The sequence below is a fragment of the Bacillus paramycoides genome (assembly GCF_001884235.1).
Taxonomy (GTDB): Bacteria; Bacillota; Bacilli; order Bacillales; family Bacillaceae_G; genus Bacillus_A; species Bacillus_A paramycoides.
Genome location: NZ_MAOI01000064.1, coordinates 57,194 through 106,592, shown reverse-complemented (window position 1 = coordinate 106,592; position 49,399 = coordinate 57,194). Strand labels below are relative to the sequence as shown.

Annotated in this window: 52 protein-coding genes, 2 pseudogenes and 1 other annotated feature; of the genes and pseudogenes, 21 read left to right on the top strand and 33 right to left on the bottom strand. The window is 36.1% G+C overall.

Annotation, left to right across the window (positions count from 1 at the left end; all coding sequences use genetic code 11):
* Positions 1 to 141: helix-turn-helix domain-containing protein (locus BAU28_RS09725; protein ID WP_165615158.1), on the bottom strand; the 141-nt coding region annotated here is incomplete at its 3' end.
* A 936-nt stretch (positions 142 to 1,077) separates the two neighbouring features.
* Here BAU28_RS09725 and BAU28_RS09720 point away from each other — a divergent pair.
* The gene (locus BAU28_RS09720) at positions 1,078 to 1,926 is read left to right on the top strand and encodes a DUF2785 domain-containing protein (RefSeq protein WP_083594650.1); all 849 of its coding nucleotides are present in this window, start codon (positions 1,078 to 1,080) and stop codon (positions 1,924 to 1,926) included.
* Between the two features lie 598 nt (positions 1,927 to 2,524).
* Here BAU28_RS09720 and BAU28_RS09715 read toward each other — a convergent pair.
* Positions 2,525 to 2,753, bottom strand: a pseudogene (locus BAU28_RS09715) (hypothetical protein); the annotation flags it as partial.
* A 95-nt stretch (positions 2,754 to 2,848) separates the two neighbouring features.
* Here BAU28_RS09715 and BAU28_RS09710 point away from each other — a divergent pair.
* Positions 2,849 to 3,028, top strand: coding sequence for a hypothetical protein (locus BAU28_RS09710; protein ID WP_000342760.1), 180 nt, complete (start codon positions 2,849 to 2,851; stop codon positions 3,026 to 3,028).
* A gap of 100 nt (positions 3,029 to 3,128) precedes the next feature.
* Positions 3,129 to 3,695 (top strand): DinB family protein, encoded by a 567-nt coding sequence (locus BAU28_RS09705; RefSeq protein WP_071718447.1) that lies wholly within the window; start codon positions 3,129 to 3,131, stop codon positions 3,693 to 3,695.
* A gap of 37 nt (positions 3,696 to 3,732) precedes the next feature.
* Here the strand turns inward: BAU28_RS09705 and BAU28_RS09700 are convergent, their stop codons facing one another.
* The 3 genes from BAU28_RS09700 to BAU28_RS09690 form a co-directional block, all read right to left on the bottom strand.
* On the bottom strand, positions 3,733 to 4,086 hold the full coding sequence (locus BAU28_RS09700) for a DUF3139 domain-containing protein (RefSeq protein ID WP_071718446.1): 354 nt from the start codon (positions 4,084 to 4,086) through the stop codon (positions 3,733 to 3,735).
* Positions 4,087 to 4,183: 97 nt separating this feature from the next.
* The gene (argH, locus tag BAU28_RS09695; protein WP_071718445.1) at positions 4,184 to 5,572 is read right to left on the bottom strand and encodes an argininosuccinate lyase; all 1,389 of its coding nucleotides are present in this window, start codon (positions 5,570 to 5,572) and stop codon (positions 4,184 to 4,186) included.
* Positions 5,569 to 6,774: an argininosuccinate synthase gene (locus BAU28_RS09690; RefSeq protein ID WP_002173754.1), complete on the bottom strand. Its 1,206-nt coding sequence runs from the start codon at positions 6,772 to 6,774 to the stop codon at positions 5,569 to 5,571. Before BAU28_RS09690 ends, argH begins: the two co-directional genes overlap by 4 nt.
* Positions 6,775 to 6,940: 166 nt before the next feature.
* Here BAU28_RS09690 and BAU28_RS09685 point away from each other — a divergent pair, with 166 nt between their 5' ends.
* Positions 6,941 to 7,258: a radical SAM protein gene (locus BAU28_RS09685; RefSeq protein ID WP_071718444.1), complete on the top strand. Its 318-nt coding sequence runs from the start codon at positions 6,941 to 6,943 to the stop codon at positions 7,256 to 7,258.
* 28 nt (positions 7,259 to 7,286) lie between these two features.
* On the opposite strand, the gene BAU28_RS09680 is transcribed toward BAU28_RS09685, so the two are convergent.
* Positions 7,287 to 7,481, bottom strand: coding sequence for a hypothetical protein (locus tag BAU28_RS09680; RefSeq protein WP_048372177.1), 195 nt, complete (start codon positions 7,479 to 7,481; stop codon positions 7,287 to 7,289).
* An 854-nt stretch (positions 7,482 to 8,335) separates the two neighbouring features.
* Here BAU28_RS09680 and BAU28_RS09670 point away from each other — a divergent pair.
* Positions 8,336 to 8,998 (top strand): YitT family protein, encoded by a 663-nt coding sequence (locus BAU28_RS09670; RefSeq protein ID WP_048372175.1) that lies wholly within the window; start codon positions 8,336 to 8,338, stop codon positions 8,996 to 8,998.
* Between the two features lie 30 nt (positions 8,999 to 9,028).
* Here the strand turns inward: BAU28_RS09670 and BAU28_RS09665 are convergent, their stop codons facing one another.
* A complete protein-coding gene (locus tag BAU28_RS09665) occupies positions 9,029 to 9,862 on the bottom strand; it encodes an EcsC family protein (protein WP_048372173.1) in 834 nt (277 codons plus the stop codon).
* Between the two features lie 151 nt (positions 9,863 to 10,013).
* On the opposite strand from BAU28_RS09665, the gene BAU28_RS09660 reads away from it, so the two are divergent.
* Positions 10,014 to 10,448 (top strand): NUDIX hydrolase, encoded by a 435-nt coding sequence (locus BAU28_RS09660; RefSeq protein ID WP_071718442.1) that lies wholly within the window; start codon positions 10,014 to 10,016, stop codon positions 10,446 to 10,448.
* Between the two features lie 24 nt (positions 10,449 to 10,472).
* Here BAU28_RS09660 and ackA read toward each other — a convergent pair whose 3' ends face one another.
* The 5 genes from ackA to BAU28_RS09635 form a co-directional block, all read right to left on the bottom strand.
* Positions 10,473 to 11,666 carry an acetate kinase gene (gene ackA, locus BAU28_RS09655; RefSeq protein ID WP_025147593.1) on the bottom strand — a complete coding sequence of 398 codons (1,194 nt, stop codon included), beginning with the start codon at positions 11,664 to 11,666 and terminating at the stop codon, positions 10,473 to 10,475.
* Between the two features lie 299 nt (positions 11,667 to 11,965).
* Positions 11,966 to 12,952 (bottom strand): class I SAM-dependent methyltransferase, encoded by a 987-nt coding sequence (locus BAU28_RS09650; protein ID WP_071718441.1) that lies wholly within the window; start codon positions 12,950 to 12,952, stop codon positions 11,966 to 11,968.
* Positions 12,953 to 13,163: 211 nt separating this feature from the next.
* Positions 13,164 to 13,664: a thiol peroxidase gene (gene tpx, locus BAU28_RS09645; protein WP_042980312.1), complete on the bottom strand. Its 501-nt coding sequence runs from the start codon at positions 13,662 to 13,664 to the stop codon at positions 13,164 to 13,166.
* 133 nt (positions 13,665 to 13,797) lie between these two features.
* Positions 13,798 to 14,193 (bottom strand): GerW family sporulation protein, encoded by a 396-nt coding sequence (ytfJ, locus tag BAU28_RS09640; RefSeq protein ID WP_000350005.1) that lies wholly within the window; start codon positions 14,191 to 14,193, stop codon positions 13,798 to 13,800.
* Positions 14,194 to 14,206: 13 nt separating this feature from the next.
* Positions 14,207 to 14,845 (bottom strand): DUF2953 domain-containing protein, encoded by a 639-nt coding sequence (locus tag BAU28_RS09635; protein WP_071718440.1) that lies wholly within the window; start codon positions 14,843 to 14,845, stop codon positions 14,207 to 14,209.
* Positions 14,846 to 15,049: 204 nt separating this feature from the next.
* Between BAU28_RS09635 and BAU28_RS09630 the strand changes: the two genes are divergently transcribed.
* Positions 15,050 to 15,853 carry an NAD kinase gene (locus BAU28_RS09630; protein WP_071718439.1) on the top strand — a complete coding sequence of 268 codons (804 nt, stop codon included), beginning with the start codon at positions 15,050 to 15,052 and terminating at the stop codon, positions 15,851 to 15,853.
* A gap of 157 nt (positions 15,854 to 16,010) precedes the next feature.
* On the opposite strand, the gene BAU28_RS09625 is transcribed toward BAU28_RS09630, so the two are convergent.
* The 8 genes from BAU28_RS09625 to BAU28_RS09590 all read right to left on the bottom strand — a co-directional run bounded on the left by BAU28_RS09625 (position 16,011) and on the right by BAU28_RS09590 (position 25,716).
* Positions 16,011 to 17,579 (bottom strand): amidohydrolase, encoded by a 1,569-nt coding sequence (locus BAU28_RS09625; RefSeq protein WP_071718438.1) that lies wholly within the window; start codon positions 17,577 to 17,579, stop codon positions 16,011 to 16,013.
* Positions 17,580 to 17,663: 84 nt separating this feature from the next.
* Entirely contained in the window at positions 17,664 to 18,095 is a 432-nt protein-coding gene (locus tag BAU28_RS09620; protein WP_071718437.1) for a VOC family protein, read from the bottom strand.
* Positions 18,096 to 18,198: 103 nt separating this feature from the next.
* Entirely contained in the window at positions 18,199 to 19,785 is a 1,587-nt protein-coding gene (gene mbcS / locus BAU28_RS09615; protein WP_071718436.1) for an acyl-CoA synthetase MbcS, read from the bottom strand.
* Positions 19,786 to 20,040: 255 nt separating this feature from the next.
* Positions 20,041 to 20,235, bottom strand: a complete 195-nt coding sequence (locus BAU28_RS09610; protein WP_002173769.1) for an alpha/beta-type small acid-soluble spore protein — start codon at positions 20,233 to 20,235, stop codon at positions 20,041 to 20,043.
* Positions 20,236 to 20,315: 80 nt separating this feature from the next.
* The gene (gene thiI / locus BAU28_RS09605; protein ID WP_071718435.1) at positions 20,316 to 21,530 is read right to left on the bottom strand and encodes a tRNA uracil 4-sulfurtransferase ThiI; all 1,215 of its coding nucleotides are present in this window, start codon (positions 21,528 to 21,530) and stop codon (positions 20,316 to 20,318) included.
* Between the two features lie 6 nt (positions 21,531 to 21,536).
* Positions 21,537 to 22,679, bottom strand: coding sequence for a cysteine desulfurase family protein (locus tag BAU28_RS09600; protein WP_048372153.1), 1,143 nt, complete (start codon positions 22,677 to 22,679; stop codon positions 21,537 to 21,539).
* A gap of 274 nt (positions 22,680 to 22,953) precedes the next feature.
* Positions 22,954 to 24,663, bottom strand: coding sequence for a septation ring formation regulator EzrA (gene ezrA / locus BAU28_RS09595; RefSeq protein ID WP_071718434.1), 1,710 nt, complete (start codon positions 24,661 to 24,663; stop codon positions 22,954 to 22,956).
* Between the two features lie 207 nt (positions 24,664 to 24,870).
* Positions 24,871 to 25,716, bottom strand: coding sequence for a LysR family transcriptional regulator (locus BAU28_RS09590; RefSeq protein ID WP_116500347.1), 846 nt, complete (start codon positions 25,714 to 25,716; stop codon positions 24,871 to 24,873).
* A 121-nt stretch (positions 25,717 to 25,837) separates the two neighbouring features.
* Here BAU28_RS09590 and BAU28_RS09585 point away from each other — a divergent pair, with 121 nt between their 5' ends.
* Positions 25,838 to 26,782: a DMT family transporter gene (locus BAU28_RS09585; RefSeq protein ID WP_071718432.1), complete on the top strand. Its 945-nt coding sequence runs from the start codon at positions 25,838 to 25,840 to the stop codon at positions 26,780 to 26,782.
* A gap of 11 nt (positions 26,783 to 26,793) precedes the next feature.
* Here BAU28_RS09585 and refZ read toward each other — a convergent pair whose 3' ends face one another.
* A complete protein-coding gene (gene refZ, locus BAU28_RS09580) occupies positions 26,794 to 27,432 on the bottom strand; it encodes a forespore capture DNA-binding protein RefZ (protein WP_002173776.1) in 639 nt (212 codons plus the stop codon).
* Positions 27,433 to 27,579: 147 nt separating this feature from the next.
* Between refZ and BAU28_RS09575 the strand changes: the two genes are divergently transcribed.
* Positions 27,580 to 28,059, top strand: coding sequence for a GAF domain-containing protein (locus BAU28_RS09575; RefSeq protein WP_002173777.1), 480 nt, complete (start codon positions 27,580 to 27,582; stop codon positions 28,057 to 28,059).
* A gap of 141 nt (positions 28,060 to 28,200) precedes the next feature.
* Here the strand turns inward: BAU28_RS09575 and megL are convergent, their stop codons facing one another.
* Positions 28,201 to 29,379: a methionine gamma-lyase gene (gene megL, locus BAU28_RS09570; protein ID WP_025147607.1), complete on the bottom strand. Its 1,179-nt coding sequence runs from the start codon at positions 29,377 to 29,379 to the stop codon at positions 28,201 to 28,203.
* A gap of 398 nt (positions 29,380 to 29,777) precedes the next feature.
* Between megL and rpsD the strand changes: the two genes are divergently transcribed.
* From rpsD to BAU28_RS09540, 5 genes and pseudogenes are all read left to right on the top strand, one after another.
* On the top strand, positions 29,778 to 30,380 hold the full coding sequence (rpsD, locus tag BAU28_RS09565; protein WP_000135316.1) for a 30S ribosomal protein S4: 603 nt from the start codon (positions 29,778 to 29,780) through the stop codon (positions 30,378 to 30,380).
* A 210-nt stretch (positions 30,381 to 30,590) separates the two neighbouring features.
* Positions 30,591 to 31,019: a GNAT family N-acetyltransferase gene (locus tag BAU28_RS09560; protein ID WP_071718431.1), complete on the top strand. Its 429-nt coding sequence runs from the start codon at positions 30,591 to 30,593 to the stop codon at positions 31,017 to 31,019.
* Between the two features lie 196 nt (positions 31,020 to 31,215).
* Positions 31,216 to 32,488, top strand: a pseudogene (locus BAU28_RS31430) (WXG100 family type VII secretion target).
* 24 nt (positions 32,489 to 32,512) lie between these two features.
* A complete protein-coding gene (locus BAU28_RS09545) occupies positions 32,513 to 32,965 on the top strand; it encodes a YrhA family protein (protein WP_048372138.1) in 453 nt (150 codons plus the stop codon).
* A gap of 14 nt (positions 32,966 to 32,979) precedes the next feature.
* Positions 32,980 to 33,432, top strand: coding sequence for an SMI1/KNR4 family protein (locus BAU28_RS09540; protein WP_071718429.1), 453 nt, complete (start codon positions 32,980 to 32,982; stop codon positions 33,430 to 33,432).
* Between the two features lie 203 nt (positions 33,433 to 33,635).
* Here the strand turns inward: BAU28_RS09540 and BAU28_RS09535 are convergent, their stop codons facing one another.
* The gene (locus BAU28_RS09535) at positions 33,636 to 33,764 is read right to left on the bottom strand and encodes a hypothetical protein (RefSeq protein WP_002112286.1); all 129 of its coding nucleotides are present in this window, start codon (positions 33,762 to 33,764) and stop codon (positions 33,636 to 33,638) included.
* Between the two features lie 188 nt (positions 33,765 to 33,952).
* Between BAU28_RS09535 and BAU28_RS09530 the strand changes: the two genes are divergently transcribed.
* Positions 33,953 to 34,255 (top strand): YjdJ family protein, encoded by a 303-nt coding sequence (locus BAU28_RS09530; protein ID WP_071718428.1) that lies wholly within the window; start codon positions 33,953 to 33,955, stop codon positions 34,253 to 34,255.
* 79 nt (positions 34,256 to 34,334) lie between these two features.
* Here BAU28_RS09530 and tyrS read toward each other — a convergent pair whose 3' ends face one another.
* The 7 genes from tyrS to acsA form a co-directional block, all read right to left on the bottom strand.
* Positions 34,335 to 35,591 carry a tyrosine--tRNA ligase gene (gene tyrS, locus BAU28_RS09525; protein ID WP_071718427.1) on the bottom strand — a complete coding sequence of 419 codons (1,257 nt, stop codon included), beginning with the start codon at positions 35,589 to 35,591 and terminating at the stop codon, positions 34,335 to 34,337.
* A gap of 69 nt (positions 35,592 to 35,660) precedes the next feature.
* Positions 35,661 to 35,889 (bottom strand) — a binding site (T-box leader).
* 77 nt (positions 35,890 to 35,966) lie between these two features.
* Positions 35,967 to 36,212 carry a hypothetical protein gene (locus BAU28_RS09520; protein ID WP_071718426.1) on the bottom strand — a complete coding sequence of 82 codons (246 nt, stop codon included), beginning with the start codon at positions 36,210 to 36,212 and terminating at the stop codon, positions 35,967 to 35,969.
* Positions 36,193 to 36,738 (bottom strand): RNA polymerase sigma factor, encoded by a 546-nt coding sequence (locus tag BAU28_RS09515; protein WP_071718425.1) that lies wholly within the window; start codon positions 36,736 to 36,738, stop codon positions 36,193 to 36,195. Before BAU28_RS09515 ends, BAU28_RS09520 begins: the two co-directional genes overlap by 20 nt.
* Complete coding sequence (locus BAU28_RS09510) at positions 36,719 to 37,174, bottom strand: hypothetical protein (RefSeq protein WP_071718424.1); 456 nt, start codon at positions 37,172 to 37,174, stop codon at positions 36,719 to 36,721. Before BAU28_RS09510 ends, BAU28_RS09515 begins: the two co-directional genes overlap by 20 nt.
* Positions 37,175 to 37,241: 67 nt before the next feature.
* Positions 37,242 to 37,799, bottom strand: a complete 558-nt coding sequence (locus BAU28_RS09505; RefSeq protein ID WP_071718423.1) for a maltose acetyltransferase domain-containing protein — start codon at positions 37,797 to 37,799, stop codon at positions 37,242 to 37,244.
* Positions 37,800 to 37,985: 186 nt separating this feature from the next.
* The gene (locus BAU28_RS09500; protein WP_071718422.1) at positions 37,986 to 38,450 is read right to left on the bottom strand and encodes a GNAT family N-acetyltransferase; all 465 of its coding nucleotides are present in this window, start codon (positions 38,448 to 38,450) and stop codon (positions 37,986 to 37,988) included.
* A 152-nt stretch (positions 38,451 to 38,602) separates the two neighbouring features.
* A complete protein-coding gene (gene acsA, locus BAU28_RS09495; RefSeq protein WP_048372126.1) occupies positions 38,603 to 40,321 on the bottom strand; it encodes an acetate--CoA ligase in 1,719 nt (572 codons plus the stop codon).
* A gap of 176 nt (positions 40,322 to 40,497) precedes the next feature.
* On the opposite strand from acsA, the gene acuA reads away from it, so the two are divergent.
* The 4 genes from acuA to BAU28_RS09475 all read left to right on the top strand — a co-directional run bounded on the left by acuA (position 40,498) and on the right by BAU28_RS09475 (position 43,977).
* The gene (gene acuA / locus BAU28_RS09490) at positions 40,498 to 41,130 is read left to right on the top strand and encodes an acetoin utilization protein acetyltransferase AcuA (protein ID WP_025147620.1); all 633 of its coding nucleotides are present in this window, start codon (positions 40,498 to 40,500) and stop codon (positions 41,128 to 41,130) included.
* A 17-nt stretch (positions 41,131 to 41,147) separates the two neighbouring features.
* Complete coding sequence (locus tag BAU28_RS09485; protein ID WP_025147621.1) at positions 41,148 to 41,792, top strand: acetoin utilization AcuB family protein; 645 nt, start codon at positions 41,148 to 41,150, stop codon at positions 41,790 to 41,792.
* Entirely contained in the window at positions 41,789 to 42,955 is a 1,167-nt protein-coding gene (acuC, locus tag BAU28_RS09480) for an acetoin utilization protein AcuC (RefSeq protein ID WP_071718421.1), read from the top strand. Before BAU28_RS09485 ends, acuC begins: the two co-directional genes overlap by 4 nt.
* Before the next feature lie 143 nt (positions 42,956 to 43,098).
* Positions 43,099 to 43,977: an alpha/beta fold hydrolase gene (locus tag BAU28_RS09475; protein WP_116500345.1), complete on the top strand. Its 879-nt coding sequence runs from the start codon at positions 43,099 to 43,101 to the stop codon at positions 43,975 to 43,977.
* Positions 43,978 to 43,998: 21 nt separating this feature from the next.
* On the opposite strand, the gene BAU28_RS09470 is transcribed toward BAU28_RS09475, so the two are convergent.
* The 3 genes from BAU28_RS09470 to BAU28_RS09460 all read right to left on the bottom strand — a co-directional run bounded on the left by BAU28_RS09470 (position 43,999) and on the right by BAU28_RS09460 (position 47,409).
* Positions 43,999 to 45,084 carry a hypothetical protein gene (locus BAU28_RS09470; RefSeq protein ID WP_071718419.1) on the bottom strand — a complete coding sequence of 362 codons (1,086 nt, stop codon included), beginning with the start codon at positions 45,082 to 45,084 and terminating at the stop codon, positions 43,999 to 44,001.
* Between the two features lie 176 nt (positions 45,085 to 45,260).
* On the bottom strand, positions 45,261 to 45,950 hold the full coding sequence (locus tag BAU28_RS09465; protein ID WP_071718418.1) for a response regulator transcription factor: 690 nt from the start codon (positions 45,948 to 45,950) through the stop codon (positions 45,261 to 45,263).
* A 1-nt stretch (position 45,951) separates the two neighbouring features.
* Complete coding sequence (locus tag BAU28_RS09460) at positions 45,952 to 47,409, bottom strand: sensor histidine kinase (protein WP_071718417.1); 1,458 nt, start codon at positions 47,407 to 47,409, stop codon at positions 45,952 to 45,954.
* A 171-nt stretch (positions 47,410 to 47,580) separates the two neighbouring features.
* Here BAU28_RS09460 and BAU28_RS09455 point away from each other — a divergent pair, with 171 nt between their 5' ends.
* Complete coding sequence (locus BAU28_RS09455) at positions 47,581 to 48,261, top strand: ankyrin repeat domain-containing protein (RefSeq protein ID WP_071718416.1); 681 nt, start codon at positions 47,581 to 47,583, stop codon at positions 48,259 to 48,261.
* A gap of 91 nt (positions 48,262 to 48,352) precedes the next feature.
* Entirely contained in the window at positions 48,353 to 49,279 is a 927-nt protein-coding gene (locus tag BAU28_RS09450; protein ID WP_071718415.1) for a Gfo/Idh/MocA family protein, read from the top strand.
* The last annotated feature ends 120 nt before the right edge of the window (positions 49,280 to 49,399 follow it).

Below are 49,399 nucleotides of genomic sequence, written 5' to 3'. Positions count from 1 at the left end.
TCCTGTTTCTTTATATCTATCATTCCACTTTTCCAAAAAGTAGTTAAATACAAAACGTGAACAACCAATTGTTTTCATAATAGCTATTTTTTGTTCTAAACTAGGATAGATCCGGAACTGATACGCTTTATGGATAAGCACCGCTTTTCACCTCACTTCCTTTTTTTATTTGTTTACAATCGTTCTCATGATATATATGAGAACGATATCATGATATAGCAAAAAAATACTGATCACGTATCATTTCTTCTTTTTTGTCGAAAGTCCTCTGTCCCTTTCAAAAAAATATACAAATGAAAGAACTTTTACAATGAAACAATTTCGTAGATGTAAAAATGCCTCGGAGCTGCAACATTTTCTTTCTATTGGAACGAACTGATTACGATACCGGTACCTTATACTGATTCTTCACCAAGAAGAACCTTTAGGCTTTTGCCTAACCGTCATTCAGCTCCCACCTACTCATTGGACCATGTCCTACCCATTCCTTGAGGTGGGAGTTTGCTGTCGGGAAATGATAAATAAAACACCAAGTCCACATGTTTTACTGAAAGACAAGAGTAATTAAGTTTAAGGCTTGTTCTAGCAATAAAAGTATGTTGTTAAACAATTATAAGAAAATGAAAGAGGAGTGGGCAATCCACTCCTTTTATCACGACATGTATTTGTTTTTTTATACGACAATTTATGTTGCCAATTCATTTTTATCCCTCGTGGATGAAATCACTCCTGCTGATAGAAGTATTACTTTCGTATCATAAAATTAAATATTCAGAAAAGTCATAAATATCAATTGTTAAAGTTGTACATTACTGTATAATGGAATATGTTGGGAAATATATTCGTGTGAGGAGGGGTAATCTTGTGTACTTTTAAATTTCATACAAGAACAATAAAAATTACGATGTCCAGCATTAAACCTACTTATAAATGGTATTTTAAATCTTAAGCGATAATGATCTAAAATAAGCTTGCGTGTGCTTATTGGTAAGGGATTATTCATGCGCTTACCTAGGTTTATGGACTTCTTATCCTAGCAGCATTGTTCTTGCTATAAACTAGGAGGAAGAAAATTAAATGATGAATTTACTATCCCACCCAGTGCAAACAAAGGAAAATGAACTGGAAAAAGTTTTAAAGGAAATTCAAAGCGGGCAAAAAATATGGGACGAAGAAAAAAAGATTGATATTGTAAAAGCGATGATTAATCATATCGGTTCAACGGACAGCGAACTTAGAGAATTGATTTACAGTTCTTTTAGTAAATTGATATTAGATAATCAACTTGCGCATGAGCTACAAGTAGAAATATTAGAATTTTGTTTAAGTGACTTATTATTTAAAGGGATTGGCGAGAATGGGACAGATACTGTATTTACTAGATCATTTACTTCACTTTTAATAGAACTCATTTTATACAAGGATAACGAGGATCATTTTCTACCCGAATCTGTTGTTTATAAAGCAAAAGATACGTTAATTCATTATATTAATTTGGAACTGGATTTAAGAGGATATGTCCCTGAAAAAGGATGGGCCCACAGTGTAGCGCATGTAGCTGACGCTTGTGTGGAACTTGTAAAAAACGAAAAAATAGGACAGAAGTATTATTCAGAAATATTAGAAACGCTTTGGAAAAAAATATTTTACACAAAAGGTGTTTATATCCATAATGAAGACGGTAGAATGATAAGATCAATTCTAGCAATGTTAAATCGAGGATTAGAGATAGAAGAAATAGAAACTTTAATCAGACGTATGCCAATGGAAATGAAATCTCAAAAAGAAGAACTTGATGAGGAACATTATTTGTTCCTAAAAGCAAACTGTAAGTCATTTTTAAAAAGTTTTTATATAGAAGTTAACTCAGATTCTAATTTGTTATCACTGCAAAAAAATATTGAAGCGTGCTTATCAGAAATTTAATGGCTTTATTACTTGTTCAACTCGCGAGCACATAAATGAAAGCACCTTAGATATAGATACACGAATTTTAGCTATCCGACTTAGGATAGCTTTTTTTATTGAAGGTATTTTACAAATGGCATGCGGGGAATATTTGACGCTTACAAAAATGATACTCAAGCTCTCATTTTACAGCTAATAAATTGAAGCTATTTTTGTATACAGCTTATGTTTTTATAAAAATTTGATCAAAACATATTTAGAATCCTTTAATAGAAAAGAGACAATACAGTGCAACTTTTTTATAAACGATTAATTTTTTTACAAACAATCAAACTTTTTCAAAACGTTTAAACTTTATTTCGAATTAACATATTTCTCGCTCTGATGAATGTAGTATTAAGAGTGGTAATAAAGGGGTTGAATGTAGTGATAAAGTCCCTAAAAAATAGGCGTATCAAGCAAAGTGTTGATACGCCTTAAAATCATATTGTTAAACAACATGTGTCGTCGTGTAGTATATCTTATATATCTTTAATTACTTTAGATTCAGTATCACATATTAGACTTGGTGTTTTTCATTTCACATATCTTACTATAAATACAAGACAAGCTACAATGAACGTTTTCTCTTTTTCCGTTCTATTTCTTTTTTTATCTTTTACCTCTTGTACTTTCTTTTTTCTAGAAAACCATAAGAAAATACAGCAATCTACTACAAATAAAGTAAAGATAAATATTGCTATATGTATTGTTGTTACATTCTCAAATGAAAATATTTCTGGGAATGCAACGTGTAATACAATTAGCGTGTATAAAATTAACCCTATAAAATAAATACGTCTTATTCTCCATTCCCTTCTTATTTCCTAACATTACGTTAACATACATTTTTTAGAAATAGACGGACAAAATATATGTATTTAGAAAAGGAGGATGCTACATGGATGATTCTGAACGTATTATTTTAGATGTGAATGGAAAAGAAATCGAAATGTTAGATACGATTCGTACACATTTTAAAGAAAAACATGGCGTAGAACTAAGTAATGGTGCACTACTGCGAGATTTGATGGATATTGAGTATATTCGAATTACGGAAGATCGACATAAGTATGATTAATCGATGGATAATTAAGCCTAGAACATATTGTTCTAGGCTTAATTATATTCACATGTAAAATGTTATAATTAGGAAAAACATGTATGGAGGATGCTCTACTATGAAATCTGAAAATATCTCAAAACACTTTCACACATTACATGTACAAAGAAACCAATTCCTTCCTAAACTTCATTCACTTTCACAAGAGCAACTATGGTATAGGAAAGAGGACGCAAAATGGTCTATTGGTGAGCACTTTTATCACTTATATTTAATTGCAAGGATGCTAAAAGTAGCGATTAAATTCTCTTTCGCTCTTATCCCCTATGCCAAACTAAGAAGAAATACCCCATTTGAAACTGAAATACATGACATCTATGCCGAATATAAAGAAAAGCATGGCAAAGGAATGAAAGCCCCTTGGATTTTAATCCCTTCAAAAAAAGTCTATTACGCTATGAATGTAAATGAATTAGAAGAATTACTTTCACGTGAAACAAATGAAATAAAAAAACTAGTTCAAAATATAGAAGAAAATATTGCAGGACATATCGTATTTTTAGATCCAATTGCTCACTATCCTAACCTTATTCAATCTATTCAACTATTAGCAATACATGAGAAGCATCATTTTATCATTATGAAAAATGACTATAAAACGCTCGATGCACCTCTAAAAATATAAAAGACTGCTAATATTACTTTTTAGCAGTCTCTCTTATCTATTTAAGTTCCTGATGCTTCCCACCCATACCACCTGGCACATTGCTATCTTGGTGTACAGTTAGTTCATTTGTTTTAGCATCTTTCGAAACTATATATGTATACGATTCATTTGGTTCATCTTTAAACTGTACATTCATACCGTAAGAACCGTTTTTACTATAAAAGGCCGGTTTTATGTATGAAATATCACTTTCTTTATATCCTTTTTCTTGCAGGTGCCACATCGTTGCAATAATCGTTTCTTCTCGCTTCTCTTGTTCACCAACAATCATATATTTGTCCAAAAGAAATACTTTAACATTTGCAAGTAAGCTAATTAATAGTACAACGATAAATATTGTTCTTTTCATAGATTCCCCTCAATTATTATTTTTTACTATATCATAACTTGAATACTAAAAAAAAAGAAAGTACGCCACCCTTTAACAGAATGGCGTACTTTCCAACTTAATTTTTAATAACCTCTTTAGTTAAACTCTTCGCTTTCTCCAAAGCTTTTTCAATTTGTTCAAAGCCTGTTCCACCAGCACTGTTACGGCGCTTTACAGCCGCATATGGTGAAAGAACTTCATACAAATCTTCTTCAAATAACGAACTCATTTCTTTATATGTTTCAAGTGGTACATCTAATAAATAAATTCCTTTTTGCGTACAATGAAGGACGAGCTTCCCAACAATTTCATGAGCTTGACGGAATGGTAGTCCCTTACTTGCTAAATAGTCAGCAATTTCTGTTGCGTTAGAGAAATCTTGCGTCACAGCTTGCCCCATTTTTTCTTTGTTTACAGTCATCGTTTCAAGCATGCCCGCCATAATATGAAGGCATCCTTCTACTGTTTTCACTGTATCAAACATTCCTTCTTTATCTTCTTGTAAGTCTTTATTGTAAGCAAGCGGCAATCCTTTCATTACAGTAAGCAAACTAAATAAATTGCCATATACTCTGCCTGTTTTACCGCGAATGAGCTCCGCCATATCGGGATTTTTCTTTTGCGGCATAATGCTGCTACCTGTCGCGTATTGGTCGCTCATTTCAATAAATTGAAACTCTTGACTACTCCACAAAATAAGCTCTTCACAAAAACGTGATAAGTGCATCATGAGAATAGATGAGTTACTTAAAAACTCTAATATGAAATCACGATCGCTTACCGCATCTAAACTATTTTCATAGATTCCATTAAATCCAAGGAGCTCCGCACTATATTCTCGGTCAATCGGAAATGTTGTGCCAGCTAGCGCTCCTGCTCCTAGCGGCGAAATGTTAATACGCTTTAACGAATCTTCATAACGATTCACATCGCGCTCTAACATCCAAAAGTAAGCGAGTATATGATGTGCAAATGAAATCGGCTGGGCACGCTGTAAGTGCGTATAGCCAGGCATAATTGTTTCAATGTTATTTTCCGCTTGATGAACAAGAACAGTTTGCAATTGTTTGGTAGCTTTTATAATATGTTCTACTTTTTCTTTTAAATATAAGTGCATATCTGTCGCTACTTGATCGTTACGACTTCGGCCTGTATGAAGTTTTCCTCCTACTTCGCCAATTTGTTCAATTAACATTTTTTCAATGTTTAAGTGAATATCTTCTGCTTCTACCGAGAATTGGAGTTTATTCTCTTTTGCTTCTTGTAATAAATACTGAAGCCCTATCTTGATTTTCTCCGCTTCCTCTTTCGTTACGATGCCTTGTTTTGCTAGCATTGTAACGTGTGCGATACTACCTTTTATATCTTGGTTAACCAATTGCTTATCAAAGGAAATAGAAGCTCCGAATTCTTCTACCCACGCTTCCGCTTCTTCTGTAAAACGTCCGCCCCAAAGTTTGCTCACGCTTCCACCTTCTTTTGATTCACTTGACTATATACTTTCGTAGGTAAACCGAATAATGAAATGAATCCAACTGCTGCATCATGATTAAATTCATCATCGACAGTATACGTTGCTAATTTTTCATCGTATAAAGAGTATTCAGACTTACGCCCTTCTACAATTGCATGACCTTTAAATAATTTCACACGCACTGTACCTGTTACATGTTTTTGTGTTTCTTGTAAGAAAGCATTGAGTGCTTGTTTTAAAGGTGAGAACCATAAGCCGTTATAAATTAATTCTGTTAGTTTTTGCTCAATCATCGGTTTGAAATGAGCAACCTCTTTCACAAGTGTTAAATCTTCAAGTTCTTTATGCGCTGTTATTAATGTCATTGCTGCTGGGCATTCATATACTTCACGAGATTTAATACCGACAAGGCGATTTTCTACATGGTCGATACGTCCCACGCCATGTTTGCCAGCAAGTGCATTTAACGTTTTAATTAATTCAGAAAGCGAATATGCAGTGCCGTTTAAAGTAGTCGGTACTCCTGCTTCAAATCCAATTTCTACAAACTCTGGTTTATTTGGTGTATCTTCTAATGCCAATGTCATCTCGTATGCATCTTCTGGCGGCGCTGCCCATGGATCTTCTAAAATTCCACATTCGTTGCTGCGTCCCCATAAGTTTTGGTCGATTGAAAATGGGCTATCTAAATTAATCGGAATTGGTACATCGTTTTCTTTTGCATATGCAATTTCTTCTTCACGTGACCATTTCCATTCACGCACAGGCGCAATCACTTCTAAGTAAGGATTTAATGCTTGAATAGAAACCTCGAAGCGAACTTGGTCATTCCCTTTCCCTGTACATCCGTGTGCAACTGCAGTTGCACCTTCTTGTTCTGCGATTTCTACTAATTTCTTCGCAATAAGTGGACGAGATAATGCAGAAACGAGAGGATATTTCCCTTCATACAACGTATGGGCCTGTAATGCCATCAATGCATATTCATTCGCGAATTCTTCTTGAACATCAATCATATACGATTTAATTGCTCCTACTGAAAGTGCTTTTTCTTTTACAAATGCTAAGTCTTTACCTTCCCCTAAATCTAAACAAAGCGCGATAATATCGTAATTCTTCTCTTGTAACCATTTAATTGCAACGGAAGTATCAAGACCTCCGGAATATGCTAACACAACTTTTTTCTTCTCCATTTTGCATCCCCCTAAAGAATAAATATTCATTTTCTTTTATAATAATTCAAACTTTAACACCTTTTATAAAATGTATCAAGGGGCATTTTCAATTTTTTTCAAACAATTTCGTCGAACTTCTTTCTGTTTTTATGTACAATATAAGCAGGAAAATGGGGGTGAACTTATGGAAAAGTATTTCTTATACGATGAACATCTAGGAATTGAAATTCCGCATTTACATGAAGACTGGGAAGACATCCCCGAAAAAATGCAACATGCTATTTTACTAAAATGGGAACAAGTTCGCGGGAAAATTCCTGATCGCATAAAAGAACTCGAACACTATATTAATGCAAAACAACATCATTTAAATAACGAGGAAGACTTCGAAATTTCTTGCAAAATTAATTCAGAAATTGCCGATCTCGCTTCCATCATTAATGATCTTTGGCTTTGGTATCGACTTACTCAAAATGTATCTGAGGGAAAAGCACACCAATGAAAAAAGCATGCCCCTCAATTACTTTGGGTCATGCTTTTTTGTCGTAACACGATTTACAATATATTTCTTGCGCTGTTTTTGCTAAACATACATCAAACGGGCCAACTAATATACTTCTTTCTTTCGGCAACTTCACAAAAGCAACAAGCTCTTCTTCGTATTCAATCTTTTTCTGACATGAAACACATTGTAATTCTTTTCTTTTAAACATGTCTTTTAGCATATCTCCACTCTCCCTTTCATCTATCTATATCAATATAATCTCATAATAATTAAAACTTGTAAAAAAATGACACATCCCAAAGTGAATTATTCATATACTATGTACAAAAGGAGGCCTCCAACTTATGCGAGCTTTCATTATTATCGCTTTAACTTTTTTAAGTGTGATTAGCTGGGATGCATTTTTTAAAGATAAAAGTGATAAGAACAGTACAACTGAATAAAAAACCATCTTTTCTTACTTATTGGACAAACTTTAAAAACAGTCCAATCTTACGGAATAGCTTAGGCTTTTCTACAAAAATATTTAAACATAACAATTTTTGTAGATTCCCTCCGTTTATTGTCGGTTTCCATCCGCATACATTTTTTGAAAGTATGATATAATAATATAAATCTTGAAGGAAGGGATTTTGATATCATGATCGCTCGAAGGAGCATGTGGCATCGTATTGACGAATCATACACGTAGCGTATTTTTCAGCTCAGATACTTTAGTCTAGCGAAAAAAATACGAGAGTGGGGAAATTATGATTGCCCGAAGGATAATTTGGCAAAAAAAAGACTCTTCTTACACATAGCGTTTTGTTTAGGACTTAATTGTTACTAGCTAAACAAAACAAAGAAGAGCAGGATTGCTAAATGACGAATCCTACTCCACGTTTTGTTTAGTCGTTTTAAGACTTAAACTAAAACGAAGGTAGGGAGAATTGATGGACGAGAGGATTATTCGTTATTTCTTCAGCGACATATAGCGTAGTTAGTTTTTTCGTAAACTAACTGAAAGCTACATGTGAGCTCGTAGTTAGTTTACAACACAACAAGGACTACTAACTACGGAAAGAAGGAATAACGATGAGGAACATCCAAAGTCGACAAATTATTAAAGAAATTTTTATGGTTTTAATCGGTTCATTTATTTTAGCAGCAGCGCTATATCACATTCACTTCCAAAACCACTTAACAGAAGGTGGCTTTGTAGGTATTGCACTATTCATCCAAAATTTTTATGATATTTCACCATCTATTTCAACTGTAATAATGGACATCCCAATTATTTTACTATGCGCTTCATTTTTAGGTAGAAAAATGGTTGGCTATTCATTCTTAGGTTCAATTTCATTCGGAGTATTTTATTCCCTTATGGAAAATTATTCTCCTTTTACGGTAGACTTATCAAATAATTTATTTATAGCTGCAATAGTTGGCGGTGCGTTAGCTGGTATTGGACTCGGTTTTATATTGCGATTTGGCGGTGCAACCGGTGGAGACGATATTTTGACAATTGTATTAAGTAAACGAACTCGTTTTACAATTGGGCAAATTTTCTTCGTCTTTGACGCGATTGTTCTTGCGCTTTCATTATATTATTTAAATTGGACAGAAATCGCTTTTACTATTCTTTCGATTGCCGTGCAGGCAAAAACATTGGATTTAATTTACTATCCAAAAGCAGAAAAGAAAGCAGAAAAGAAACCAGTATCTATTCCAATGTCCAAAAAACATGCGACAAACTAAAAAGCGAAAGGCTTCGGCCTCTCGCTTTTTTCATGCTCTCTTTTCTTTTTCTAATATGTAGCGTACTTGATAAAACTTATTTGCAAATTCAGTAACATTCCGCGTTAAGCGATAGTTCACTGTAGAGCCAATTGCCATTCCGAGTACAGGAATACCTTGGAATAATTTACGACGAAGAGCATAAATCGAAAATGTCTTCAAAATTTGTTTTAACACAACCTCAGTAGAAGCTGGCTTTAACACTTCTTCGTCTCCTTCATAAAAGAATGAATCTTCTTGCTCGAGTTCTCTCAGTAAATTGTACCATGCATATTGCTGAAGTCTTGCTGGTAATAATGCTGCATGGAATACTTTCAACGCGAGCATCATTTCATACGGCTTGTTCGCATCATGCCCAAATGATGTCGCAATCAGTTGTACAGCCTTCACATTTAATGCAATCATAACCGGAAAATCAGCCGTTAATAATAATAGACCGCCAGCACCTGTTGCCCCGCCTTGTACGAATGAATATAGACGATGACGTGCTGTTTGCTGCTCTGCTATGTATGTTAATTGATCAATAGATAACGCCTTCAAATCTTCAAGTTGCTCAATTGATTCATCAAATAATCTCGATGTTCCTAAAATACGATTACGTGCATCTAACTGTGATTGTGAACTTTGAATGAGTGCATGCAAATGAAAGAGCCATCCATCTGCTTTCGCAAAGAAATCTTTTCGTTTTTTCTCAGGCAGTTTCGTAATTGTAGTATGCAACCACTTATCAAACATTTTTTGAAAATCAGTCGCTTCTTGCTCTACTAATTGCCCTTCCCACTCTTTTATATTTTCTAAAATGGCTTGTTCTCGCTTCGATCGCATCGCAACAACCACCTCGTTCGATTTTTTTCTATTGTAACATATTTCCGCTTATTCTTTACAATTAGCTCAACCAATTGAATAAAAAGGTGATTTTCTCCATATTTCAAATTATAATTATCCACATATTAATGAATAAGGGGCGATCACATACATGTATCCACGTGCAAAGGCCTTCGGTATTGTAATACGGGATAATTTCCTTCTCGTACAAGAGTATAGCACGGCCGATGGAACCTATTACCGACCTCTTGGTGGATCAATTGAACTCGGAGAAAAATCGGCTGAAACAGTCATCCGGGAGTTTAAAGAGGAACTTCATACAGAAGTGGAAATTATCGATTATTTAGGTTGCTTGGAAAACATTTTTCATGCAGATGATGAAATTGCTCATGAGATTATTCAACTATATACAATCCACCTTTTAAATACATCACTACATACAACAGAAATACTCCCCATATATGATGAACAAACATCTTCCTATGCAAAATGGATCCCCATCACTGCATTCATTCAGAAGGAAAAAGTGCTATATCCGGATGGAATCATAAAATATATCCAAAAGAAAAAAGACGAAATCCTTTAGGATCTCGTCTTTTTCATGCATATATTAACCAATATTTCCAAGACGTAATACGTCACGAGCAATCATAACTTCTTCGTCAGTTGGAATTACGATAATTTTTACTGGAGAGTGTGGGAAGCTGATGAATGCTTCTTCACCAAAGATGTTATTACGTTTTGCATCGAAGTATACGCCCATGTACTCAAGGCCTTCTAATACGCGCTCACGAATAACTGCACTGTTTTCACCGATACCAGCTGTGAAGATGATTGCGTCTACACCTTTCATACGAGCTGTGTAAGAACCGATGTATTTGTGGATACGGCTTACGAATACATCAAGTGCTACTTTCGCACGGTGGTCGCCTTCTTCTTCTTTAGAAATGATGTCACGTAGGTCACTAGAGTAACCAGTAAGACCTAACATACCACTCTTCTTGTTTAATACGTTAACTACTTCTTCTACTGTTTGGCCTGTTTTTTCCATGATGTATGGAATTAACGCAGGGTCAATGTTACCAGAACGTGTACCCATTGTTACACCAGCAAGTGGAGTGAAGCCCATAGAAGTATCGATAGACTTACCGCCTTCTACTGCTGCGATACTTGCACCGTTACCTAAGTGACAAGAAAGTAGGCTTAAGCTTTCAAGTGGACGACCTAATAATTCAGCTGCACGCTCAGTTACATATTTATGAGAAGTTCCGTGGAAACCGTATTTACGGATGCCGAATTTCTCATAGTACTCATATGGTAAGCTGTATAGGAATGCAGATTCCGGCATTGTTTGGTGGAATGCTGTATCGAATACTGCTACTGCTGGTACGTTTGGTAATACTTCTTGGAACGCTTTAATACCAACAAGGTTTGCCGGGTTGTGAAGTGGTGCTAAATCGCTTAATTCTTCGATATCAGCTAATACTTCATCATTAATTAAAACAGAATCAGCAAATTTTTCGCCGCCGTGTACAACACGGTGACCGATACCGCCAATCTCATCAAGAGATTTTACGATTTCATTTTCAGTTAATTTCTTAAGAAGCATATTAACCGCTACTGCGTGATCTGGGATGCTTGTAATTTCTTTTTGTTTTTCGCCATTTACAGTAATTGTGAAGATACTATCTTCTAAACCGATACGTTCTACTAAACCTTTTGTTAATACTGTTTCACTTGGCATTTCAAATAATTGGAACTTTAAGGAAGAGCTTCCTGCGTTAATCGCGATGATTTTTGACATCTAGTCTTTCGCCCCTTTTTCTCTTGGTAGTTGTGTGGATCATTCCACAAACCGCTCGATTTTATCTAATTAAATTCACTCACTATGAAAACGTTTCATCATCAGTAAATTTTATACTCACGATTTTAATTTAAACATCGTCCGACATATATTTCAAGTGAAAAAATTGTAACACCAAGAAAAAAAATATATTACAGATTTCAAAAAAATTCAGTTAAATCTTGTATACATTAAAAAATATTATATATCATATACAACTGTACTATATTAGATACTAACCCTGTTACATATATATTGTATTATTTATGTGTTGCAAACCAAGTATTTAATTGATCCATAATATCCTCCATAGCCTTCATGTTAGAGAATTTAGGTAATTCCACTAGTAGTGCCTGTTTCGGCATTGTTACACTCTGGCCTTTCTTTTGGAGAACAAATATACTTTTTGCATTTTTCTCGTTTTTAAACATGGAAACAGGTAGCTGTAACAACCCTTGAATAAAACATGTTTCTTTAATAAACGCATGTAGTTTTGGCGCCTGATCACTTTCAAAAATGAAGTTTGGTACTAAGAAGAATAAATACCCGCCTTCTTTCGTATGTTTCACACTTTGTTCAATAAATAAGTGATGCGCATATGACATTCCTTCATCTGCTTTTAATGTATATTCACTTGCACCGATTTCATTTGGATAGTAACCAATTGGCAAATCTGAAACAACTGCATCAACTGGATCGATATAAAGTGGTGCTAGTCCATCTTGATGGAAGAATTCGATTGCATGCTTTTGTAAATTCGCATTTACTAAAGCAAGTTTGATTAGCACTTCATCCACTTCTACACCAAATCCACTCATTGCTAGTTCTTCTTTGGCACTATTAAACACTGTAGTCATTAAATTACCTGTTCCAATTGCAGGGTCTAAAACAGTAATTTCTTTTTGACCTTGCATAAATTTATGGAATAAGTAGCTCATGAACATTCCAACTGCATCAGGCGTCATTTCGTGATTCGCTTGCACGCCTTCTTTCATTCCTTTTAAAATGGCTAGCTGAAATGCTTTACGAATTTCTTCACCTTTATATGTTTCTTCATTAAACGTACTATATTCACGATTCAACCTTTCAATTGTTGATTCGGATAATTCCTCTTGTAAAATCGCTCCTTCAAACAAGTTATCACCTGTTTCTACAAGCGCCTCTAAATATGTTACATCTAATTCTTTACGTAAAACTACCGTAGAAGAATCAAAAATAGAAAATAATGTTTCTACTGTCTGACTCACGTACATTCCTCCTTCTCTCATTTACACATAACTTATATCATACCACAAAGTGATTTTTTCCAAAAAGAAAAAGCGACCTCTTGTAAAGAGCTCCCCTTCAAGTTGTTTATGATGTAACGTCTTTTCTCATATATTGGTTCAGTTAACAATACATGAGAAAAGACGACCTCTTCTAAAGTGAAACTTTAATTAGAGATCGTCTTCTTTTACATTACTTCGCAGCTTTTGCTGCTTCTAATGCTGCTTCATAGTTTGGATGGCTTGTACCTTCGCTTACGTATTCTACGTAAACTACTTTGTCATTGCTATCTACTACGAATACTGCACGAGCAAGTAAACGAAGTTCTTTCATTACTAGGCCGTAAGCTTCACCGAATGAAAGGTCACGGTGGTCAGAAAGTGTCGCAACATTTTCTAAACCGTTAGCTGCACACCAGCGTTTTTGAGCGAATGGTAAATCAACGCTAATTGTTAATACTTTCGCATTCTCAATACCTGCTGCATCTTGGTTAAAACGACGAGTTTGTGCATCACATACACCTGTGTCGATTGAAGGTACAACACTAATTAATTTCACTTCACCTTTGTATGTTTCTAAACTTACTGGAGATAAGTCATTTGCTAATACTTGGAAGTTTGGCGCTTGGTCGCCAACTTTAACTTCTGTTCCAACCAAAGTAATTGGGTTACCTTTAAAAGTTACGTTTGCCACTTAAAAATCCTCCCTTATTTAAACAAAATATGTACAATGTAAATGATAGTTTGTCCCTATCGATAATGCAAATAAAATCGCTTCATTTACAAAAAAATAAAGAAGCTAATCCATTGATTAGCTTCTTTACTCATTAAATTTGAAATTCTGGATCATCTTCTTTTCGTTTATCCATCATTTCTTTCACTTTATCAACAGCTTGTGGCGCTAATTCAATTATTTTGTCAATAACATGTGTTTGTTTATCTAAATGTAAAACTTTCACACCTTCTCCATTTATAACGAGAAAGGCAACTGGATTAATGGAAACTCCACCACCGCTACCTCCTCCAAATGGATGACGACCAGAATGTTCTACTTTTCCAAATTCACTTCCACCAGCAGCAAATCCAAAACTTACTTTTGAAACGGTAAGAATTACACTTCCATCTGCCGCTTTAATTGGATCACCAACAATTGTATTTACATCAGTCATTTGTTTTAAATGCTGCATTGCGGTTGTCATTAAACCTTGAATTGGATGGTCCATTCTATATCCCCCCCTATGCTTGAACAGATTTATCTGCCATACCAGACTTTTGCTTTCTCATAAACATGAGTAGTTTTATCCCTGTTTTCACAGTACGAAATATATGAAAGGAAGCCGTTAATTCACATCTTGATGCAAATCCCTTCCCTTGAAAAACAGGTGTAATTTCAAATTCTGGTACGTCGACAATATGCATATATTGTCCTACAACTCCAGCAGCCATTCCTTTTGTCCCCCATGCATATCCAGTGACAATTCCAGTACTAGCTGCGTCGCCTGCTCCAATTTGTGAATGCCATTTCCAACTATTGATTTTCACTCGTTTGAGAAAATCTTTAAGAATAGTATGAACTTCTTGAAGCTTTTTTATCAGTTCTCCAATGCTATCAAGTTGTGCCATAATTTTATTATCTATTCCGCCATCTTTTTCAGCCTTTTCGATTTTCTGCCCTGTCTTTTTCTGCTGTTTTTCAATTCTTTCCAATACATCAAACGTATATCGAATCATCCATATTTTCACTTGAAATAAACACTGTTTTTCCATTTCTGAATATAAAAACGTCACCTTAAGCGTTATTTTCGATAATAGTATTAGCAAAATAAAAAGGAGAAGAATTATCATTCCAATTACGAGCCATTTCATTCGTACCATCCTTTCACTCCATACCCATTATCGACAAGTTTATTCATCATTAAACAACCTTTTATAAAATTGAATATAAAAATTTTTCTAAAAATAAAAAGGAATTTTGACATTTTATATCGAAATATACTATTTGAGCATATCATTCAGAATACACTCTCATGATATGCAGCACTAAGATTAGAAAATTTGACTGCAGTGGAGGGATACATAATGGCAGATCGTCGCAATTTATTTTTCTTTTATGGTGATGACAAAGTAACGCTCGTTGAAAAAATGAAACCAATATATCGTATTTTAGAGGAGAATGGATTTACCATATTAGATCATCCAAAAAATGCAAACGCTATCGTCAGCGTTGGAGATGATGGAACTTTCTTACAAGCCGTTCGCAAAACCGGTTTTAGAGAAGATTGCTTATACGCAGGTATTTCGACGAAAGATGAAATTTCTTTCTACTGCGATTTCCACATTGACCACGTTGATACAGCCCTTCAAGAAATTACAAAAAATGAAATTGAAGTGCGAAAGTATCCAACAATTAAAGTAGATGTAGATCACGGCACATCTTTCCATTGTTTAAATGAGTTCTCATTACGCTCTAGCATCATTAAAACATTTGTCGTAGATGTACACGTCGACGATTTACATTTCGAAACATTTAGAGGTGATGGATTAGTTATCTCCACACCAACAGGAAGTACCGCTTATAATAAATCATTACATGGTGCAGTTGTCGATCCACTTATCCCATGTTTCCAAGTAAGCGAACTAGCATCTTTAAATAACAACACATACCGTACACTCGGATCACCGTTTCTTTTAAATCACGAACGTACGTTAACTTTAAAACTTAGACCAGATGGAAATGATTATCCTGTTATCGGAATGGATAACGAAGCACTTAGCATTAAACAAGTGGAAAAAGCCGTTGTTCGTTTAAGCGATAAACAAATTAAAACTGTTAAATTAAAAAATAATTCCTTCTGGGAAAAAGTACAGAGAACGTTTTTATAGTAATAAAACACCCCTCGAATTATGGAAATCCCATAATTCGAGGGGTATTTATTTCCCCCGCTATTGGCGCACAGCCTCATATCATTGTCAGTTTTTATCGGTAAATCGATATATCTCGAGTTGCGGTCGATATATTCCGAAAATCGCTGATATACTTTCACACATCTTTTCTATACACAATCTTCCCGTCAATGACGGTCATTTCTGCCTGTACTTCTTTTATTTCTTCTGGCCCAATTTCAAATATGTTGCGATCTAATATCGTAAAGTCTGCTTCATATCCTTTTGCGATTTGCCCCCGCTTCGCTTCTTTGCCAATTGCGTATGCACTTCCTGTCGTAAACAAAGAAACTGCCTCATATACCGTTAACTTTTCTTCTGGCATATAGCATACGCCGTCAATAAAGCTTCGACGTGTAACAGCACTATATATGCCTAAAAACGGATTTATTTGTTCAATTGGAGCATCAGATCCTCCGTTACAATGTAATCCCGCATCGAGTAATGTCTTCCAAGCGTATGCATAACGAAGGCGATGTTCTCCTAGTTTTTCAATAACTGATGGAAAATCCGACGACACAAAGACAGGCTGAATATCAATGATTGCTTGCAAACTCTTCATTCTTTCAATTAAGTCTTCACGGGCAAGCTGGCAATGAATAATACGGTCACGTAATCCTTCTGCAGGTGGATATAATTCAAGCGCATCAATTACATATTCAAGCGATAAATCACCGATTGTATGAATGGCAACCGGCATATGTAAATCACGTGCTTTCTTCACTAACTCTGCAAGCTCTTCACGTGAAAAAATGGCAACTCCATTCGTTTCCTTCGCATCTTCGTACGGCTCGCTTAATAAAGCCGTTCTTCCGCCAAAAGAGCCGTCAGAAAAAATTTTCATCGCTCCAAATTCAATATAATGCTTATTTTCATATTCGTTTCGTTCATTCGCTACTTCATGATGGACGAGTAAATGTGCTTTAAATGGCATTTCGTTTATAACATACGAAAACGCATTGTACGTTTTTTGAAAGCCGCCATAATAATTTAAGTCTTCCGTATGTCCGCCAACTAACCCGTATTGCCAGCAGTCTGAAATAGCCGTTTGTAACGCGCTTTGCAAATACACTCCATCTATTTCAGGCTGAACATGTTTAATTAACTCTTGTCCTTGCTCATATAAAAGTCCTGTTAACTTATTAGACGCATCACGACCAATTTTCCCGCCTTTCGGGTCTTGTGTCGCTTCTGTTATGTTCGCTTGTTCCAATATGTATGAATTCACCCATGTAACGTGACGACAAACGCGCTTTAATAAAATCGGATGCTCTTTAGAAATCTCATCTAAATCACGTATATGAACATGCTTTGTATCTGTAAAATTATTTTCATTCCAGCCTTCCCCGATAATCCATGTTCCTTGTGAAGCTTCTTCTACTCGCTTCTGAACAAGAATAAGCACTTCGCTATAAGATGTACAATTTGATAAATCTAGACGAAGCAACCTCTCTCCATGCCCAATAAGATGCATATGGCTATCAACGAGCCCCGGAATCATTGTTTTTCCTTCTAAGTCATGCAACATCTCCGCAGCATATCGGTTTTCTAACTCTTCCTTACTCCCGATATCAGCGATCATGCCGTTTTCAACGTAAATAGCTTCCGCTTTTTCATTTTCTTCTCTCATCGTGTAAATGATGCCGCCATACCAAATTTCTCCCATATACTCATCCCCTTTTTCCTTTAGTCTAAATTAAAGTGTATAAAAAAAGCACCATTCCGATTAAAAATGGTGCTTTTCCAAAAATTAATTTTGTTCAGTAGGATTCGTTGTAATTTGCCATTCAATACTAAATTTATCTTTTACTTGTCCGTATGCTGGGCTCCAGAAAGTTTCTTGAAGTGGCATTAAAACTTCTCCACCTTCTTGTAACTTATCAAATACTTCTTTTGCTTTCTCTGCATTACTAATTCGAATTGCAATTGTTACTTGAGATCCAATCGCATGCCCTTTACCTGGAAATGTATCAGAAATCATAAGTTCCGTATTACCAACTTTTAAATGAGCATGTAAAACGCGCTCTTTCGCTTCAGCTGGAATCGGGTATTCTGGATTTTCAGGCATGTCACCAAAAGTTTGCATTACTTCTACTTTTGCATCTAACGCCTCTTTATAAAACTGTACAGCTTCTTGTCCACTACCATCTAAAACTAAGTACGGATTGATACCTAAAATCATACGGACACCTCTTTTTTAAGTTTTTAAAATAGAACTTGTGTTCGTTTTTATAATATCATACGTTTTACATCTTATTCAACTATTTACCCCTTCATTTTCGAAATTATTTTGAAGGAAGCTCCATCTCTTGTTTTCTAAGTTCAATACGGCGAATTTTTCCAGAAATCGTTTTTGGTAGTTCATCTACAAATTCAATTTTGCGAGGGTATTTATATGGTGCAGTCAGTTCTTTGACGTGTTCTTGAAGCACTGGAATTAATATTTCTTCGTTCTCTTGTATATTCTCTCTTAATACGATAAATGCCTTCACGACACTTCCGCGAATTTCATCTGGACTTGCGACAACAGCACATTCTCTTACGTATGGATGTTTTACAAGTGCATCTTCTACTTCAAACGGTCCGATTGTATAACCAGAGCTAATAATAATATCATCTCCGCGTCCTTCAAACCAGAAATAGCCGTCTTCATCTTTTTTCGCTTTGTCACCGGTAATATAATAATCGCCGCGGAATTGCATCGCTGTGCGCTCATCGTCTTTATAATATTGTTTAAAGAGTGCTGGTGTTTCAATATGAACCGCAATATCACCAACTTCTCCTACCTGTACTGGAATTCCTTCCTCATTTACGATATCAACATGGTTTCCTGGCGTCGGTTTTCCCATTGACCCTGGTCTAATGCCCATTCCTTTCATTATACCAACAAGTAACGTGTTTTCCGTTTGCCCATAACCGTCTCTTACTGTAATATCGAAATGCCTTTGGAACGTTTTAATAACTTCCCTGTTTAACGGTTCACCTGCTGATACAGCGCTATGTAACGCCTCTAAATTGTATTCACTTAAGTTTTCTACCTTTGCCATTAATCTATACTCAGTCGGCGTACAACAAAGCACATTCACCTTGTTATCACCTAATAAATTCAAATACGTTTTCGGTTCAAATTTACCGTGATATACAAATCCTGTTGCACCTGAACCGAGAGTCGCTAAAAACGGGCTCCAAATCCACTTTTGCCAACCTGGACTAGCCGTTGCCCATACAACATCATTTTCTTCAATTCCAAGCCAGTTTGGAGCGCTTGTACGTAAATGTGCGTATGCCCATGCATGCGTATGAACAACACCTTTTGGATTTCCTGTCGTCCCTGACGTATAAGATAAAAAGACCATATCTTCTTTATCTGTCTTCGCTATTTCTAGCATGTCACTTTCTGTTTCTAATGCTGTTTTTAAGTTTGTCCATCCATCTACTGATCGCTCGCTCAGAACGAATTTTTGAAGAGAGTCCATCGCCTCTATCTCGTCAAATTGTCCAATATACGGTTCGTAGCTGACGATTGCCTTCACTTCCCCGTGCTCAATACGATACTCAATATCTTTTTTACGCAACATTTCTGAGCTTGGAATAACGACAAATCCTGCTTTAATCGCAGCGATATACGTCATGTAAGCTTCAATTAAGCGCGGCATCATAATAAGGAGCTTGTCCCCTTTTTGCAAGCCACTTTTTATAAAAGCGTTTCCAATTTTATTCGCACCTTGCATTAGTTCAAAATATGTAACCTCTCGTCTATTTCCTTTATCATCTTGCCAAATTAAAGCAAGCTTCTCTTTATCGCCTGTATATTTCTCTATTTCCGAAACTAAATTATAAGACGGTGGCGCCAACAATTCCTCTCTCTTCATAAACATCCTCCTTTATTTCTATGCCTCTCTTATATAATAAAGAATTTTCTGTAAATTTTGAACCCTCTTCTTTTGACAAATTTTTCAGTTTTGCTGAATTGGTAAATGAAACTATATCGACAGTTTTTCAAATATATCGACGTAAAACTAAATATATCAACGTTCGACAGGTGATATCGACTTACCGACAAAAAGCGACACAACAAAAAAGAAAGAGCGGGAAAACCCGCTCTTTCTAAGCCATCGTATATGGGATTATTTTTGGAAACCGCCTAATTGTTGCTCAGCTAGTGAAACTAGACGTTTAGTGATTTCGCCACCAACAGAACCGTTAGCGCGAGATGTTGAATCAGCTCCAAGTTGAACACCAAACTCTTGAGCGATTTCGTATTTCATTTGATCTAATGCTGCTTGAGCACCAGACACTGCTAATTTATTTGTGCTTGCCATGTTGTATCACCTCCTTGTGAGTATAGAGTGTGATAAACAACATGACTTCATACATATTTTAGATATGGTAATTTATGGTTTTAGAAAAGTTCTTCGAATTTTTCTTCTTCCGCCGCTACTTCTACCGTTTGTAATACCATTTGTTCTGTGTTTGCTACAGCTTCTTCAATTAACGGCGTGAAATCGTATTTCGCTTCAAAACGATTTGCTTTCTCACGCTTCGGTTTCGTCGCTGGGCTTGCTGGTGTGAATACTGTACAGCAGTCTTCGTATGGACGAATTGAAATATCATATGTGCCAATTTCTTCAGCGATTTTAATAATTTCTAATTTATCCATCGTAATAAGCGGGCGAATAACAGGATAGTTTGTCACTTCGTTAATCGTATGCATACTATCTAACGTTTGGCTCGCTACTTGTCCAAGACTTTCACCAGTCGTAATTGCAAGTGCATTACGCTCCTCTGCGATACGCTCTGTAATACGCATCATCATACGACGCATAACCGTCATAGAATAGCTAGATGGAATTTCTTTATTAATTGTTTTTTGCACTTCAGTAAACGGAACAAGGTGAAGTGTTACACGTTTACAGTATTTCGTTAACTCTTGTGCTAAATCGATTACTTTTTGTTTCGCGCGCTCACTTGTGAAAGGTGGACTATGGAAGTGAACTGCCTCCACAGATACGCCGCGTTTCATCGTTAAGTAAGCTGCTACCGGGCTATCGATACCACCAGAAAGAAGTACCATTACTTTTCCGCCAACGCCAACTGGTAAACCGCCAGCTCCCATGCGCTCATCACACATAATATAGCTGTAACCACTGCGAATTTCTACACGTACATTCACATCTGGATTATGAACGTCTACTGTGATACCCTCTGTATTTTCTAAAATGTGTCCACCGATTTCTGGAAGTAACTCCATCGTCTTCATTGGGAAGCGCTTATCAGAACGGTGCACTGTAATTTTAAATGTTTTCACATCGTCTTTTACTTGTAAGAAAGCTGCTAGTGCACCTTTTTTAATATCTTCTAATTCTGATGGTACTTTCATCGCTAAGTTAAACTTATGAATACCGAATACATCTTTCAATCTTTCAGAAATTGCTTCATGGTCTTCACCGTTTAATTGGATGTACATACGATCATGTGTTGCATCGATTTTAATGTTTGGGAATTTTTTTAATTTGAATTTCACATTATCTCTTAACGTACTTACAAATTTAGAGCGGTTCTTACCTTTAGTCGTCATCTCTCCGTAACGAACTAAAATATATTCATATGTCATCATATTTCTTTACCTCATCACTTCATATAATTTTGGCATTGTCTCTTTAACAATACCTTCAAATTGTTTTACTTCTTCCATCGTGTTTTCCGGTGCTAGACTAATGCGAATCGCACTTGCAGCTGCGGCGTGCGGTACTCCCATTGACACTAGTACTCGGCTCACTTCATTTGCTTTTGAAGAACAAGCAGACTTCGTCGATACATATACACCATGCTCTTCTAAAGCATGAACGACTACTTCTGGTTTTAAACCAACAAATGATACGTTTAAAATGTGCGGTGCCGCATATTCAAGTGACGTATTAATCGTTACATCTTCCATCTCTTTAAAGAAACGGACCAGCTCTGTTTGTAAATTTTGCAAATGAACTACCTTTTCTTTCACTTGTTCCATCGTCATACGAAGTGCTTTCACCATCGCTACAATACCAGGTAAGTTTTCTGTACCTGAGCGATACTTGAGCTCTTGTTGACCACCTGATAAGATTGGATCTAATCTTACACCATCACGTACATAAAGAAGTCCTGTTCCCTTTACACTGTGAAATTTATGCCCAGATATTGAACAAAGATCAATATGAGAAGCGTATAAATCAAGTGGTACTTTTCCTATCCCTTGTACATGGTCCACGTGAAATCTTATTTTCGGATAATTCGATAATAACGTTCCAATTTCAGCAACGGGCTGAATTGCTCCCGTCTCGTTGTTCACGTGAATAATCGACACAAGAATCGTATCTTCACGAAGCGCTCGTTTTACATCTTCTACCGATACAACACCATGCTCGTTAACCGGTAAATATGTTACATCAAAACCGAGATCTTCTAATTGTTTATATGCCTCAAACACAGACGCGTGTTCAATATTTGTTGTAATGATATGTTTGCCGCGCGAACGATTCCTCATCGCTATCCCTTTAATCGCAAGGTTATTCCCTTCCGTTCCACCTGATGTGAAAATAATTTCAGAAGGTTTAACGTGAAGGAGCTGTGCTGCAATCGTTCTCGATTGAGTTAATAGACGCTCTGCCTCTCCTCCAAGCGAATGAATAGAAGAAGGATTACCAAAATATTTCCCTGCAACCGTTACGTACGATTGAAGAGCTTCTGGATATGGCTTCGTCGTCGCACTATTATCAAAATAGATCATCGTTCTTCCCCTTTCAGCGCTATCACATCATATAATCATATCACAAATACGTGTAATTACGCTAAGACTACTCAAAGGTTCCGTTTTTATATAAAAGTGTACAGTTTTCTCCGCTATTTGCAGGTAGCCTGATTGGTGAAGATTAACAATCAGTGGTGGATGAATCCCCATCACTTATGATTTCACTTTATTTTGAAACGAATAACCTTACTATATTCCGCTATTCATTATAGCAATATCGTCTTCAAAATTACACAAAAAAACAAACCCTTTATTAAAGGGTTTGTTCATTGTCTACATATTCAGCTATTTTTTGAACAACGCCAGGTTCAAGCTGCTCTAATACAGAAGCTGCTTGCTCTAAAGCTGCATCGTATTGATATTCACGGAACAACTTCTCCGCATAATCTAAACTTTGCGCAAGTTCCACATCATGACTGCGGTAACGATTACCGTATTGAATTAATTTTTCAACTAAATACGCTTGTCCAATTAACTCTTCCGTCATTTCAGATACACCATTCACAGTTGTATATGCTTCTTCTAAACTGCTATTTACAGCATTCATATTTAACGGTTTTACTTCTAATTGCTCATATACAGCTTGCATTGCCATTTGCCCTCTTTGTAAATCTTCCATAATGCTCTCTGGAAGGCCTGGCAAATTCGACTTTTGCATAAAGCGTTTCGTTTCTAAAATGGTATTTCGCATTTCTTGTAACTTTTCACGTGCTTCAAATTCTTCTTTACGCATCGTTTGTAGCATTTCCTTATATTCTTCATGAAGTACTTTTAAAGTTTCACATTGCTCATAAATCTCTTCTAGTTCCTCACGAATAATAGAGAATGCAATATCTTGCTCCGCAACTCGTAATTGCAATACTTCAAAACGTTTCAATAAAATATGCATTTGTTTTTCAATTACTTTTTGCGACTCAATATCTTTATCTTGTAATTGATAACTTTGTTTCACAAGTTGTGTTTCTGTTTTCGTTTCAATTGTTCCTATGCGAATTTCTTCTAGATCTTCATAAACAGAAAGTGTTTTTTGCTCCACATAATGTTTCGCATGTACTTCTTGTTCAAGTTGGTCATAAAAACCATCTAAACGAGTTTTTAAGTTTTCTACTTTTTCAGCTGCTTCCGTTATATGAAGCTCCTGTATATCCATTAAACATGTTTGTAGTTGTGTCGTCATATCACGGACTTCTTTAGGGATTTCCAAATACTCTAATACATAGCCTTGACTTACCATATCGTTATGGCCGTGCAATAAATCTTCCAGCTGAACTGGTAATGTCGCTTGACACTCCACCAATAAATCCGGAATTTGGTGAATAATAATTTCTAAACTTGCTAAACCTTCTTCTAAACTAATAACAATTTCTCTCGCTTTTAAATAATCGCCATTATCTGTTGCTTCTTCAAAGCTTTTAAATTTATTAGATTCAGCATCTAGCATCTCTTCAATTCTTTGCTCAGCTGCTCCATACATATGTCGATGAGCAAGAACACTTTTCTTCATACTACGATATGTATCACGTAACCCTTCAATTTCCGAACTATTTTTCTCATGGCTTTCTAACAGTTGCTGTAATTCATTTAAAATATCAGTAATACGATTATCAGCGTCATCTAAACCACTTATGGATTCTTTCATCGCATGCTTTGCTTTTCGGAAGGAGAATTGCGAGGCGAATTTTCGCGCTTGCCCTAAATCTTTTTCAGCTTTCGGAAGAGTTGTTGATACAATTTCATCCCACTCTTCACGCCATTTACCAAACAGTTCTTCTGTTTGACCTGTCATATTTAAGTCTTTCACCCGTTTTAGTTCATCTGCCACAGGTTTATCTTTTATTTCTTGTTTCCACTGCTCCAGTGCTTCAATATCTTTATATGAACGATTTCTTATCACAAGCTCTATCATGAGCAGCACTAGAATAGAGCTTACTACAATGATAACGATCGTCAGGATAGAATCCATGCAAAAAAGCCTCCTAGTTATATCTCTTTTTTTGTCCGTTCCGTTTATGAAATGGAAGGCATTATGTATAAAAAGGGAATTCCCCTATATTTAACAACTAACAATGTACTAATCATACCATGTAATGGCGTGTTTTTGACCTAGTTTTTTTTAAAATTTCATGTTTCTTTAAATGTAATTGTAATCTTTCTCAACATTCCGTTTACTTCACCCTCTATCCTCAAATGAACGCGATAACAAGCACTCTTCCATATGAGATACGAAATAAATTTTTCGCAATAGTGATGGTTCTACAGAAATTGCATGCACATTACCTTGCATTACTGCTTGCTGTACAGCTATTTCTGGAAGCAACGTTATACCAAGTCCAGCTCCTACCATCGCAAGCATAGGTTCTGCATAAGAGGTTTCAACTGCAATTATCGGTTTTACGCCCATACCTTGAAACATATTCATAATCATTTTCCTTACATCGCATATTTCTGGGTATACAATTAACTTTTCATCCTGTAAATCTTCCATTCGGATTACCGTTTTCTCTTTATACGGATGATCATTTGAAACAGCACAAACAATTTTTTCTTTCCGAATTTCTTTTATAGACGTAGCGCCTTCTACTACTGAATCAATGAACATCGCTTCAATCTTCCGCTCTTTAAATAATTCCATTAATACTTTCGTATGCTCGATTTGCCACTCTACTTCATATACATCGCCTAATATGTCTTTACACTTCGATATGTAATGAGCCGCTAAACTCGGTAATATACCTATTGAGATTTTCCGCTTCTCTTGAAATTCCTTCATTTCCGTTTTCACTTCATTTATTTGTTCCAAAATCGGTGACATTCTTTTTATAAATAGCTCTCCAGCTTTTGTTAACTCTACCCCTTGAGCGGAACGTTTTAATAAAGTAACCTCTAAGTCAGCTTCTAATCTTTGAATTTGTTTACTAAGCGCTGGTTGTGAAATATGTAAAAGTTTACTCGCTTTCGATAAACTTCGCGTTTTCTTTACTTCAATAAACGATCGTACTGCCTCCAAATCCATCATACACACCTCTAACAAAAAGTTATAACCGCCATAAAAAATCTATATTTCCTCTTAGAAAGAATCAATCTTTATACTTATTTTATCAACTTACTATAACGAAATAAAAAGGAGAAAGATACTCTTGGACAAAAAACAAATACTACTCGGATCCCTTCTATGCTTAATCGCTGTAATGGCTTGGGGATTTATGTTTCCTGTAATGGCAAATGCCCTGCAGTTTATAGATCCATTCTTCTTCACAACTATCCGCTATGGATCAGCAGCTATTATTTTCCTTATGCTGCTCTTAATCATCGAGGGGAAGAATTCGCTCCGCTTAGAAAAACGAACACTTTCGTTATTCTTTTATGGAACAGTCGGTTTCGCAGGGTATGGATTTCTCGTTTTCTACGGACAACAACTGGCTGGGCCTTCCGGAGCGATTCATGCGGCTATGATTCAGTCTCTTATGCCACTAATTGCTCTATTATTGCAATGGATAACTAAAAATAAACGCCCACAACACTACACCTTTCTTTGTATGTTCGTTGCATTATTCGGTGTTATGCTTGTCATTTCAAAAGGAAACATTCACTTATTATTCGGAACCGCAAGTCACTTATCAACAAATATATTTATGTTATGCGGCGTTACTTGCTGGGTAATTTACACGAACGGCGGTGCTAATTTCAAGTCTTGGTCACCACTTAGATACACAACATTAACTTGTTTATTCGGTTCTATTTCACTCGTTGTAATCGTTACTGCATTAACAAACGCAAATATAGTCGCTGTACCATCACTACATACAATTATGAGCGTTCGTTTTGAACTCTTTTATATGTCAATTATTGCGGGCGTTATCGCTGTATTTTGCTGGAACACGGGAAATCGATATATTTCATCTATTAACGGCATATTATTTATGAATTTAGTTCCTGTGCTTGCACTTATCGGTTCTATATTTCGAGGTTATACAATCGACAACATAGAAATTGTCGGAGCGGCATTAACAATTATTGCGCTATTATGCAACAATTTATGGCAAAGAAAACAAGACATAAAAATCCCCACCTCAGTTCGTTAGGCGGGGGTTTTTCACATATGAACAGCTCTTGGAAATTCATAGTACATATTCGTTGTATACAATGTTCGTTCCATCCATTGCTCAATTTCTTTCGTGTACATTTCTAAGAAAAATGTCTCTGACGGAAAAGAATGCAGCACTTCTGATATATATTGCGGATATAAAAACGGCATATTCATCATGCCTTTTAATTGCGTCATAAACATTGTAAAAGATACCTTTTTAAATTCTTTCTTCATTTGTCCTTGTTTAATAATTTGCTCTATATAATATCTTTCTCTAGAAAAATAAACGGTCATCACTTCACGAATTAATGTCGTATCAAGCGAAAGCTCTCTATAAAAAAAACGTGTCAGTTCCCTATTATCAAATTGATATCGTAAAATCCCGCGTACCATTTGCACCATCGCATCTTTAGCCGATAAATATTCTCTCTGTTCAAATGATGTTTCAATTACGTGAATATATCCTTCTAAAAAATCAGTAATAAGCTGTTCTAATAACCCTTGCTTTCCAGCAAAATAATATGAAATATTCGCTACATTCACATCCGCTCGCTTTGCAATGTCTCGCACCGACGTTCCATCATAACCTTTCGTATTAAACAACGATATTGCCGCATCAATTACCTTTTGTTTCGTCTGCTTCATGCGCTCACTTCCTCTCACTGAACAGCTATAGTTTAAATTTCTTGACTTTTAAGACAAATTCCTTTAATTTTCTATCGACAAAGTCATGTGAAATACATCGTATTTTGCTAGCATTTTACATATCTCGATAAAAAGGGAGTTGTTTCCATGTTTACAAAAGAAAGTTATGCAGGATCTCGTGAACAGCAATATGAGACAGTAATTAAACAACTGGATGCATTATTAACTGGCGAACCGAACGTAGTCGCAAACTTATCAAATGCGTCCGCACTATTAAATCAATTTTTAGATCGCGTTAATTGGGTTGGCTTTTATGTAACAGAAGGAAATCAGCTTGTTCTTGGACCATTCCAAGGAATGCCCGCTTGCGTACGTATTCCGTTCGGACGTGGTGTTTGCGGCGCGGCAGCTGAAACAAAAACAACGCAACTTGTAGCAGATGTTCACCAATTCCCAGGACATATCGCTTGCGATAGTGCCTCTAATTCGGAAATCGTTGTACCGATTATGAAAGAAGGAACTGTCATTGGTGTACTTGATATTGATAGTCCTGAAAAAAATCGTTTCGATGAAGTAGATCAGCACTATTTAGAAAAGTTTGTGGAAACACTCCTAAAACATATGTAAAAAAGAAAAGAGTGAGTTATCAATTACGTACGTAATGTACGAAACCGATAGCTCACTCTTTTTTATCCCGCAAAAGCCCGGTTGGTGAGGGCTAATAATCAGTGGGGGATGGACAAAACCCCCACTGATTAAAGTTTCACTTTATTGATTGCTAACAGTGGATATCTTTTTAAGCGCCTGCTCTAAATCAGAAATGATATCTTCCCATGATTCTAAACCGACAGATAGGCGTATTAAATTATCAAAAATACCCATTTCCTTCCGGAGCTCAGCTGGAATAGCCGCGTGCGTCATCGTCGCCGGATGCTGAATTAACGTTTCTGTATCACCTAAACTTACCGCAATCTTAATAAAATGGAGGTCATTAATAAACGACTGCGCTTCCTCTTTTCCGCCTTTTACAGAAAAAGAAATAACGCCCCCGCCTCGTTTCATTTGCCGAGATGCTAACTCTCCCTCCGGATACCAAACACCTTCAACCGCTTCATGATTTTTCAAAAACGCTACAATTTTTTCCGCATTATCACAATGACGATCCATTCTTACCGCTAATGTCTTTAACCCGCGTAATAATAACCACGCATCAAACGGCGCCATAATACCGCCAATATCTTTTCGCATCGGACGGATTTTTTCCGCTAACGCTTTCGTTTTACAAATTGTTACACCCGCTACAACATCCCCGTGACCCCCAATATATTTTGTCGCACTATGAACGACAGCGTCACATCCGAGCTCAAGAGGCCTTTGTAAATAAGGTGAACAAAATGTATTATCGACAATAACAAGTAAGCCATTTCGCTTTGCTACTTGTATCACCTTCTCTAAATCGATTAATTTCATCGTTGGATTAATCGGTGTTTCAACAAAAATGAGCTTTGTATTTGGACGAACCTTCCCTTCCAAATCCTCCTCTATTTCCATATCACAAAACGAATGAGTAATCATAAATTTTTCTTCTAACACTTCTAAAAAACCGTAAGTACATCCATATAATCCATTTGAACAAATAATATGATCTCCAGCCTTTAGAAAGCCAATTAACGTTGCTGAAATTGCTGCCATACCTGAACCGAACGCCAGCGCTTCCTCGCCACCTTCTAAAACAGCCATACGTTCTTCAAATAAATTCACAGTTGGATTTCCAAGCCTTGAATAAATATAAGATGGATCTTCTCCAGCAAAACTCGCTTCTCCTTGCTGTGCTGTCTCAAACGTAAATGTAGAAGTTTGAAATAAAGGTGGTGTTAAACTCCCTTTATGTTCATTTGATTCATAACCGTGATGAATTAATGCTGTCTCCATATGTTTCTTTTTCATAAAAACATCCCCCTTATGTTTTTATTGCCATATATCCACCAGTAAAAAAATGATGAATGTTTTTACTACATTTTATGTAAGCGTTTTACTTGTGTTTCTATCTCTTCTTTTATATTGTTTTAAATTCCTTCTTGTTAATTTCCAAAATTTATCTGCATAAAACAAAAAGATACTCGCTTGACGAAATTGTAGGTAAAAGATATAATAGCGTTTGTGTAAAATAAAAAGGCAGCCTTGTAATGTGAGTTTATCGTTTGTATTTTGTTCCTCTGCGGAGGTGTATCTCGTAACTCCCTGCTGCTGGAGCGAAGGTACATGAAAACAAAATACCCGTAAATATCGATTACGTCTGTTTTTATTTTACGAAAATAAAAACATTTTTAAAGGAGGAGTCAACTATGGCTCGTTATACAGGTCCAGCTTGGAAACTGTCTCGTCGTCTTGGAATCTCTCTAAGCGGCACAGGAAAAGAATTAGAAAAACGCCCTTACGCACCAGGTCCTCACGGTCCTAACCAACGTAAGAAACTTTCAGAATACGGTTTACAATTACAAGAGAAACAAAAACTTCGTCACATGTACGGCATGACTGAGCGTCAATTCCGTCGCACATTTGACCAAGCAGGTAAAATGCCTGGTAAGCACGGCGAAAACTTCATGATCCTTCTTGAAGCTCGTCTTGACAACCTAGTTTACCGCATGGGCTTAGCTCGCACTCGTCGCGCAGCTCGCCAATTAGTAAACCACGGCCACATCATGGTAGATGGCGCTCGCGTAGATATCCCATCTTACCGCGTTAAACCTGGTCAAACTATCAGCGTTCGCGAAAAATCTAACAGCCTTGTTGTTGTTAAAGAAGCGATCGAAGTTAACAACTTCGTACCAGAATACTTAACTTTCGATGCTGATAAGTTAGAAGCTACTTACACTCGTCACGCTGAGCGTTCTGAGTTAGCAGCTGAAATCAACGAAGCATTAATCGTAGAGTTCTACTCTCGTTAATCTCGGTACTCTGCAAAGAGTAGTATTAAAAGCCTTAGGAACCTTGTTTATCAAGGGGCCTGGGCTTTTTTTATTTCTCATTTATACTGCAAGATAGGGCATAAATGAGAATACTACTGGGGCTAGTTTGGGGCTTAAAAATATAATGGCTGGCGTGTGTATAGAAATGGATAAGTGCAAAAAAACAGATGATAAAAGGAGTTACTTGTTTTGAAAGAAAAATTCACCGAGATCCCTCTTCATGTACAAGACTTTCAAAAATTAAAAATGTTACTAGAAGAATTAGTGCAAGACAAAATAGTCTTGATTAAAGGTCTTTCTAAATATGCCTTAAATATTTCTTCTAAAGAACATAAGGTCACCATTAACCTTAGAAGTGAATTTTCCACCAATTCATACTTGGCGATCACCGCTATAAGTATTACCCCAAGTAATCAAGGTAAGGGGAGTATTGTTATTGAATGGTTTAAGACATTCGCTAAAGAAAAAGGCTTCGAACGATTAGTATTACAGCAAGTCGTAACTAAAGAAGGCTACCACTTTGCATTAAAAAATGGATTTTCAAAACATGTTAGTCTATACGAAGAAATGTTTGGAAAACCAAACCGTATTGAAGGAGATTATGAACTACATTTATAAAGAGTAAAATAAAAGTGAACGAATATTTTTTATAATCGTTCACTTTTTTATTTGGTGAATTATCTAATATCGCCGGCTCCTTCTACATCCAATACATAATAAAGAGCCATACTAGATTTTACCCAAAATCCCTGTAACAGAAAAATGCCTATATGGTATAATTTCATTGGTAAATATTAGGGACAGGAGGGGCTATATGGTTCAAATCAAAGTAACACCCGAAATGCTAGAAGAAGTTGCAAACCGTGCAAATAACACTAGAAACGCGTTAGAATCCATACATAACGACTTATGTAATCAAATTGATTATTTATGTTATCAATGGATAGGTGCTTCTAATCAAAATTTCGTCCAAATGTTCAATGATGCAAGACCAAAAGCATTTACCTCTATCAAGGCAATCACAAATGTGGAAGAAGAATTGAAAAGGATTGCTGAAAAATTCCGCAATGCGGATAATCAAGATGTTACACTAGAAGAAGGTGCAATGTGTGGAAAAATTCCGCCAAAATCAGAAGAGACCTTTTGGGATAGAAATAAAAAGGACTTGAATGATGCGTGGACTGGGATTTCTACTGGTTTTGTAGATGGGGTTGTAGACGCATGGGACGGATTTGTCGCTTTAGGAGATAAAGAGACCTGGTTAAACATGAAAGATGCAATCGTAAATTATAAAGAAACCCTACCTATGGCATGGGGATATGAAAAGTAGAGAACATTATGCAGCTTATGCGGTCACCTCGCTACTCACAGGTTTTATTGGTAGCAAAGGTCTGGATAAAGTTGGACAAGTAGGAAAAGTAGCAGCTGTTACAAGTCTTACAAAAGGAAAATCGCTTCTAACTACTGCCCCTGCATACAGAGATGCATTGTATACATTAAATAATTTTAAGTTGAACACCGGAAACCGTTTTGCTTATGCTGGTGTTGGGGGGAGTTCTTTAAAAACTAGCCTTGTTGATACTTATCAGACAGCTAAGGATAAACTATCGCCTTATCAATATACTAAAAGTACTACGGACGGTGACGTTTTTGTTGGCAAATTATACGGCAAAGATGTGCCTCTTAAAGACGTCAAAGTTGAAGATATTACTTATACTAAGAGACCTAGAGAAGAAGCGGAACAACTTAGGAAAGCTTTTGATAGCAGGGTAAGACAAGAGTTTCTTAAATCCTTAGTAAATGACCCTGTTAAGCTTGCTGAACTTAAGAAAGCGGGAATAACAGATGGTAATATAGAATTAATGAAACAAGGAAGACCTCCAGTAGGGTGGCAAGTACATCATAATCTTCCTTTAGACGACGGAGGAACAAACGCATTTGAAAATTTAACTTTAATACAAAATCATCCATATCATAAAGCTATAACTAATACACAACGTACATTAACTAGACACTTACAAGATGGAGATAGTGCAGACATAAGCTGGCCTATACCCAAATATAATATCTACCCTAAAGGAGAATAAATACACTTAGAAAGAGGTTTTTATATGTGGAAAAATCTAGTTTTAGAAATTGGAGATATCCTAAAAAGTGTTAACTTTAATTTGAACACACCAGCAAAGGATACTGAAGTTCATAGATTAAGAGAACACGTAAAAGAGAAATTTAATGTTGATTTACCGATTGAATTTGAGGAGTTTCTTAAAAACGTAAACGGTTTAGATTTTGGTGGACTAGTTATTTATGGAGTTGACCCTTCTTTACTAGAAACAGAAAGAAACGAACCGATTTGTGGATTTATAGACACGAATGAGATTTGGTATGAAAATGAATTTCAAAAAGAGTATCTTTTCTTTGGAGATTCAAATATTGCGTGGTTTTGTAAAAACTTATCTGACAGTACTTATTTAGAACTTGATAAACCATCTGGAACAGTGATGAACACATATAATGATTTCAATACAATGCTTGAAGAAGCATTGAAAACAGCCCTCCTTTAATATGGAGTATTAAAATGAAGAATATTACATGGTCCTTTATGAGTAAAACACCAATTACAGATGAAGAAATCCAAAAAGCAGAAAAATATTTTGGTATTAAATTTCCTGAAGATTTCATTGCATGTGTAAAGAAATACGATGGAGGTTATCCAAGACCTAAAATATTTGATGTGCCTGGACAGGATGAAAATGTATTTAGTAAGCTTTTAACTTTTGATTTAGAAAGTAGAAATTCAATTATTCAAGTTTATGAAGATATAAAAGATCGATTAGCAAATAAAACATATCCTTTTGGTAAAGACTCATTTGGAAATCACTTATGTTTTGATTATCGAAACAATCCTGAATCACCAACTGTTGTATTTTGGGAACACGAAGAAGAAGATATCGAAAAAGCAATTTATCCTGTTTGTTCGTCTTTTACCGAATTACTTAATAGCTTACGCGATTTAGAAGACGAGGAATAAAAAATAAAAGAAGAACGCCTTATTATAAGGATTAACGTTCTCCTTTTTCATTTTGAATATGGATAGGTCCGCTTTTGAGGTATGTTAATACCTTTACAAAATAATAAGTTACGCAAATAACTTAATACTATCGAGTTCTACTCTCGTTAATGACAAAAAGCCAATCCTATGGATTGGCTTTTTTCGTTATATATAAAATAAAATTATTTATTTTCCTCTTTTTGAACATATACATAAGCATCTTTCTGCTCTTTATGTATATCAACCTTCGTGTTCTCTGCAAGCTGACCCGCATTTAGCAAAGAAAAAATAATAAGCGCTTCTAGTGACATTTCGTTTTACCACTCCTTTCTAGTTGTTATACGATTATCATACCGCTTACATGTGATTTCCGTATGAACTCGAAAAGGAGATTAAAACAAAAAAATTTAAAGGACTACCAACTGCGCTCTATCTCCTGAGTATTTTATTAAAGCAAATTACTACGTTATAATAATCAGAAAAAAGGAGGGGGTTCATTTTGACAATAAATCAAATGGTTCAATTAGGCAGTTCGTTTATGCTGTTTATTACTTCAGCATTTATTAGTTGGTATCAAGGGAGTAATTTAATAGACAGCCCTGATGAATGGAAATATAGCGCGAAGTTTACGAATTATTTTAAAGGGCCCGTTTCAAGTTATGAAGATATTTATCAAATCGATTTCTTTATATATGCGGCAAAATTTTATCCCACAGCATTTGTCGTTATGCTAATTAGCTTACTTTATATGCTAGTATTAATTTTTCATATTCTATTTAAAAGAAATACTGAGGCAATCTAAATTCATACATAAAAAACCCCGAATCATAGATTTTTCAGCCTACAATTCGGGGTACTATTTGTTTTAAATTCTTTTCTGATTAGTAACGAATTAAGAAATATTTCTTCTTACCGCGGCGAATGATTGTGAATTTACCTTCGATGCGGTCGTTTTCTGTTACAACGTAGTCTAATGCTTGTGTACGCTCACCGTTTACGTAGATTGCACCATTTGTTACATCTTCACGTGCTTGACGTTTTGATGGAGAGATTTTGCTTTCTACAAGTAAGTCGATTAATACTGTATCTTCTGCAGTACGTTCTACAGATGGTACATCTTTGAATCCTTGTTCGATTTCGCTTGCAGTAAGTTCTGCTACAGAACCGCTGAATAATGCAGCTGAAATTTTAATTGCTTGCTCTAATGCTTCTTCACCATGAACAAGTTTTGTCATTTCAGAACCTAATGCTTTTTGTGCTGCACGTTTTTCTGGCGCTTCAGCTACTTGCTTCTCAAGCTCAGTAATTTCTTCATGAGATAAGAATGTGAAGTATTTTAAGTATTTAACTACATCACGGTCATCTGTGTTAATCCAGAATTGGTAGAACTCGTAAGGAGTCGTTTTCTCTGGGTCTAACCAAATTGCGCCACCCTCTGTTTTACCAAACTTCGTACCGTCAGATTTTGTAACTAGTGGAATTGTTAAACCGAATGCTTTTGCATCTTCTTCTGATTTACGGATTAATTCAAGACCAGCTGTAATGTTACCCCATTGGTCACTACCACCGATTTGAAGACGGCAATTGTGCTGTTGGTATAAGTTTAAGAAGTCATATGATTGTAAAATCATGTAACTAAACTCAGTGAATGAAATACCAGTTTCTAAACGAGATGCTACTGTATCTTTTGCTAACATATAGTTTAAACCGAAGTTTTTACCGATATCGCGTAAGAATGTAATTACATCTAAGTTACCAAGCCAGTCATAGTTGTTAGCCATCGTTGCTGGGTTGTCCACATTTTCAAACTCTAAGAAGTTTGAAAGTTGGTTTTTAATACTTTCCGTGTAGTAAGCAACTGTATCTTTTGTATTTAATGTACGCTCTGCTTTTTTACCACTTGGGTCACCGATCATACCAGTACCACCGCCAACAAGTGCGATTGGTTGGTGACCAGCTAATTGGAAACGACGTAACATTAATACTGGTAACATATGACCGATGTGTAAGCTATCCGCTGTCGGGTCAAAACCACAGTATAATTTAACGCTTTCTTTTTCTAATAATTGCTCAAGGCCTTCAGCATCTGTTTGCTGATTAATTAGACCGCGAAATTCAAGATCTTGTAAAATACCCATATCCTACATACTCTCCTTTAAGTTAAGTCTAGCGTGAATGTTGAAAACATAAAAAAATCGCCCCTTCAAATAAGGGACGATTTTGATTATCGCGTTACCACCCTAGTTGCAGACCAAAAAGGCCTACCACCTTATTTACATAACGGCTTAGCACCGTCTTTTCCCTTTTGAATATAATTCAATCGAAAAAAGATGCTCTAGGGGCGTAATTCGCGATCATCTATGTGCTGATTTCCACCGACCATCAGCTCTCTAAAACAGGGAAATGATCACTACTTCTCCCTTTCCACGCTCAATTATTCATATACTTTTCTTTATACCATCATTTATATAAGCATGTCAAATAGAGGTGTGAGTTCTTTTCCTACCAATCCTTTACAAAGTCGCAAGGAATATCGTAATCAAAGAAAGAATTGGAACCCCAACTAATAACGATACATGAAACACAACCGATAAATCATTTCCAATCGTAGCTTCTACAGGATCTTTCGCCGGAGAGGCAAGAAATCCGAGTAATCGATCAAAGCGACTTACCGTTTTTGGAAAATCCGGTACTTCTACATGATCACTGTCTAAATGCTGCTGTAATTTATATTCACTTTTAAAGGGATTTTCGCTCAATTTCATCCACCTCCAACAATTGTTTCAATTTCTTTATCCCATTATGGAGCCTCGACTTCACTGTTCCAATAGGAATGTTTAATATCTCTGCAATTTCTTTTTGCTGCATATCATGATAATAAGAAAGAATGAGGACAGCTCGCTGTTCTTCGGGAACTTTCAAAATAGCTTCTCTTACTGTAAGACGGTCTTCTTGCGAAAACCCTATCTCTTGCACTGGTACTAAAAACGGCAAGAGCGTACGCCACTTTTTTCTTCTATTTAATTTATTAATCATAAGACGATAACCGATTTGAAATAAATACGTTTTTATTTTGCCTTTCTCAATTTCATACATATGTTTCTTTCGTTCTAACGTCAAAAACGTATCTTGCACAAGGTCGATACTTAATTGTTCATCCCGATTAAAACGATACAAAAATGTATATAGTGCTGGTTTAATTAAAACGTATAGTTTTTCCCCAGCCTGCTTATCTCCACTTTGGTACGCAAGCATGAGTTCCTCCTCAATCCCAATCTGCGCCATGATTTTTGATCTCCTTTATTCCTTTTAACGTTAATGAAATTCGGGAAATTAAATATACACTTGCGACAATAATCCATACTTGTGATTGATTCGTAAAAAATTGAACATACGGGTTTTGAATTGTATGGCCGCTTGAAACTAAAATATTTAATGCTTGCACACATACACATGCATACACTGCAAGACAGACCGAAATAGTATCGAATACATTCCAGCGAAAATACACTTTTGTTTTGGTAAAATCGATTTTATATCCTTTTTTCCGTACTATATATTTTCTATCAAACGGAATAATGATTGAAAACATAACACTCATCATGACTCCAGCTGTAAACATTGAAACTTTAAATCCAATTGGCATTGGCAAGAACATTCCACAAGAAAATACAACTATAATTCCAACTAAAACAAAAGTAAGAAGTAATTTATTAGACATATAAAAAGCCTCCCTCATCTATTCTTTCATAAATGTATACAGACGAGGAAGACGCTTCGTTCAAATATTATTTTATTTTTTTAATAATTTTTGCAGGATTCCCGCCAACTACCACATTATTCGGCACATCTTTCGTTACAACAGCGCCAGATGCGATAACCGCATTGTCCCCAATTGTTACACCTGGATTAATAATCGCTCTTCCGCCAATCCATACGTTATCGCCAATTGTAACTGGTTTTCCGTATTCAGACCCGCTTATGCGTTCTACTGGATCAAGTGGATGTGTCGCTGTATAAATGTGGACACCTGGAGCTAACATACAGTTCACTCCAATTGTAACTGGGCATACGTCTAAAATCGTACAGTCAAAGTTCGCGTAAAAGTTTTCGCCAACATGAATGTTATAGCCGTAATCACATCTAAAAGAAGATTCAAGATGAATATTATCTCCTGTCGTTCCGAATAGTTCTTTTACAATTTCGCTACGCTCTTTTAATTGCACTTCTGGCGTATCATTTAATTTTCTCGTTAATATGCGTGCTTGCTCCCTGTCTTGTACTAAAACTGGATCAGCTGGTATGTACATTTCCCCTTGTATCATCTTTTCTTTTTCTGTTCTCATAATATCCTCCCCTTCAAACTCGTATATATAAGTTTCCCGTTATTATAATAGCACACAAAAAGAAAGAGTGTGCTTCAAACACACTCTTTCTTTCATAAAAAATCCGGTTCTTTTCAGCATCAAATTAAATAACGAAAGCCAACTGTTTTATAGGAAGTTCCCATTAAACACTTATAAATAGCTTTCTTAAATGGATTTTGTCATTGTTATATTCGTAATTTCATAGCCTAACTTTTCATATAACCCACGGGCAACTTTGTTATGACCAAAAACATGAAGTCCAATTTTTTTCATTCCTAATTCTTTAGCAATCATTTCAATTTCTTTCATTGCTTTCTTACCATACCCTAATCCTTGATATTGCTCAAAAATAATAAAATCATAAATAAAACCTTCTTCATTATTTGTAGGTGCTTGTTGCGCAATCCAAATCATTCCAACTAGATATTGGTCATGAAAGATAGAGTATAAGTAATTGCACTCAGTTTTTTCACCTTTTGGTAACAACCGGTTAAATTCTATTTTGGACAAGTTAACTGCTTCATCTTCACTCCAATTTCCAGCAGCAACTTTATCTTTTGCATAATCATCAATCGCATACTCACAATAACGCTGAAACTCCTCTTGGTTCATAGGCTTTAGTGTAATCACGTATTTCTCCTCCTGCTATGTTAATTATTCTATATTTTAAATCTACAATCGCATTGAAAAAGGTAAGCAAACATATTAAGCATAACTAATATGTTGCTTACCCTCTATTTTTAAAATTTCAAACCACGATAATACTTACATTTAAATATTCTTTAATCTTCCATCGTCGATAAATCGCCTGTCGGTAAATTCAGCTCCCACGCTTTTAATACGCGGCGCATAATTTTACCACTTCTCGTTTTCGGTAGTTTATCTCTAAATTCAATTTGTCGTGGCGCTGCATGAGCTGCTAGGCCTTTCTTTACAAATTGACGAATTTCTTCTTTTAATTCTTCAGATGGTTCGTATCCTGCACGAAGCGCGATAAATGCTTTAATAATTTCTCCGCGAACTGGATCCGGAATACCAATTACACCAGCTTCTGCAACAGCAGCATGCTCGATTAATTTACTTTCTACTTCAAACGGACCCACTCGCTCTCCTGACGTCATAATGACATCATCAATGCGCCCTTGGAACCAGAAGTATCCGTCTTCATCCATATATGCAGAGTCACCTGATACGTACCAATCTCCCGGCATGAAGTAAGACTCATATTTTTGCGGGTTGTTCCAAACCGCACGCATCATAGATGGCCAACCTTTTGCAATTGCTAAGTTACCCATTGTGTATGGAGGCACTTCATTTCCTTCATTATCAACAATCGCTGCTTTCACACCTGGAATTGGTTTACCCATTGAACCTGGACGGATTTCCATACAAGGATAGTTACAAATAACTTGTCCACCTGTTTCTGTCATCCACCACGTATCATGAATACGAAGTCCAAATGCATTCATCCCCCAGCGAATTACTTCTGGATTTAACGGCTCACCAACGCTTAATACGTGACGAACTTGTGATAAATCATATTTTTTAATTGCATCTTGTCCAGCTCCCATTAACATACGGAACGCTGTTGGTGCGCTATACCAAACTGTTACACCGTAATCTTGTAACGCTTCGTACCACGCTTCTGGACTAAAGCGTCCACCTAAAATAACATTTGATGCCCCCACTAACCACGGTGCAAAAATACCGTAAGCTGTTCCAGTTACCCAGCCCGGGTCAGCTGTACACCAATATACGTCATCTTCTTTTAAATCTAATACCCACTTCGCCGTTTGATAGTGCTGAACCATTGCGTTTTGCGCATGAAGCACACCTTTTGGCTTACCAGTAGAACCAGATGTGTAATGAAGAATTAAACCGTCTTCACGGCCTAACCATTCGATATGTAATTCTTTTGAAGCTTGTTCAAATAAAGGATTGAACGCTACAGTTTTACCGCCTTCTTCTACATTGTCTCCAACAAGGAAGACTGTTTTTAAAGCAGGTAAATCATTTAATGGTACGCGCTCTAACAATTCAGGAGTTGTAATTAACACCTTTGCTTCGCTATCTTCTAAGCGGTCGCGAACTGCACCTTCCATAAACGCTTCAAATAGCGGTCCAACAATAGCCCCTAATTTCACTGCACCAAGAAGTGCAAAATATAATTCTGGGGAACGCGGCATAAAAATAAAAACGCGATCGCCTTTCTCAACATCGCCATAGTTTTTCAGGACATTTCCTGCTTTATTAGAAAAATCCTTCATTTCCTTAAATGTATATTTCTCTTTTCGCGATCCATCTTGATAATAAAGCGCTACTTTATTCTTTCGATCGGATTTCGCATGCTTATCAATTGCCTCATACGCCATATTCACTCGGCCTGTTTCATTCCAAGTAAAATTTTTATTAACCTCTTCCCAGTTAAAATTTGCGTATGCCTCTTCATAATTCGGCAAATTATTTTCCCCTTTAATGACAGGAAGCGTTTCTACTTTCATACTTTACATCCCCCTCCTATGTATTCTATTATCTATTATAATGATATTATTTAAAATTTTCAGTATATTTGTTGATTTTTAGACAAATTTTTAATGACAAAATTCGATTCACATCGCATATATTATAAAGTACGATATTAATAGATTCACAAACCCTCAAGGTGGTGAGCAATACATTGATTCATAAAAAAATATATAATGCCAGAAACTTAAAAACAGCGAAAGGAACTTTAATTATTGAAGGTCCTGTCTCTACACATAATCTTGAAATGTATGAATTTCATCCAGACTTAGTTGCATTTCGCCCTGCCGAGCAGCAATATAAAGCAATTGTCGAAATTTCTAAATTACCAGAAGCTCGTCTCATTATTGCTAGACATGACCAAATGATCGTTGGATATGTTACATACTTATATCCTGATCCGCTCGAGCGATGGTCAGAAGGAAAGATTGAAAACTTAATTGAACTTGGGGCGATTGAAGTTGTCCCAGCCTTTCGCGGGTGCTCTGTCGGAAAAAACTTATTAGAAGTTTCAATGATGGACGATCATATGGAAGATTACATTATATTAACGACTGAATATTATTGGCACTGGGATTTAAAACAAACAGGCTTAAATGTTTGGGAATACCGAAAAGTAATGGAAAAAATGATGAATGCCGGTGGTTTACAATGGATGGCTACAGACGATCCTGAAATTTGTTCACACCCCGCTAACTGTTTAATGGTTCGCATCGGTAAGCGCGTCGATACGGATTCCATTCAAGCATTCGATCGTCTACGTTTTCACAATCGTTTTATGTATTAATAAAGGGGGCAACTGGAATGATTGTAGAAGAAATTATGAATCAAAATGTAGTAACATTGCATCCAGATGATACAATCGAAACAGCAATCCGAACTATACGTACGAAAGGTATTCGGCACATTCCAATTGTCGATCAAAATAATCACGTTGTAGGTATTATTTCTGATCGAGATGTAAGAGATGCAAGTCCATCAATTCTTGATGAACAAGTTTCACTCGATATGCTGAAACAACCGCTCGAACTTATTATGAAACACCCTGTCATGACTTGCCATCCTCTTGATTTCGTTGAGGAAATTGCTACTTTATTTTTTGAAAATAAAATTGGCTGTCTCCCTGTTACAAAGGCTGGAAAGCTAGTAGGAATTATTTCCGAATCTACAGTACTACACACATTAGTGAAATTAACAGGGGCACATCAGCCTAGTTCGCAAATTGAAATTCAAGTGAAGAATGAACCTGGTATTCTCGGAAAGGTAGTTGCTATTTTTAGCGATTTACAAATCAATATTGTGAGCGTTCTCGTCTATCCAGCAAAAGATGAGAATGATAAAGTACTTGTTTTCCGCATTCAAACGATGAATCCTTTAAGGGTGATTGAAGCACTTGAAACAGAAGGCTATCGCGTTTTATGGCCGAACATAATGGGGATGCAAGCATGAATAGCGCCTTCATTTATTCGGATGACTTTCGGGGCTATTCTTTTAGCCCTGAACATCCTTTTAACCAACTGCGCGTCACACTTACGTACGATTTATTACAAAAAAGTGGTTTTATCTCCCCTTCTCAAGTCATTCCACCAAGAATGGCTACAGATGAGGAAATTGCATTCATTCATACAGAAGAGTACATAAATGCGGTAAAACTTGCTGGAGAAGGAAAGTTAGAAAAATCAATTGCTATGACATATGGGCTCGGAACAGAAGATACACCGATGTTCCCAAATATGCATGAAGCAAGCGCATTACTCGTTGGCGGTACGTTAACAGCTGTAGATGCTGTTCTTTCCGGAAAAGTGAAACATGCACTTAATTTAGGCGGCGGCTTACATCATGGCTTTCGCGGCAAAGCATCTGGCTTTTGCATTTATAACGATAGCTCTATCGCAATGAAATATATTCAGAAGAAATACGGTTTACGCGTTTTATATATTGATACAGATGCTCATCACGGTGATGGTGTACAATGGTCATTTTACGACGACCCTAACGTATGCACCATTTCATTACATGAAACTGGGCGTTATTTATTTCCTGGAACTGGTGCTGTGAATGAACGTGGACAAGGAAATGGCTATAGTTACTCTTTTAACGTTCCGCTCGATGCCTTTACGGAAGATAAATCCTTTCTAGAATCATATCGAACTGTTGTAAAAGAAGTTGCAGCATACTTTAAACCGGATATTATTTTAACGCAAAACGGAGCCGATGCACATTATTACGATCCACTTACACACCTTTGCGCAACGATGAACATTTATCGCGAAATACCGAAGCTCGCTCGTGAAATTGCTAATGAATATTGCGACGGTCGCTGGATTGCTGTCGGCGGCGGTGGCTACGACTTATGGCGCGTCGTACCAAGAGCTTGGGCACTCATTTGGCTCGAAATGAACAACATCCAAAACATCTCAGGTTATCTCCCTCCAGAATGGATTGATGCTTGGAAAGGACAAGCAGAAACTGAACTTCCCCTCACATGGGAAGATCCAGACAACATGTATAAACCTATCCCTCGGAAACTTGAAATTGAAGAAAAAAACGCATTAACTGTAGCGAAATCCCTTGAAATTATTCGGAATAATATGAAAAAATCTTTGTATTAAAACAGAAAGGAGGCTCGTTTTTAAACAGCCTCCTCTTAATATGCGTTACTATTATTGTCTTATTGTCGATTACTGTCGGTAAATCGATATATCCTAAAAATCGATGATATATTTTCGTTTACTAACGGACTATCCCACCTCTAATGAGAAAAGGTAGTGATATTATGTGGAAACAACAAATAATCAATACAAAACGCGGTACATTCGAACTCTTTATAAAAGGAAATGGTGAACCACTTTGCATTACACATCACTATTCACAATTTAATGAAACTGGCGATTACTTTGCAGATGTTTTCACTTCTACACATCGTGTATTCCTCATTAATTTACGAGACGTCGGTCACTCTGTAAAAGCACAGTCAGAAAACGAATTAAGTATGATCGAAACAATTCATGACTTAGAAGCGATAAAAGAAGCTTTACAACTTCCTATATGGCATTTCGCTGGTCATTCAACAGGCGGTATGCTTGGACTTCTATACGCGATTACATACCCAAATTCCTTGCAATCATTAGTTATCGTTGGAGCTTCAGCCAGTAACTATACCGAAACATCATTTTGTATTTATCACCCAGCACACCCACAGTTTCATTATATGCAAGAGCTTATCGAGAACTTAAAAAGCCCCCATCTTACAAATGAAGAAAGAAAAGAATTATCTACTAAACGAACAAAATTATCTTTATACAAACCCGAAAACTATAACTCTTATTTTTGTAAACCAATCCAAAAAACAATGTCCGCCAGCCGGATGAATGCTTTCTCTCAAGAATATCCTTCATTTGATTTGAGAGAGTACCTACCTTCTATCCAAACAAAGACGCTTATTGTTTGCGGAAGGCACGATGCGCAGTGTCCTATTCAATACTCTATCGAGATGCATGAGGGTATGCCTAATTCTATCTTCGTTCCATTTGAGCATAGTAATCATTATCCTTTTTTAGAAGAAGTCACTAAGTTTACTTCTACTATTCAAGAGTTTTATAAATCGTTACACCAAAAAAGTAGCAGGTACTAAACCTGCTACTTTTTTCATATTTTATTTCCCTACAAATGTAACTTGTTCGCCAGTCGCCCAGCCTCCCATTGGTACAACTGTATACTTCATCCCTTGTTGCAGAGTTGCGCCGTTTTGTAAATCAAAGATTCCTACTGCACCTTTTCGAGAGCTAAAACGATATTGTGCTTCTATTTTATTTCCGTCTTCACTTTGTAATTCTACTTTTCTACCAGCAAAAAGTTCCATGCTCGGATCTTTGTCTAATGTAACTTGAATGGATTTATTATCTATTGCTTCTGCACTTTGAATTACTAACGGAGCGATAGACGAAGCAGTAAATTTCGGATTTTTAACTGTTGCCCAATCAGATGTAATTGTGTACTCTGTTCCTGGTTTCAACGTTTGACCCGCAGGTAATCGGAATTTAGGTGCTTGTCTACCATCTGCAGCTTGTGTAAACGGAACATATCCAACTTCAATTTTTTCACCTGAACTTGCTGTAATCGTTAGTTTTCTATCACGAAGTGAAGAAATTATTTGATATTTTTTACCGTCTTTATCTTTATTTTCATCATCTAATTGGAAGGCTTGATTACCTCTTCCTGCTTTATACGCTTCAATAACATTTGCATAATCCGTCACACCATCTTCTAAAAATGATTCAATTTCAAACGTATCATTTGTCACTTGCTTCGCTTGGCGGACATTAATCTTTTCCGAACTTCCTTCAAATTTTTCCTTTTTTCCACCCTTATAACTTAACGTATATTTTTCACCTGGTTTTTGCACCATTACAGGTACGATATATGTACTCGTTGCCCCTGTTTTTAGTCTCGGTACATTCACAATTTCCAGGCCATTACTAAACACGAAGTTTTTCTTAATTGCATCTAAGTTTTCTAATTTCACTTCCTCTTCTGATAAAGGTTTAGAAAACGTTAATTGTAATGTCATTGCGTTTAATGGCTCTAGTTTCGTAATTTGGGCTTGTTGTTTTTTCTTCTCTTTCTTTGCCTCTTGCTTCGTTGCTTGTTTTGATTCCGCCTTCGTTTCACCTTGCGCGCATCCCGTTACAAGCACTGTAAATCCAATTACTGCTGGTACTAAAAATTTCATTTTTTTCATCTCTATACCCTCCAAATTTATGATCAATATTTTCATTGCTTCCTGTGATATTAATAATAAATAGCGGGTATAAATTGCCTATAAATAAATTATTAAAAAAAGATAAAATAAAGATAATATATTTTTAATCTCATTTTTTCTAATAAAAAAAACCTGTCAACAATTCGACAGGTTCACTACACGTTAAAACGATAACCAGCTCCCCACACTGTTTCAATATATTGCGGATGAGCAGGATCTCTTTCAATTTTTTCACGTAACTTTCTAATATGAACAACAACTGTTGCTAAATCACCAGCTGAATCTAATCCCCAAATACGTTCAAATAACTGTTCTTTATTTAACACTTGATTTGGATGCATTACAAAAAATGTTAATAAATCAAATTCCTTCGTTGTAAACGCAACTTCTTCATTATTGATAGAAACTTTCCTCGCTCGCTGATCTATAGAAATTCCGTGAATGTATAACGTATCACGTTGCTTATTTATATTTCCTGATAATCTTTCATAACGAGAAATATGTGCTTTAACTCTTGCAACTAACTCACTTGGACTAAATGGTTTCGTTATATAATCATCCGCACCTAATCCGAGTCCGCGAATTTTATCTATATCTTCTTTCTTTGCTGAAACAAGTAAAATAGGAATGTCTTTTATAGCACGTATTTGTTTGCAAATTTCGAAGCCATTCATCTTCGGAAGCATAATATCTAAAATAATTAAATCATAATCTTCCTGCAAAGCCATTTGTAAGCCTGTTTCTCCAGAATGCTCTACATCAACTTGAAAATCGTGAATTTCTAAATAATCTCGCTGTAATTCTGCAATACTTACTTCATCTTCAATTAGTAAAACTCTCTTCAATTCATTCACCACATTCCTGTACTTTTTGCAGCGAGAAGAAAATACTTGTGCTTTCTCCAAGCTTACTTTCTGCCCAAATTTCCCCACCATGTTCTTCAACAATTTGCTTCGCTATCGCTAAACCAAGCCCACTTCCACCTGTGCTAGAATTTCGTGATTGCTCCGCTCGATAAAATCTCTCAAAAATATACGGAAGTGTATCAGATTCTATTCCTGATCCATTATCCTTCACTTTCACGATAACTTTGTTTTCATTACTTGATGCTGTAACGGTAATTTTTTTCTCACCTTTATCCATGTACTTCACACTATTATGAATTAAATTCGATATAACTCTCTTTATTTTTTCACGATCCGCTGTTACATATAGTGGTGATGCATGTAGTAACTGTAAGTATACAGCTATACCCTCTTCACTTAAATCCATCTGCATCTCTTCTATTAAGTCTTGCATAAACATATTTAATTCTATCGTTTCAAATTGAAATGGAACTCGGTTCAAATCCAACTTCGAAAACAAAAATAGTTCGTCAATGAGTGTGTCCATATGTTTTGCTTTCGTATGGATAGTTGTTAAATACTTATCCATTTTTTCCGGCGTATTTGCTACCCCATCTTTTATTCCTTCAACATACCCTATTATAGATGTAATCGGTGTTTTTAAATCATGAGAGATGTTTGAAATGAGTTCTTTTCGATTTTCTTCATACTGCGTTTGTACTTCAATCGATTCTTTTAACTTCTTCCTCATTTCCTCAAATCCTTGATTTAATTGACCTATCTCATCATGTGACGTAACTGGAATTTGAAAATCTAAATTTCCTTCTTTAATTCTCTCTGTCGCATCTTTCAATATAAAGATTGGTTTTATTACACTTCTTGAGACGAAATAACTTAATAGTCCAATGAGTAAGATAGCTAAAAGTAATAACGCTACAAATAAAATCGGAAATAATTTTTGTGTCAGATCTACAAAAGAACTTTGCTTTTTTAGTACAAATATACTCCCTTCTTCATTCGGCGAAAAATAAAAATCGAATTTTACATATCGGTAAAATGTATCATTTAGTTCCGTTGTACCACGACTATTAATATTTGCTGATTCAAATTTTGGAAGAGCTTCTTTTAAAGCTACGCTTTCAAATACTTTTGAAGCATATGAAATGTTTTCTCCCTTTCTTACAACTATTTTCACACCTTCTTTTTCAATAGATGACACGAACGATTCATCTAATAGTTGAGATTGGTGCTGCTTTGCCGCTAATTTCAATTCAAGAAAAGCATTTTCCTCCTCTGCCGTTAATGGTTTTTGAATGTAAGAACTTTTATAAAAATTTTTCACTGATTCCAAGTCACCCGTTATCGAAAAAACAATTAAAAATCCCGCGACTAATATGAGCGTAATGGAAACGAGAATAACGGCAATATAAGAAAATAAAAACCTCGTTTTAATAGACATAATTTACATCCTCACTTTATCCATCCTTATTATTCATAAGCATAAAAATATATGTTCAAATACTCAAGCGATTTTATAGTAATTTTAGCACCAGTTTATAAAAATTTAATGTTCCTATTTTACAGTTTAAATTAAGAGGCCGCACTGCTTACAAAAGGAGGTTGAAATTCTATATTTAAAAAAACATTAAGCATGATATGTTGCGTAATTTTTTTACAAAGCTGCTCGCAAGAACAAGAAGTGAAAAAGGAGATGACAAACATGGGGACAGCACTACTATCAGCTACTGAGAAAAAAGAAACTAACACTGTTATAGCATTACTAAAAAAAGGGGCAAATATAAATATAACTGACGGTAAAGGACGTACTCCTCTTATGATTGCTACATACAAAAATGATATAAAAACCGCAAAAGCCCTTATCGATGCTGGCGCTGACGTAAATATACAAGATGATATGAAAAACAACCCATTTCTATACGCCGGTGCGGAAGGTTACTTAGACATTTTAAAACTAACGATTGATGCTGGTGCGGATCCATCACTTACGAATCGTTACGGCGGAACAGCTCTTATCCCAGCCTCAGAGCACGGTTATCTCGATGTTATACAAGAACTCCTCGCTCGAACAAATATCGATGTTAACCATGTAAATAATCTCGGATGGACCGCTTTAATGGAAGCCATCGTACTAAGTAATGGTGATGAAACACAACAACAAGTCATTCGCCTACTTATTGAACACGGTGCAGATGTAAATATTCCCGACAATGATGGTGTTACCCCGCTGCAACATGCTCGTGCTCATAACTTTGAAGAGATAGAGAAGATTTTGTTAGAGGGGGATAAGTAAAAAATTAAAAATCCTACTTTTTGCCTTCCTCCCACGCCCTATGCTACATTTAACCCGTCAATTAAATATTGCTAATAGGGTGGGAATAAAAATGAACAAACCTCGAATCGGAATGATTGGTCTTGGAAATATTGCACAGAAAGCCTACCTCCCAACACTTACAAAAGAAACAAATTGGAATTTTGTAGGGGCGTTTACACCTAACGCAGAGAAAAGAAAACAAATTTGCCTGCAATATCGTATTCAAGACTTCCATTCTATTGAAACGTTAGCTTCAGAATGTGATGCAATCTTCGTTCATAGTTCAACTGCTACACATTATGAAATTGTTTCTAAACTTCTCGAAAAAGGAATCGATATTTATGTAGATAAACCGTTAGCGGCTACTACTGAACAAGCTGAAAAGCTAGTCGAAATGAGTGAAAAGTACAATCGGAAATTAATGGTTGGATTTAATCGTCGCTTCGTTCCTATGTATGTCGCTGCAAAAGAGCAGGCTACTGATATTTCATGGATTCGGATTGAAAAGCACCGCACAAATAAAGTCGGGCCATATACGTATGACTTTACAATGTTAGATGATTACTTACATATTGTAGATACTGCTCGCTGGCTAGCTGATGATGACCTTAACGTCGTTCACAATATGATGCAAATAAATGAAAAGAATGAACTTCTTTACGGACATCATACATATACAACTGCAAATGGACTGCTACTTTCTACAGCGATGCACCGCCATGCCGGTACAAATTTAGAACAAATTGAACTTGTGACGACAGGTAAAATCATTCGCGTAAAAAATATGAACACATTTGAAATTGAGCAGGAAAACTCCGTTTCACAAAGTGGTTCACCCTCATGGGAAACGACGTTAAAACAACGCGGCTTTGAAGATGCTGTTCATCATTTCATCGAATGTGTACATGGAGATACGAAACCACTTGTAGATGGATTAGAGGGGTTAAAATCTCAACAAATGCTACAATCTCTAATGCACGCTGCAAGGAAAAATTAAAACGGATACATTTTTCAGAATTTACTTTCATTCCCATTTCCCCTTTATTTCTATCAAAAGTTTCTATAGAATATGTTGATAGGAATTATAAATTTCATATTGAATCGTGGAAAGGATGGG

Coding starts and splice junctions, on each gene's coding strand:
- BAU28_RS09485 (WP_025147621.1), top strand. CDS start 41,148: ATGATTGTAGAAGAAATTATGAATCAAAATGTAGTAACATTGCATCCA.
- BAU28_RS09660 (WP_071718442.1), top strand. CDS start 10,014: ATGTATCCACGTGCAAAGGCCTTCGGTATTGTAATACGGGATAATTTC.
- BAU28_RS09505 (WP_071718423.1), bottom strand. CDS start 37,799: ATGAGAACAGAAAAAGAAAAGATGATACAAGGGGAAATGTACATACCA.
- BAU28_RS09710 (WP_000342760.1), top strand. CDS start 2,849: ATGGATGATTCTGAACGTATTATTTTAGATGTGAATGGAAAAGAAATC.
- BAU28_RS09470 (WP_071718419.1), bottom strand. CDS start 45,084: ATGAAAAAAATGAAATTTTTAGTACCAGCAGTAATTGGATTTACAGTG.
- tyrS (WP_071718427.1), bottom strand. CDS start 35,591: ATGGGTATTTTACAAGATCTTGAATTTCGCGGTCTAATTAATCAGCAA.
- megL (WP_025147607.1), bottom strand. CDS start 29,379: ATGAAAAAGAAACATATGGAGACAGCATTAATTCATCACGGTTATGAA.
- BAU28_RS09460 (WP_071718417.1), bottom strand. CDS start 47,409: ATGTCTATTAAAACGAGGTTTTTATTTTCTTATATTGCCGTTATTCTC.
- BAU28_RS09635 (WP_071718440.1), bottom strand. CDS start 14,845: ATGGTACGAATGAAATGGCTCGTAATTGGAATGATAATTCTTCTCCTT.
- BAU28_RS09700 (WP_071718446.1), bottom strand. CDS start 4,086: ATGAAAAGAACAATATTTATCGTTGTACTATTAATTAGCTTACTTGCA.
- BAU28_RS09680 (WP_048372177.1), bottom strand. CDS start 7,481: ATGCTAAAAGACATGTTTAAAAGAAAAGAATTACAATGTGTTTCATGT.
- rpsD (WP_000135316.1), top strand. CDS start 29,778: ATGGCTCGTTATACAGGTCCAGCTTGGAAACTGTCTCGTCGTCTTGGA.
- BAU28_RS09590 (WP_116500347.1), bottom strand. CDS start 25,716: ATGATGGATTTGGAGGCAGTACGATCGTTTATTGAAGTAAAGAAAACG.
- BAU28_RS09705 (WP_071718447.1), top strand. CDS start 3,129: ATGAAATCTGAAAATATCTCAAAACACTTTCACACATTACATGTACAA.
- BAU28_RS09670 (WP_048372175.1), top strand. CDS start 8,336: ATGAGGAACATCCAAAGTCGACAAATTATTAAAGAAATTTTTATGGTT.
- thiI (WP_071718435.1), bottom strand. CDS start 21,530: ATGATGACATATGAATATATTTTAGTTCGTTACGGAGAGATGACGACT.
- BAU28_RS09510 (WP_071718424.1), bottom strand. CDS start 37,174: ATGTCTAATAAATTACTTCTTACTTTTGTTTTAGTTGGAATTATAGTT.
- BAU28_RS09610 (WP_002173769.1), bottom strand. CDS start 20,235: ATGGCAAGCACAAATAAATTAGCAGTGTCTGGTGCTCAAGCAGCATTA.
- acsA (WP_048372126.1), bottom strand. CDS start 40,321: ATGAAAGTAGAAACGCTTCCTGTCATTAAAGGGGAAAATAATTTGCCG.
- BAU28_RS09545 (WP_048372138.1), top strand. CDS start 32,513: ATGTGGAAAAATCTAGTTTTAGAAATTGGAGATATCCTAAAAAGTGTT.
- BAU28_RS09475 (WP_116500345.1), top strand. CDS start 43,099: ATGAGAAAAGGTAGTGATATTATGTGGAAACAACAAATAATCAATACA.
- acuC (WP_071718421.1), top strand. CDS start 41,789: ATGAATAGCGCCTTCATTTATTCGGATGACTTTCGGGGCTATTCTTTT.
- ytfJ (WP_000350005.1), bottom strand. CDS start 14,193: ATGGACCATCCAATTCAAGGTTTAATGACAACCGCAATGCAGCATTTA.
- BAU28_RS09600 (WP_048372153.1), bottom strand. CDS start 22,679: ATGATCTATTTTGATAATAGTGCGACGACGAAGCCATATCCAGAAGCT.
- BAU28_RS09690 (WP_002173754.1), bottom strand. CDS start 6,774: ATGGAGAAGAAAAAAGTTGTGTTAGCATATTCCGGAGGTCTTGATACT.
- BAU28_RS09575 (WP_002173777.1), top strand. CDS start 27,580: ATGTTTACAAAAGAAAGTTATGCAGGATCTCGTGAACAGCAATATGAG.
- BAU28_RS09685 (WP_071718444.1), top strand. CDS start 6,941: ATGGAAAAGTATTTCTTATACGATGAACATCTAGGAATTGAAATTCCG.
- BAU28_RS09535 (WP_002112286.1), bottom strand. CDS start 33,764: ATGTCACTAGAAGCGCTTATTATTTTTTCTTTGCTAAATGCGGGTCAG.
- BAU28_RS09450 (WP_071718415.1), top strand. CDS start 48,353: ATGAACAAACCTCGAATCGGAATGATTGGTCTTGGAAATATTGCACAG.
- BAU28_RS09625 (WP_071718438.1), bottom strand. CDS start 17,579: ATGGGAGAAATTTGGTATGGCGGCATCATTTACACGATGAGAGAAGAA.
- mbcS (WP_071718436.1), bottom strand. CDS start 19,785: ATGAAGAGAGAGGAATTGTTGGCGCCACCGTCTTATAATTTAGTTTCG.
- refZ (WP_002173776.1), bottom strand. CDS start 27,432: ATGAAGCAGACGAAACAAAAGGTAATTGATGCGGCAATATCGTTGTTT.
- BAU28_RS09665 (WP_048372173.1), bottom strand. CDS start 9,862: ATGCGATCGAAGCGAGAACAAGCCATTTTAGAAAATATAAAAGAGTGG.
- BAU28_RS09630 (WP_071718439.1), top strand. CDS start 15,050: ATGGCAGATCGTCGCAATTTATTTTTCTTTTATGGTGATGACAAAGTA.
- BAU28_RS09620 (WP_071718437.1), bottom strand. CDS start 18,095: ATGATTTTAGGTATCAATCCGTACTTAGTTTTAGATGGTAGTGGACAA.
- BAU28_RS09720 (WP_083594650.1), top strand. CDS start 1,078: ATGATGAATTTACTATCCCACCCAGTGCAAACAAAGGAAAATGAACTG.
- BAU28_RS09540 (WP_071718429.1), top strand. CDS start 32,980: ATGAAGAATATTACATGGTCCTTTATGAGTAAAACACCAATTACAGAT.
- ackA (WP_025147593.1), bottom strand. CDS start 11,666: ATGTCAAAAATCATCGCGATTAACGCAGGAAGCTCTTCCTTAAAGTTC.
- ezrA (WP_071718434.1), bottom strand. CDS start 24,663: ATGGATTCTATCCTGACGATCGTTATCATTGTAGTAAGCTCTATTCTA.
- BAU28_RS09515 (WP_071718425.1), bottom strand. CDS start 36,738: ATGGCGCAGATTGGGATTGAGGAGGAACTCATGCTTGCGTACCAAAGT.